27 protein-coding genes, 14 tRNA genes, 2 rRNA genes and 1 riboswitch (2 of these 44 cut by a window edge) are annotated in these 40,438 nt (G+C 46.7%); of the genes, 7 read left to right on the top strand and 36 right to left on the bottom strand.

Translation table 11 applies throughout. The features are described 5' to 3' along the window. On the bottom strand, positions 1–755 hold the 5' portion of the coding sequence (locus NST47_RS35415; protein WP_341159307.1) for an NCS2 family permease. 643 nt of this gene lie to the left of the window's left edge; 755 of the gene's 1,398 nt are visible here — the first part of the coding sequence; the start codon lies at positions 753–755; the stop codon falls past the left edge of the window. Positions 756–937: 182 nt separating this feature from the next. Beyond that, positions 938–1,038: riboswitch (purine riboswitch) on the bottom strand. 449 nt (positions 1,039–1,487) lie between these two features. On the opposite strand from NST47_RS35415, the gene NST47_RS35420 reads away from it, so the two are divergent. Continuing rightward, entirely contained in the window at positions 1,488–2,534 is a 1,047-nt protein-coding gene (locus tag NST47_RS35420) for a methyltransferase domain-containing protein (protein ID WP_341159308.1), read from the top strand. 288 nt (positions 2,535–2,822) lie between these two features. Here the strand turns inward: NST47_RS35420 and guaA are convergent, their stop codons facing one another. Further along, on the bottom strand, positions 2,823–4,361 hold the full coding sequence (guaA, locus tag NST47_RS35425; protein ID WP_341159309.1) for a glutamine-hydrolyzing GMP synthase: 1,539 nt from the start codon (positions 4,359–4,361) through the stop codon (positions 2,823–2,825). Positions 4,362–4,511: 150 nt separating this feature from the next. Continuing rightward, entirely contained in the window at positions 4,512–4,940 is a 429-nt protein-coding gene (locus NST47_RS35430) for an Lrp/AsnC family transcriptional regulator (RefSeq protein ID WP_262684753.1), read from the bottom strand. Positions 4,941–5,068: 128 nt separating this feature from the next. Between NST47_RS35430 and NST47_RS35435 the strand changes: the two genes are divergently transcribed. Beyond that, positions 5,069–5,815, top strand: coding sequence for an MBL fold metallo-hydrolase (locus NST47_RS35435; RefSeq protein WP_341159310.1), 747 nt, complete (start codon positions 5,069–5,071; stop codon positions 5,813–5,815). 100 nt (positions 5,816–5,915) lie between these two features. Here the strand turns inward: NST47_RS35435 and NST47_RS35440 are convergent, their stop codons facing one another. The 7 genes from NST47_RS35440 to NST47_RS35470 form a co-directional block, all read right to left on the bottom strand. Continuing rightward, complete coding sequence (locus NST47_RS35440) at positions 5,916–7,355, bottom strand: polysaccharide deacetylase (protein WP_341159311.1); 1,440 nt, start codon at positions 7,353–7,355, stop codon at positions 5,916–5,918. A 138-nt stretch (positions 7,356–7,493) separates the two neighbouring features. Further along, a complete protein-coding gene (locus NST47_RS35445) occupies positions 7,494–8,663 on the bottom strand; it encodes a serine hydrolase domain-containing protein (RefSeq protein WP_341159312.1) in 1,170 nt (389 codons plus the stop codon). 93 nt (positions 8,664–8,756) lie between these two features. Further along, the gene (gene bcp / locus NST47_RS35450; RefSeq protein WP_341159313.1) at positions 8,757–9,221 is read right to left on the bottom strand and encodes a thioredoxin-dependent thiol peroxidase; all 465 of its coding nucleotides are present in this window, start codon (positions 9,219–9,221) and stop codon (positions 8,757–8,759) included. Positions 9,222–9,333: 112 nt separating this feature from the next. Further along, positions 9,334–10,629, bottom strand: coding sequence for a serine hydrolase domain-containing protein (locus NST47_RS35455; RefSeq protein WP_341159314.1), 1,296 nt, complete (start codon positions 10,627–10,629; stop codon positions 9,334–9,336). A 246-nt stretch (positions 10,630–10,875) separates the two neighbouring features. Beyond that, entirely contained in the window at positions 10,876–11,664 is a 789-nt protein-coding gene (locus tag NST47_RS35460; protein WP_341159315.1) for an ABC transporter permease, read from the bottom strand. 4 nt (positions 11,665–11,668) lie between these two features. Continuing rightward, on the bottom strand, positions 11,669–12,463 hold the full coding sequence (locus NST47_RS35465) for an ABC transporter permease (protein ID WP_076235513.1): 795 nt from the start codon (positions 12,461–12,463) through the stop codon (positions 11,669–11,671). Further along, positions 12,456–13,532 carry an ABC transporter ATP-binding protein gene (locus NST47_RS35470; RefSeq protein ID WP_341159316.1) on the bottom strand — a complete coding sequence of 359 codons (1,077 nt, stop codon included), beginning with the start codon at positions 13,530–13,532 and terminating at the stop codon, positions 12,456–12,458. The genes NST47_RS35465 and NST47_RS35470 overlap by 8 nt, the downstream gene beginning before the upstream one ends. Before the next feature lie 247 nt (positions 13,533–13,779). Between NST47_RS35470 and NST47_RS35475 the strand changes: the two genes are divergently transcribed. From NST47_RS35475 to NST47_RS35495, 5 genes are all read left to right on the top strand, one after another. Continuing rightward, a complete protein-coding gene (locus NST47_RS35475) occupies positions 13,780–14,931 on the top strand; it encodes an LCP family protein (RefSeq protein WP_341159317.1) in 1,152 nt (383 codons plus the stop codon). A 147-nt stretch (positions 14,932–15,078) separates the two neighbouring features. Then, a complete protein-coding gene (locus tag NST47_RS35480; protein WP_341159318.1) occupies positions 15,079–15,876 on the top strand; it encodes a PhzF family phenazine biosynthesis protein in 798 nt (265 codons plus the stop codon). A 40-nt stretch (positions 15,877–15,916) separates the two neighbouring features. Continuing rightward, positions 15,917–17,263 carry a glutamate-1-semialdehyde 2,1-aminomutase gene (locus NST47_RS35485; protein ID WP_341159319.1) on the top strand — a complete coding sequence of 449 codons (1,347 nt, stop codon included), beginning with the start codon at positions 15,917–15,919 and terminating at the stop codon, positions 17,261–17,263. A gap of 508 nt (positions 17,264–17,771) precedes the next feature. Continuing rightward, positions 17,772–22,325 (top strand): glutamate synthase-related protein, encoded by a 4,554-nt coding sequence (locus tag NST47_RS35490; protein WP_341159320.1) that lies wholly within the window; start codon positions 17,772–17,774, stop codon positions 22,323–22,325. Between the two features lie 218 nt (positions 22,326–22,543). After that, complete coding sequence (locus NST47_RS35495; protein ID WP_341159321.1) at positions 22,544–23,551, top strand: aromatic ring-hydroxylating dioxygenase subunit alpha; 1,008 nt, start codon at positions 22,544–22,546, stop codon at positions 23,549–23,551. Positions 23,552–23,797: 246 nt separating this feature from the next. Here the strand turns inward: NST47_RS35495 and NST47_RS35500 are convergent, their stop codons facing one another. The 26 genes from NST47_RS35500 to NST47_RS35625 all read right to left on the bottom strand — a co-directional run. Continuing rightward, positions 23,798–24,460 (bottom strand): bifunctional 2-keto-4-hydroxyglutarate aldolase/2-keto-3-deoxy-6-phosphogluconate aldolase, encoded by a 663-nt coding sequence (locus tag NST47_RS35500; RefSeq protein ID WP_240414678.1) that lies wholly within the window; start codon positions 24,458–24,460, stop codon positions 23,798–23,800. 491 nt (positions 24,461–24,951) lie between these two features. After that, complete coding sequence (locus tag NST47_RS35505; protein WP_341159322.1) at positions 24,952–25,935, bottom strand: sugar kinase; 984 nt, start codon at positions 25,933–25,935, stop codon at positions 24,952–24,954. After that, a complete protein-coding gene (gene kduD, locus NST47_RS35510) occupies positions 25,935–26,690 on the bottom strand; it encodes a 2-dehydro-3-deoxy-D-gluconate 5-dehydrogenase KduD (RefSeq protein ID WP_341159323.1) in 756 nt (251 codons plus the stop codon). Before kduD ends, NST47_RS35505 begins: the two co-directional genes overlap by 1 nt. Positions 26,691–26,906: 216 nt before the next feature. Then, positions 26,907–26,980 (bottom strand) — tRNA-Arg (locus NST47_RS35515). A gap of 124 nt (positions 26,981–27,104) precedes the next feature. Beyond that, a tRNA-Gly gene (locus tag NST47_RS35520) sits at positions 27,105–27,175 on the bottom strand. 34 nt (positions 27,176–27,209) lie between these two features. Next, positions 27,210–27,283: transfer RNA gene (locus tag NST47_RS35525), tRNA-Pro, on the bottom strand. A 10-nt stretch (positions 27,284–27,293) separates the two neighbouring features. Beyond that, positions 27,294–27,373: transfer RNA gene (locus NST47_RS35530), tRNA-Leu, on the bottom strand. Positions 27,374–27,383: 10 nt separating this feature from the next. Continuing rightward, positions 27,384–27,458: transfer RNA gene (locus NST47_RS35535), tRNA-Gly, on the bottom strand. A gap of 71 nt (positions 27,459–27,529) precedes the next feature. Next, positions 27,530–27,604: transfer RNA gene (locus NST47_RS35540), tRNA-Gly, on the bottom strand. 216 nt (positions 27,605–27,820) lie between these two features. Beyond that, positions 27,821–28,663 (bottom strand): sugar phosphate isomerase/epimerase family protein, encoded by an 843-nt coding sequence (locus NST47_RS35545; protein ID WP_341159324.1) that lies wholly within the window; start codon positions 28,661–28,663, stop codon positions 27,821–27,823. A gap of 18 nt (positions 28,664–28,681) precedes the next feature. Then, the gene (locus NST47_RS35550) at positions 28,682–29,671 is read right to left on the bottom strand and encodes a zinc-dependent alcohol dehydrogenase (RefSeq protein WP_341159325.1); all 990 of its coding nucleotides are present in this window, start codon (positions 29,669–29,671) and stop codon (positions 28,682–28,684) included. Between the two features lie 48 nt (positions 29,672–29,719). Continuing rightward, positions 29,720–30,559, bottom strand: coding sequence for a carbohydrate ABC transporter permease (locus NST47_RS35555; RefSeq protein ID WP_341159326.1), 840 nt, complete (start codon positions 30,557–30,559; stop codon positions 29,720–29,722). Position 30,560: 1 nt separating this feature from the next. Continuing rightward, positions 30,561–31,439: a carbohydrate ABC transporter permease gene (locus tag NST47_RS35560; protein ID WP_341159327.1), complete on the bottom strand. Its 879-nt coding sequence runs from the start codon at positions 31,437–31,439 to the stop codon at positions 30,561–30,563. Positions 31,440–31,544: 105 nt separating this feature from the next. Continuing rightward, a complete protein-coding gene (locus NST47_RS35565) occupies positions 31,545–32,897 on the bottom strand; it encodes an ABC transporter substrate-binding protein (RefSeq protein ID WP_341159328.1) in 1,353 nt (450 codons plus the stop codon). 120 nt (positions 32,898–33,017) lie between these two features. Then, positions 33,018–34,643 carry a response regulator gene (locus NST47_RS35570; protein WP_341159329.1) on the bottom strand — a complete coding sequence of 542 codons (1,626 nt, stop codon included), beginning with the start codon at positions 34,641–34,643 and terminating at the stop codon, positions 33,018–33,020. 6 nt (positions 34,644–34,649) lie between these two features. Then, positions 34,650–36,329: a sensor histidine kinase gene (locus NST47_RS35575; RefSeq protein WP_341159330.1), complete on the bottom strand. Its 1,680-nt coding sequence runs from the start codon at positions 36,327–36,329 to the stop codon at positions 34,650–34,652. Positions 36,330–36,792: 463 nt separating this feature from the next. Then, positions 36,793–36,872: transfer RNA gene (locus NST47_RS35580), tRNA-Leu, on the bottom strand. 12 nt (positions 36,873–36,884) lie between these two features. Continuing rightward, positions 36,885–36,960 (bottom strand) — tRNA-Lys (locus NST47_RS35585). Between the two features lie 7 nt (positions 36,961–36,967). Then, positions 36,968–37,042 (bottom strand) — tRNA-Gln (locus tag NST47_RS35590). 21 nt (positions 37,043–37,063) lie between these two features. Then, positions 37,064–37,136: transfer RNA gene (locus NST47_RS35595), tRNA-His, on the bottom strand. A gap of 84 nt (positions 37,137–37,220) precedes the next feature. Continuing rightward, a tRNA-Asp gene (locus NST47_RS35600) sits at positions 37,221–37,297 on the bottom strand. Between the two features lie 40 nt (positions 37,298–37,337). Continuing rightward, positions 37,338–37,411 (bottom strand) — tRNA-Met (locus tag NST47_RS35605). Positions 37,412–37,427: 16 nt separating this feature from the next. Beyond that, positions 37,428–37,503 (bottom strand) — tRNA-Val (locus NST47_RS35610). Between the two features lie 6 nt (positions 37,504–37,509). Continuing rightward, a tRNA-Glu gene (locus NST47_RS35615) sits at positions 37,510–37,584 on the bottom strand. 43 nt (positions 37,585–37,627) lie between these two features. Then, a 5S ribosomal RNA gene (rrf, locus tag NST47_RS35620) occupies positions 37,628–37,744 on the bottom strand. A 125-nt stretch (positions 37,745–37,869) separates the two neighbouring features. Next, positions 37,870–40,438: ribosomal RNA gene (locus NST47_RS35625) — 23S ribosomal RNA — on the bottom strand; it runs 352 nt beyond the window's last position.

A 40,438-nucleotide genomic window follows, 5' to 3' on the forward strand; every position in this document is an offset into this window, starting at 1 on the left:
AGCTTGCTCAGATCCGGCACCCATGTGGTTTTGGCGTCGCCCAGCATCCCAAGATTAACCTGTCCCATGAAATACCCAACTACGGTGGTGAGCAAAATACCAAACAAAATGGCTCCGCGTACACGCAGCACCAGCAATACTGAAATCAGCACCAGACCGATGATACAAAGCACAACGCCTGGATCTTTCAAACTCCCCATATGAATAACCGTTTCAAACGATAATACATCCGTAAACTTGTGTGCAGGAATATCCTTGCCTGATTCAACCGCTACCGTCATCAGACCGCTGTTTTTCAAGCCGATGATCGTAATAAACAGACCAATACCGACTGTAATGGCATGCTTCAAACTATCCGGCACCGCTACCAGCAGCAACTGACGTACCTTCGTGACGGTGAGCAGAATGAAGATCAATCCGGAAATAAAAACCGCCGCTAACCCCATTTGGAACGTAAACTGGCCTTGAGAAGATAAAATAACTGTTGCAAAATAAGCATTGAGTCCCATACCTGGCGCTAACGCAACTGGAAAGTTCACGAACAGTCCCATTGCAATCGTCATTACACCAGCCGCTATCGCTGTTGCCAAAAACACGGCCATCCAATCCATCCCTGTAGCTCCTGAGCCAAACGCACTAAGAATGTTCGGGTTGACAGCCAAAATATACGCCATGGTCATGAACGTCGTTAAACCGGCCATGATCTCGGTGCGTACCGTGGTGCCGTTCTCTTTCAATTTAAAAAATCGATCCATTACCCCAAATCCCTCCAAATGGTTTCTTGGAACAACGAAAAAACTCAGCCCGATTTCTGCTAAGTTCGCAAACAAAGGCAACACCTACCATAATCCCCTAATCCATAACCAGTAAACCTGATATAAGTCCCTTATTTTGCACAAGGACTCGCTATCGGTGTCGGTTATTTTAAGGGTAGGATGGTCGTCCTTCGTTTGTTCGTAGCCAGATCATTTACGGTGATCTCGTAGAAACTTCCGGGCCTATTCCCGAAATTATACGAATCGCTATTTTCCTTTTGATATCATTTATTTTAAAAGTGTCTGCTGAGCTTGTCAATTGATTTTCCGAACAATTTTAAGAAAAAATCATCTTCTTGTTCGTTTTTTTTGCTTCACTGCTTATTCAGAAAAAATCGTCCTATGTCCTGATTCATCAATACCCCTTTTCATTCCTCCTATTCCATTTTTATGTAAAAAAAGAGACCCACAGCAACGGGCTGCAGGTCTAAAGTATATATTTTAAAAAGGGGGGTTGAGTACTAGTATAGGCTATTTACATGTAAATCAGATGAATATCAGATTACATGTTTATTACAAATTTATTCTCACTCGATCGTAGCTGGCGGCTTCGACGTAATATTATTGTCGATTTGATCCATTCTCAACTTCGTTCACGATACGAATCAAGCTCAAAATCCTCTTTACTTTTACGCTGCATTAACGTTTAGTTTAAGGAGGGGGGTGGAAATAATGAAAATAACAGAAGTGGCAAACAAGTTGAATATTTCTCAAAGGGCAATCCGCTTTTATGAAGAAAAAGGTCTTATCTCACCTTTTAAGCAAGCCAATAATCAATATAGAACCTTTACTGAAAAGGAAGTATGGCGACTACAAACTATAATATCTCTTAGAGAAGCAGGCATGACCATTGAAAATATTAAAAGAGCCCTTTCACAAGTTGATAATCTTGATCAAGAAGAACTCCAATATTACTTGGAAATACAACGTTCTGTAATTTTTTCTCAATGGCTTGAGTTCAAACAAATTATTGAAACAACTGATAATATGATCGAACTTCTAAAACAAAAAAACTCACTTCCCATAAATGATATTTTCTTACTCGCAGAGGGCTCAAAAAGACTTAGAGAAAATCGGAAAAATTGGAAAGATAAATGGAATTTTGACCATCAAGCAATTACTCATGACGAACATGTCTCGAAGAATAGTAGTAAATATAAAGATTATGAAGAAGCCATTAATATAACTGTCCAATGGGTTGCACCAAGGGTTGGAGAACGAGGATTAGACATTGGTACAGGAACTGGTAATTTAGCAGGTAAATTTATGGACAAGGGAATACAAATGGCTGGCATTGACCAATCCAAAGAAATGTTGAAGCAATGCCACCGTAAGTATCCACAAATGGAACTTAAACTTGGCAACTTTCTTGCAATCCCGTACTTAGATGGGCAATTTAATTTTATAGCAACAACCTTCGCTTTACACCATATTTCAAATGAACAAAAACTATTGGCCTTAGAAGAAATGCGTCGTGTATTAAAACCGCATGGGAGAATCTGTATTACTGACTTGATGTTTGAAAATGAAACAAAAAAAGAGTTATACATAAAGGATCTACATCAGCAAGGGAAAACAGATTTAGTTAGAACCATTCAAAATGAATACTATTCAATAAGTTCTTCCATACTGAATTGGTTTGACGAAAATGGTTATATCACCAAACATAGACAATTAAATGAATTGCTTAATATTGTTTACGCAGTACCTATTAGATAATAAAATAACTTGACCTTCTCCTTAAGCTATGATGGAAATACAACTTTTTCTCAGAAGTGAAATTTGAAGCTGAACAACTTACAAGATTTTTCTTTGGAGATAGCTAGCAACAAAATTGTCCATGAACAAATGATTCGTATTCCTCAGTATGCGAGTGCTTGGGGGCTAAACGTCTAAAAAGCAACAGTTCTTTGATTTTGGTCATAAAAATACTCCCTTCTATTTGCTAAATAACGCAGATAAAAGGGAGTATTTATACAGAGCGGATAAGACATTAATTACTTTATGCTATTCCCATTCAATCGTCGCCGGCGGCTTCGAAGTAATGTCATAGACAATCCGATTGACGTTATCCACTTCGTTAACGATCCGCACCGAAATTTTCTCCAATACATCCCAAGGAATACGTGCCCAGTCAGCCGTCATCCCGTCAATGGAGGTAACCGCACGAATACCTACGGTGTACGAGTACGTACGGGCATCGCCCATTACGCCAACGCTTTTCATATTAGGCAGCGCCGTAAAGTACTGCCAAATTTCGCGGTCCAGGCCCGCTTTGGCAATTTCATCACGCAGAATCGCATCGGACTCACGAACAATCGTCAGCTTCTCTTCGGTAACCTCGCCAAGCACACGAATCGCTAGACCCGGACCCGGGAATGGCTGACGCCAAACGATTGCCGCTGGCAAGCCGCATTCCTCGCCAACCTTACGCACCTCATCCTTGAACAAAGCACTTAACGGCTCTACGAGCTTAAATTTCATATCCTCTGGCAATCCGCCTACATTGTGATGCGATTTGATCGTTTGCGCTGTCGCTGTTCCACTTTCCACGATATCCGTGTACAACGTACCCTGCGCCAGAAAAGTGAAATCGTCGAATTGTGCCGATTCCTCCTCAAACACGCGAATGAACTCCGTACCGATCAGCTTGCGCTTTTGCTCAGGATCGTCTACACCGCTCAATTTCCCCATAAAACGATCACGCGCGTCGATTTTGACTACTTTCAGTCCAAATTTGCCGACAAAGGTTTCCATCACGCTTTCAGCTTCCCCTTTGCGGAGCAAGCCATGATCAATAAACATACAAGTCAATTGGTCACCAATCGCTTTATGCAGCAAAATCGCCACAACCGAGGAATCCACACCGCCGCTCAATGCACAAAGCACTTTTTTGTCGCCAACCTGATTGCGGATATCCCGAATCGTGTCCTCGATAAAGCTTTCCATCGTCCAGTTGCCTTCACATCCACAGACCTCGTACAGAAAGTTGCGAATAATGTCGTTACCGTAAATGGAGTGGCGTACCTCCGGATGGAACTGTACAGCCAGCAGGTTTTTACCTGGATGGCTCATCGCTGCAATCGGCGCGTGCTCTGTACCGGCATCAACCACGAAGCCTTCAGGAAGCTCTACAACATGATCGCCATGACTCATCCATACGGTTTGCTGCTTATCCAGACCTTGAACAAGCAGGCAATGATCGGCAAAATCAACCTCTGCCTTGCCATACTCGCGCTTGGACGCTTTTTCTACCTTACCCTTCAGCTGATGCGCCATTAATTGCATCCCGTAGCAAATTCCGAAAATCGGAATGCCTAAATCATAGACAGCAGGGTCTACCAGCGGTGAGTTGTCCCCGTATACGCTGGACGGACCTCCTGAAAATACGATACCTTTAGGCTGAAGCTGCTTTAATTTCTCAGCAGATGTATTGTAGGGAAGCAGCTCACTGTACACACCCAGATCTCGAATCCGGCGTGCTATCAGCTGGTTGTATTGGCCACCAAAGTCCAATACCACGATAATTTCATTTGGCTTGTCCATAATTTCCTCCTAAATAGGCTCTAAATCAATAGACATAATTATAAGCTTCCGCCAAGGAAAGGGCAATGCCCCTCCATGAAAATGATGAAAACCACAGCAGAAGTTCGGCGTAACGCTGTTTTTAACCATAAAGCTTATGTTCACACACCATTATTTAATTCTGCCTATAGACAGACTGAGTCGATAATTTCCATAATTCAGCAGATCATCCAAAAATTCATTCAGTCTCATATTGTCGTCCACGAATATACGCAGCCAGTAACAGCCTTCGCCAGTAATCCGGTGCACTTCCTGCACACGACTATCCCGCTGCACAAAATCCTGAAAGGTTTGATGGGAGACGGTTGATTTCATATAAACCGTAATCAGGCCATGCAGTGACTTGCCGATTTTCTCCGGATTCCATTTTAGCGTGTAGCCTTCAATAACACCAAGCTCCTCCAGCTTGCGAACCCGGGCCCCAACTGCCTGTCCTGTTAAATGAACAATTTGTCCGATCTCCTTGTGTGTTCGGGTAGCCTTCTCCAGCAGACATTCCAAAATAAGCAAATCCACATCGTCGATTGTATAAGTGTTCAAGCTGAAGCTCCATTCCTTTCATCATGAAAAGGGAATCAGGAATTGTCTTTCATCTGTATATTCCCCAATAGCTCTTATTTCTCTACAATGTGTATAAATCCTTTTTAACTATACCTGGAGGTTATCTGATGAACATACAGCTTATACGAAATGCTACACTTTGGTTGGAATACGGCGGAGAGACGATTCTTGTTGACCCTATGTTCAGTGAGGCCGGAGCAAATCCCCCTATTATCAACACGGAAAATGATAGACGTAATCCACTAGTGCCTCTTCCGGTCGCTCTGGAAAAGCTGCTGAATCCCAGTCTGGTCATTGTTACACATACACACCTCGACCATTGGGACGTGCCAGCTATGGAGAAGCTGCCCAAGCAGATACCGCTCATCTGCCAGCCGAATGATCATGCGTCTATGACAGGCAAGGGCTTTCAGCATGTCAATCCAGTTGACAAGGAATGGCGCCATAACAATCTCACCCTGTACCGCACCGAAGGCCGTCATGGCACAGGCGACATCGGTCGGGCTATGGGTCCAGTCTCTGGCTTTGTTCTGCAGGCACCAGGCGAGCCGACCTTATACTTGGCGGGCGATACGATTTATTGCGAAGAGGTCGAGGCTGCGCTTGATACCTATAAGCCTGAGTTCACGGTGGTCAATGCGGGTGGAGCACGATTTGTTGCAGGTGATCCCATTACGATGACAGCAGCAGATATTGCTCAAGTATGCGGCCATTCGTCACATACGCAGGTGATTGCTGTCCATTTGGAAGCGATCAATCACTGTCTGGAAACACGAGCAGACCTCCGATCCCAATTACAAAAAGAAAACCTGATGAATCGGGTAAGCATCCCTCTGGATGGTGAATGGCTGTAACGAACCGCGGTGTTTCTGTGCCGTTCAACAAACTCTTAATAATTTGTGGATAAAAAGGGGTTTAATGTGGATGGATTGTGGATAAGTTGATTTATTGATTCTACAACCTCAGGTTCATCCCCACATGAACCTTGATTATTCCATCCTCTGGGCCATAGGCTGCGATGCCGATTCCCAGCTTATCCAGCGTACCCCGCAGCGGCACATAAACGGTACCCTCCTGCAGTTCCATTTGCGGTAGATGGATCGTCGTTGTGATGCCGTAGTCGCGTATACGCAGCTCTTGCCGGGCAAAATCGTATTCCAGCGTATGCAGCCCATAATGGGCAACAGCTGTTCGCTGCTCACCGCGCCATTGGATGTCGCCACCCAATGACTCCACTAACTGGCGCAAAGGTACCTGATAGTGACCATCCTTGAAACGGTAATGCTCGGTATCCAACTTAAGACTCTTTCTGCCCAGCAGCACTTCAAGAGGCACTGCTGCGGAACGTGTATGATTCGCCAATAATAAACTCCCTTTGGTTCCGACAACAGCTGATGTGGATACACCACCGTCAGTTTCTTGGATGATTGGGCTGGAATCACTAGGATTCACCTGATCTGCTGCCTGCTGCGCATGCCTGCTCTGTTCGAGCGCAGACATTGCCAGCTCGTGGACTCTGGCCTCAGCCAGCTGTTTCTCATACCCCGCTTCACTTGATGGGCGCGGCTGCTGTACCTTACCCACAGTAAAATGCTTCGGCTGTACCGATGGTTGCAGCACAGCAAACACGTATCCTTTTTCCTTGAACAATCGTATAATTTCAGGCAGCGCCTTCACGGTCTGCTCGTGTCCGGTTCCATCATGCATCAGCACGATAAGCTCATCCGGGAATGGCCCCTTGCGGACGGTCTGGATGATTTCTGCTGCAGGCACGCCAACTCTCTTGGAATCACCGCTGTCGATATGCCAATCGTGCACCTCATAACCCGCCTGATCCAAATAATAAAAGTAAAATGCATCAAAATTACCGAACGTTCCACCCGGCGCACGAATCAAAGAAGGCCTGATATCCACAGTCTCAGCTAATATGTCCTCTGTCCGCTCAATCTGCTGCCAAAACGAAGAAAAGCCTTTGTACAGCTCGCCATATACATGATTATATGTATGATTGCCAATAGCATGGCCTTCAGCCACCGCTCGCTTTACGAGGTCAGGATAAGCTTCCACCTGTTGACCCAATACAAAAAACGTTGCCTTTACCTCTTCCTGCTGTAAAATATCGAGTACTTGTCCAGTCAGCTTGCTTGGACCGTCATCAAAGGTCAAATAAACGGTAGGCTGCTGTGGAGCCACGTACACTTTATCCTTCCAGACCCGCTCGCCTTTTTTTAATTTCAGATAAACCTCATGAGAATCTGGCTCCCCCACCACAGGTTCTGTCTCGGCAGAAACACGATGAGAAAAACAAAATAAGGCTGCCAAACAAAACAACAAATAACCCAGTACCAACCTTTTGTAATAGGTGTGTGAGCGAGCATGCAGGCCGCTTGGCATTAGAAGTAACCCTCCGAATCATCCGTTATTTTACTAGACTATATGGTTCTGCAGCACAAAAAAGAACCGTACAGCCACAAGTGGCTGACGATTCCATGGTTCTGCTATTGTCTATCTATCGTTATTGGTGCGCACGGCTTACTTATCCTTCATTTGCTTGAAGCTTGTCATAACGGCGTTCAGATTGTTGACTCCATCCGCATTAGCAGGCAGTGGAGAATCAGATCGAATCGTTCCGACTATTTTCTCGAGCAAGGATTCCGTGACGAACGAGTTGGCTGTACTTGCGGTAAATACCGCTATCAGATTTTGCTTGGGCAGCACATAGATGCGCTGTCCACCTGAGCCCGCAGCATAAAACATATTAATGCGATTTGCCGTTCCTTTGGATTCAATATTTTTCAGCCACCAGAAGTAACCGTAGCTGCCCAGTGAACCATCGGCAAATTCCTGATCATCATGCTTCTTCAAGGTAGCTTCAATCCATTTGGTAGAGAGGACCTGCTGCTTATCCCAAAGTCCATTGTGCAAGTATAAGTATCCAATTTTCGCCAAATCCCGTGCTTTCATATGCACCGAGAAGGCGCCAATATCAATATTTTGTGGATCGGCATACCATTCCACGTCCTTAATGCCGAGCGGTGCGAACAGCTTCTGCTCCGCATATTTGGCCGTTGGCATATTCACAGCCTTTTGCAAAATAGCCGACATCAGATGTGCATTTCCGTTGCTGTAATTAAAGTCCTTGCCCATTTTACCGACCAGCGGTTGATCCAGTATATATTTGACCCAGTCATTGCTGTCGACCATTTCATTGGAGGAGCGCTCTCCTTCATTGTCCCATTTCAGCCCTGATGTCATCGTCAGCAAATTTTCAATCGTAAGCGCACCTTTATCCGGACTGGCCGCAACCGCTTGTGGCAGCACCTCCGACAGCTTTTGACTCACACCCTTTAACTTGCCTTCATCGATCGCGATGCCTGTTAATGCTGAGGTCAAACTTTTCGTGGCTGACAAAATATCCTGAGGGACATCTGGCGACGCATCTGCATTGTAGCCTTCAGCCAGTATATAACCGTTGCGTACCAGTACCAGACTATGGATGTTGTTCCCTGGAACCTGCTTCATCACATCGGCAAGCGCCGTCGAATCCATCCCCTGAGCCTCGGGAGTCGAACTCTTCCATTGCTCCGTAGGCCAATAATCAGGTTTTTTTAATTCCTGAAGCTGCTTGATGATCTCGCGGTCCGAGTATACATCCGCTTTCGTTTCCTTTTGATTCCCGCAGGCGGTGGTAACAGCTAGCATTACCATTACCACCAACGTACAGGCAGCTATATATCGGCTCTTACTCGAAAGATACCTCATCTCTCTACCGTCCTTTATGTATATAATAATAACTTATTCTTCTGCCGCTTGAAGAACTTCGGTCACATGATTTTTCACCTTCACCTTGCGCCACTCCTTAACCAAAATACCCTGTTCGTCAATAAGAAAAGTTGAACGCACCACGCCCATATATTCTTTCCCGTACAGCTTCTTCAGCTGCCATACACCAAACAGCTCACTGACCTTATGGTCAGGATCGGACAGCAGTTCAAAGGGGAGATCATACTTGGCAATAAATTTATGATGAGATTTCAAATCATTCGGACTGATTCCCAGTACAGCTGCATTCAAAGCGTCAAATGCTCCGTTGGCATCACGAAAATCACAAGATTCCTGAGTGCAGCTGGGTGTCAGATCAGCCGGATAAAAATAAATAATAAGTTTTTTTCCAAGATATTGCTGGAGGGGTACAAGCTCGCCGCTGCTCGAGGGCAATGTAAAATCAGGAACCTTCTGTCCCACTTCAAGCTGTGACATTCTTTTATCCACCTTTCCTATGTACGAAACTTGCTATTGTACGAACCCATTCTATGTACAAACCAGGATAACCGATATTGGATATCCTGAGCTGTGACGTGCTTGACATCTTCTATTCCGGCTTGTCCACCATTGCCTTAAAGGCTTGCAGTGCAGCAGCAAGTCGCGCCTCTCCTGCAGCATTAGCAGCTAATGGCTGGTTCGATTTGACCGCCATGGTCGCTTTGAACAGCATACCTTCTGGCATGTAGTCTTCCTTCTGGTTGTTGCCTGTAAAAGCCATAATCAGATTTAAATCGGGAACTACGAAAATACGCTGTCCACCCGAGCCTGCTGCATAAAAAGCATCATGGTCAAGTATCGCGCTTCCCGAATTGGAAACCGGCTTGAGCCACCAAAAGTATCCGTAGCCACCTCGTGTGCCGTCTGCGTAATTTTCGGCTACATGCTGCTGAACGGATGCCTCGACCCATGAGCGCGGCACAATTTCCTTGCCTTCCCATTGACCTTTTTGCAAATACATCAATCCAAACTTGGCCATATCCCGAGTCGTAAGCTGCAAAGACCAGGCGCCATTGGAAACTCCTTGCGGATCGACTCCCCAGGACATATTCGTAATGCCGAGCGGGTCGAACAGCTTGGATTTGGCATACAGGCTAATCGGTACACCCAGCGCCGTCTGCAATACACCGGACATCAGATGTGCATTGCCATTACTGTAGTTGAATACCGTTCCTGGCTGGCTCGTCACAGGTCGCTCCAAAACATATTGCAGCCAGTTCGGTGAATCCGCCATTTCATTGGAGGAACGCTCACCTCTATTGTCCCATTCAAGCCCCGAAGTCATCGACAGCACCTGTTCCACCGTTATATTGCCTTTAGCCGCATCACGCTCAATACCAGGGAAAAAATCCTTTAGCTTCTGGTCCACACCCGTAAGCACCTGTTCGCCTATTAACATTCCCGTAATCGCGGATGTCACGCTTTTGGTCACGGAATAGAGCGGCTGCCGCGTGTCCGCATCCACTGCCTGACTATAACCTTCTGACAATACATATCCATCCCGAATCAGGACGAAGCTGTGCACATTGTGATCCTTGAATTCCTCGACCATTGCCGCAATGGACGCCGAGTCAACTCCATGCTCCTCCGGTAATGCAGTTTTCCAGCTTGCTGTTGGCCAATAATCCGGCGGCAGAATGCTTTCCATCGACTGCACCACCTTTTGCCCCGAATAGGCTGTCGGTTCCCCCTTGGCAGGGGTCTTACTACAGGCAGCTGTAGTCAACAATGTCGCACTTAATAAACAAATAGCAGCTGCACGCAGCCCCATCAACGACCGATGGCCTCCATTTTCGGAAGCTCTTGTGGATCGACGGCCTTTTTTCTCTAATTCTGTATCTAGCATCCCGCTTCCCTCCATATCCTTTCTCTATAGGTTCAGTATGTAGGGTTATGTATTTCTGTCCAGATTAGTCATGAACCCCTCATTTTAAAACTATAGGCCGAATTTATGAAGAAAGAATGATGCGAAGCTGAATATAACCTGAATTTATTATTAAAATATTTCCAAATGTACGCATGTACATTTCTGTTGACAACAAACACCTCCCCCACTGTTCAGGTAGAGAAGGCTGTTCAGAAACGGCAACATTTACGATCCTGCTCCGCGGTAACGCTTGACACCAATGTTCCAAACCGTTAAACCGAACGCCAGGAACACCAATCCGACAAGCGGGGTCAGCAAAGCAAAACCTCCCCAGTTTGCACGATCCAGAAAATACGCAGCCGGGAAAAAACCGACAAAACCAAACGGTAATACCCAAGTCAGCAAGAAGCCAAGCAGCTTGTTGTAAATCGTCATCGGATACCGTCCATAGTTCTGCAAATTGTAGATCAATGGCAAAATTCCGGTTGGGGAGTCCGAGAAAAACGAGGTGGCGATAAAGAAAATATAGATGCCCCCATAAATCATGATCGAACCGGCCACCAGCACAATCAGCACCAATGGATCATACCAGGAGAGCGTTAGACCCAGATGCGACCACGAATAGATCATAATCAAAAAGCCGGTCAAGGCGCTGAACAAGGAGGACGGATCCATATTTTCCAGCATAAGCTGTACCAGATTGTAAGCGGGCCGGGTCAAAATTCGATCCATTTCCCCCTTCACAATATATTTTTCCGTAAATCCCCACAGACTGAAGAAGGCGCTGAATATACCGAACGGAACCATAAAATAACCGTACACGAACAATACCTGCTGCTCGTTCCACTCGCCAATCAGCTGTGTATGCTGAAACACCACCAGTATGAAGAACAAATTCAAACCATTAAACAATAGATCAGACAATACTTCAATCCAAAAATCCGAACGGTAGCTAAGACGTGTCTTCATATAATTTTTCAAATAATCAAGCACCAGGCCTGCATAAAATGCCATACGATCAACCTCCCTGCACGAACAGCCGTGTCCGTGCGCCGCGCCACAGCAAAGCTAACGGCACAATAAGCAGCACGAACCATAAAAGCTGCACACCTAATACTTCATATACGGCGCTGCCAGTCACTTTACCGGTAAATACGGCGCCGGGCAAATACGTAATTGCCTGAAACGGCAGCAGCTTCAGCACCCCTTCAGCCCAGCCAGGGAAAAAGGAGATCGGCACGACCAATCCGGAAAACAAGTCAACCATCACCCGCTTCATCCGCATCATGCCCTCATTATTTTCCAGAAAAAAAGCAAATAGCCCGGTTATGATATTAATTTGTGAATTAATCAGGAAGCTTAGAAATAACATAATCATAAAGACAACCCATATTACCGGATCGGTAGGCAGCTTAACCGGAAACAGCAGCGAAACCACAACCATTCCCGGAGCCATAAACAGAAACAGCCGAAAGATGCCCTCACCGAAGCCCTGCATCATTTTCACAATAATATAGTTGTAGGGGCGAATAAATTGAATCGCAACACTGCCATCCTTGATCTCACTAGCAATTTCGCGATCCAGATTGTTAAAATAGAACGCACGGGCCATCCATGAAACGGCTACATATGTCGTCATTTGCGCCACCGTCATACCGCCCAGTGTCTCGCTTGTCCCGTAGATTGCTTTCCACAAAAAATAATACGCACCTATATTAAGCGCATAAATGATAATTCCGCTGTAGTAATTGACGCGATAAGCCAGCATCATGAGAAACCGCATGCGGATAATCTCCATATAAGCGCTAAGCATGCAAGTTCACACCCTTTTCCTCCGCTGCTTGGGCGGAATCGTCTTGCAGGGCGGGCTTGGACTTCACTTCGGCAGAACCGGATTTATAAATTTCCCTTACGATGTCATCTGTGTTCGTTTCGGTAATTTTGATATCCTCAATATTCATCACACCGACTACGCGGCTGAGAACATCGGAGACGTTGGCTCCATTTTGCGGAATCCACACCCGGGCAGTCCCTTCATCATCTGCTGACCAATGCACGTCCATACCTTGAGTCAGCTCCCTCAATCGGTCGAGCTGTACAGCTTCGGCAAATCGCATAATAATATCTTTGCCCTTGCCCCATTTTTCTTTCAGCTCGGCGAGTCCGCCGTCATATATAATACGTCCATCATCAAGCATGATGACCCTGGAACAGAGTGCTTCAATGTCCTGCAAATCGTGCGTTGTCAATAAAATCGTTGTTTCGTAACGCTGGTTCATCGACTTGAGAAATTCGCGAATTTCCGTCTTCACTACAATATCGAGACCGATGGTCGGCTCATCCAAAAATACAATCTGCGGGTTGTGCAGCAAGGATGCCGCCAGCTCACAGCGCATTCTTTGTCCCAGACTCAGCTTACGGACAGGCCTGTTCAACAGATCCGCGAGCTGCAGCCGTTCAACCAACTCACTTAAACGAGGCTTAAAATCAGCCTCAGAGACACGATATACCTTTTTCAACAGCTGGAACGACTCAATTACGCCGATATCCCACCAGAGCTGGCTGCGCTGACCAAATACAACACCGATCCCTTTCACAAACGCTTCCCGTTCTTTGTAAGGGATGTAGCCATTCACCTTAATACTGCCGGAGGTGGGAACGAGAATACCCGTCAGCATTTTGATCGTTGTCGATTTGCCGGCCCCATTCTCACCGATATAACCGCAAATTTCCCCTTTGGTAATTTGAAAGGAGATGTCCTTGACCGCTGTAACTTGGCTGTACTCCCGGTTGAACAGGTCACGTACGGCCCCTTTAAGTCCTTCACGCGTTTTCTGAATCTTGAATTCCTTACGTAGGTCATTCACTTCAATGGCAAACATAGCTTCCTCCTGTTGAAAATCATTTCAGCATATTTATGTACGGAAGTTCGACAAAATATCCGATTTCATGAAACTTGATATCGATAAAACAAACGAACTATAATTAAGATAGAAAATGAAAACAGAGAAACATTTCCTCCTTGACTGAGGTATGATTCTGCTGCTTTTTCAAACCCTATATATGTTATGATACACGAACCCGGTACAAATCAAAAGCAAATCGACAGAATGAAAAGGGGGGCGCACAATGATTAGGAAATTGAAGTGGTCGCTGTTGGCTATATGTCTGCTGCTCTTGTGTGGTGTCGGATATTATACATATGCTTTTTTGAATTTCGCCAATCATATCCAAAATAAGCCAGGTTCCGGCAATAAACCACTTAGTACCATGTCGGTAAAAAGTACGTCGAAAACCGTCGAAACCTACTTGCCGCCGAAGTGGGAGGGCAACCAACGTGTCAATGTTCTGCTGCTTGGTGGTGACTCACGGGGCATGAAGCAAAACGAGGTGCCGCGTTCAGACTCTTTAATTGTCGCTTCCATAGATCCAATCACCAAAAAAGCACACCTCTTTTCCATCATGCGGGATACATACGTGAAAATACCTGGGTACGGTGAGGACCGCATCAATGCGGCCTATGCTTATGGCGGTGCCAACCTGACGATGAAAACGGTAAGCGATCTGCTTGGCATCCCTATCCAATATTACGTATATACCGATTTCAAAGGGTTTATCGCGCTAGTGGACGCCATTGATGGCATCGATATCGATGTTGAGAAAAATATGAAATATTCGGATGCTGAGGACGGCCATGAATATGATATCAATTTAAAAAAGGGGATGCAGCATCTCGATGGCAAAATGGCGCTGCAATATGTTCGCTTCCGTCATGATGCCTTAAGCGATTTCGCACGTACGGAGCGGCAGCGGAATTTTGTACAGGTTGTACTTAAGAAAATGCAATCCACCTCTTCCCTGCTCAAAATCCCGCGCATTCTTAGCAGTATTGATCCTTATATACAAACCAATCTGTCTACGACAGATATGATTAAACTGGGTTCACTTGGCTATGAGGCGAAAACCGAAGGCTTAATCAGCCAGCAGATTCCTCCCTCCGAGCTGCTCGTTGAAAAGAAGGTTGGAGGAGCAGATGTCATCTCGGTAAATCGGGATAAGCTGCAGGTGTTCATCAAGTCACTGTTGAATGCACAAGACTCAAAAACAAACCTCACGAAAGATGTGAACAGTAAAAGCAATGTCGTAGAGGCTGACCTGCGAGCAGGTTCTACCTCCAAAACGAATGCCGGTGTGACAAATAAACCTGTGTTACCTGCTCCAACAGCTCCAAGCAGTAAGCCAGCGGCAGTCAATAAGCCCCAATCGAGCGCGAATCCATAGTGAGCATAGCATTACGTAAGAACCCCATAAGTATCCAGCCTATTATCGCATCCGCAGTGAAAGCTGCTCTACGCCACTCTATAGTGGATGGGGCGGCTTTTCCTATAGAATTGATTTTATCTATTTTTCCAAAAGGAGCTGTTTCGAATGATCCCTATTTATACTGTCGATGCCTTCACCTCTACTCCTTTTTCTGGAAATCCGGCAGCTGTCTGCATCCTTCAAGAATTCCCTAATGACGACCATTGGCTGCTGCAGGTGGCCAAGGAAATCAATCTGTCCGAAACCGCCTTTTTATGTGCAATGGGAAATGGCAGCTACCGCTTGCGTTGGTTCACACCCGAAACAGAAGTTGATCTGTGCGGTCATGCTACACTAGCATCTGCCCAGGTCATATGGGAAACAGGGGCTGCCTATGGAATCGAGCAGCTTCGATTTCACACCAAGAGCGGGGTACTGACGGCCAAGCGATTGAATAATGGAATCGAGCTGAATCTCCCAGCAGAGCCTCCTGCCCCTGCAGAAGCTCCCCCTCAGTTGCTTGAAGCGTTGGGCAGTGTAACGCCTGTAGCCATTTATCGCAATCGTCTGGATTATATTGTGGAGCTTGAGTCAGAAGGAGCCGTACAACAACTAAAGCCTGATTTCAAAATACTTAAAAACCTGCCCAGTCGGGGCTTGCTCGTCACAAGTAGGTCTGATAACCCGGATTATGATTTTGTAGCCCGCTGCTTTTTCTCTCCGGTAGGCGTCGATGAAGATCCGGTAACAGGCTCTGCCTACTGTGCATTGGCTCCCTATTGGAGGGACAAGCTCGGCAAGAGTACAATGACAGCCGCTCAATTATCCGAAAGAGGCGGTAGGCTGAAGCTGCAGACAGCCGATAGCAGGGTACTGATTCAAGGACAAGCCGTTATCGTCATTAAAGGGCTTTTACTCCATTAAACTGCCTGATACCTATCTTACATAATGAAGGAGCTTTTCTATGACTGAACTTCATACTAACAGCCAGGCCGGACCGCGTTCCGAATATTTGTACAAAGAGGCTCTCCAGCACATCGTTGGCGGCGTCAACAGTCCATCCCGCTCCTTCAAAGCGGTCGGCGGCGGTGCCCCGATATTTATGAAACGTGGCCAGGGTGCATACTTTTGGGATGAGGATGGCAAAAAGTATATCGATTATTTGGCTGCATACGGCCCCATTATACTCGGACATGCTCATCCGCACGTGACGGCAGCCATTTGTCGCGCTGCCGAGAACGGTACCTTATTCGGCACACCAACAGAGCTTGAAATTACTTTTGCACAGATGCTTAAGGCCGCCATCCCCTCACTGGATAAGGTGCGCTTTGTCAATTCCGGTACAGAAGCGGTAATGACTACCATACGTGTTGCCCGTGCGTTTACTGGACGCAGCAAAATCATTAAATTTGCAGGCTGCTATCATGGTCATTCCGATCTGGTGCTGGTCGCCGCAGGCTCTGGACCGTCCACACTCGGCATACCAGACAGTGCAGGCGTACCGCCCAGCATTGCCAGTGAGGTCATTACCGTTCCTTACAATGACATTGAAGCGCTGAAGGAAGCACTCGATAAGTGGGGCGACGAGATTGCTGCTGTGATGATTGAACCGATTGTCGGCAATTTTGGCATGGTCATGCCAATACCCGGCTATCTGGAGCAGCTGTGTGCAGCAACACGCAGCAATGGTTCTCTCGTCATTTACGACGAGGTTATTACGGCATTTCGCTTCCACTATGGCTCAGCGCAAACCTTTGATGGCCTTCAGGCAGCAAGCCCTTCAGCCATTGAGCCAGACCTGACGGCCCTTGGTAAAATCATCGGCGGCGGACTGCCGATTGGTGCCTACGGGGGCCGCAAAGAGATCATGGAGCAGGTAGCTCCCTTAGGTCCGGCCTATCAAGCCGGGACGATGGCGGGGAACCCTGCCTCCATTTCTGCAGGCATTGCATGCCTGCAGGCACTGCAGGAGCCGGGCCTCTATGACCGGCTCGATGCACTGACGGCCAGCCTTGAGGCCGGACTGGCCCAAGCCGCGCGCAAGCACGGCATTGCGCTGACGATCAATCGCATCCGTGGGTCGTTGTCTACCCACTTCTGCGATCATCCTGTAAGTAATTACGACGAAGCACAGGACACGGATGGCGAACAATTCGCTCGTTTTTTCCGATTGATGCTTGAGCAGGGAATTTGCCTGGCACCTTCCAAATATGAAGCCTGGTTTATGACCGCTGCCCATACAGAGGCGGATATTGCGGCAACTATAGCAGCGGCAGAGCACGCTTTTGCCGTTATGGCAGCTAATCGGTAACAGTACGCTCTCATCCATAAACCTCAAATAACGAACTATTATCTGATTATGATAATAGTTCGTTCGCTTTTACAGAGATCAAAAATAATTATATTTTTCTCTTTATTCACCAATTATGCACAATAAATAACGCTTACATCTATGTTTTACCTATAATGTTCTATTGTGCCTTGCGCTATTTCGTGATATCCTATCTATACTCTGTTTCTGGTAAATTAGCAGATTCTTGGGCTTTCAAGCAATATTCCAGTTCAATTGGTTGCTTATTTTATCAATCCCGGGTTTTACGTCTCCTTTTGGCTATACGTATTTTATTCGCTTACAATCTGTTGCCTTCCACTCTTTATACAGGAACAATGAATTTTTATTCATTAGTGGTAGTTGGTAAATTTGTCCGCTTTCCTTCTTCTGATTTAATTCTTACAGCTTGCAGCTCGCACACTCACGTATCGAGACTTAAGCCACAACTTTTGATTGGGAGGTGATGGTCAGCCTGCTGACCACTAACATGAATGAAGCTATGCGTAATGAAGGACAATTTCGAGATTTATTGGCTGTCGAGCACGACAGCTGCGGGATTATTTGTATTATAGAAAAGGACGGCTTTCCGTCCAGAGACAATATTCGCAAAACCATCGATGCTCTTGTGAAATTGGAACACCGTTCAGGCTTTATTAACGGGGAAGGGGACGGCTGTGGGATTTTAACCGATATTCCACGTGCTCTTTGGGAACAAAAGCTGAACAATGCAGGCTTGGATGGCAAGCAAGCGTACAGCGAGCAGTTCTCCGTCGCTCATATATTCGTTCCCCGTAAGCTTGACATCTCTGTCAAGGATATGCAAAGCGGCATTCGGGAGCTGTTTAACCAGTATGGTGTTGATATCATTTTGGAGCAGGAAGATCAGGTAGACAGCAGTGTACTTGGCGCTAATGGCCGTGCTGACGAGCCTACCTTCTGGCAAATTGCCGCCATCTGTAAAGTGCAGGAGCAGAAGACCGCTGACCGCTTATTCGAGCTTCATACAGCGATCGAACGAAGCTATACCGTTCATGTAGCTACACTGAGCAATGTTACCGCAGCCTACAAAGTGATGGGTGCTGCGAGCATTCTTCCGCTATATTTTAACGATACACGTGATCCGTTGTTTGCGGCTCAGGTCACTATCGGCCACAATCGGTTTTCTACCAATACGCAATCCAGCTTTTTCCGTGTGCAGCCCTTTTCCCTGCTCGGTCATAACGGCGAAATCAATACCGTCAAAAAGTTACGTCTGGAAGCCGACCTGGTGGGCGTTCAACTGGTAGACGGCGGTAGCGACTCCCAGGATATGAATCGGACCATCGAGACCTTCATTCACCGTTATGGTATCAGCTTGTTTGAAGCCATGGAAATTGTATTCCCTCCGATTATTAATGAAATGAAGCTGTTCCGTCCGGAACTGCAGGACTTATATGTATATTATCGTCAGGTATGGGGTCATTATGCCCAAGGCCCTGCTGGTATCGTATCTCGTTATGGAGATGAATGTATTTTTAGCGTGGATGCACTTGGTTTGCGTCCGGTATGGATGGTCGAAAGCGAAACCTCGCTCTATTTCTCGTCCGAGCAAGGTGTCATTACGGTTGGTGAAATGGTTGCTGATCCGAAGCCCATTGCTCCCGGCGAAAAAGTCGGCGTCGTCCTGACACCTGGGGAGCATGTTCAGGTTATTCCGTACTCCGGTGTTCAATCCCTTGTATATGATCGTGCGAGCGAACGCGTTCAATTTGCAGGCTTGCGCAAGCATCTTAAGAATATGGAGCAGCCTGAAGTTGAGGTGCCTGCAGCAGAAGCAACACCAATCGTTGATGCGATTTACAGCGCTTTTGGCTGGGACCGTGAAGGTATCCAAATGATTGAATCGATCTCGGAAACCGGCGCTGAGCCTATTCGCTCGCTGGGTCACGATGGTCCTCATGCCTGTATTAACTGGGAACGTACGAATATTCCCGACTTTATTAAAGAAAGTGTAGCCGTTGTTACGAACCCTGCGATTGATCGCGATCGCGAAATGGAGCACTTTTCCACTCGCATTATTGTCGGTCCACGCCCAGGCATCTATGAACAGCCTGATCAACGTTTGCGTATAGAATTGCTTACACCGCTAGTGCTTGAAGGCAGCAATGCCGAAAACTCCTTTACCGAACTGAATCAATTAAGCCTGGAGCAAATTCGCGCATTATTCGCCGCCCAAGGCGAGCATGCTGTCGTTGTATTGTCCACTACGTTTGCACGAGGCGCTTCTTTGAAGGAAGCCTTGCATGCATTGGCAGCAGAAGCGGTGTCCGCAGTTCGTAACGGTGCTATGCTTATTATTCTGGATGATGCCGATGCTCATCAAAATGATCGATTATTCATAGACCCACATCTTGCTGTATCCCAGGTCGATATCGCCCTGAGAGCAGAAAAGCTGCCCAACGGCCACAATCTGCGCCGCCAAGCTACCCTTATTTTGCGCACAGCTGCAATTCGCAATTTGCACGATATTGCCGTTGCCTGTGGTCTCGGTGCCGATATATTGTCACCTTATCTCTTGTTCGCTACTGCATCCGCCAAAAACGGCGCACCGGCGGCACGCAAGGTGTACAGTGCTTTAACCAAAGGCTTGGAAAAGGTCATCTCGACCATCGGTACGCACGAGCTTCGCGGCTATACGCGCTTCTTCTCTTCCATTGGCCTCAAGCCGGAGCTTGCCGATGTACTTGATATTGTTAATTATTTAGGTAGTGAACAAGCCGGTACCGGTTTTGCAGAGCTGGAAAAGGATGCCGAAGCCCGTTATCAGGACTTCTCCAATCCAAAGGCCAAAGCGGCACGCAATTTCCACTTCTTCCAAAGAATGTGGAAAGCATTGGGTGAAGCTGCTGCAGGCACCGCTCCTTACAGCGACTATCGCGATAAGCTGCGCGAGGAAGAGCAGCGCAACCCGATTTCGATTCGTCACGTTGCCGACTTTAATTATGATAAAGCCCTTCAGGAAGGCCGCAAGCCGCTTGCGCCTTCACAAGTCGATATCGGCGTTGGCGGACATAGCCTGCCTATGCTAATCTCCTCCATGTCGTTCGGTTCGCAGAATGAAACAGCGTTCCGCGCTTATGCCGAGGCAGGCGAGCGGCTGAACATGGTCACCATGAACGGTGAAGGCGGAGAAATTAAAGATATGCTTGGCCGCTACACCAAAACACGCGGAGCGCAGGTAGCCTCCGGTCGCTTCGGGATTAACATTGAGCTTGCCAATGCGGTAGCATTTCTGGAAATCAAAATCGGTCAAGGCGCCAAGCCAGGTGAAGGCGGACATTTGCCGGGCTCCAAGGTTACTGCCAAGATCGCAGCAGCACGGAATGCGACTATCGGTTCCGATTTGATATCTCCTTCCAATAACCATGATATTTATTCTATTGAGGATTTATCTCAAATTATTTCCGAATTGAAGGAAGCCAGTGGACGCAAGGCTAAAATTATCGTCAAGGTTCCTGTCGTACCAGGCATTGGGACGATTGTAGTCGGGGTAGCCAAGGCCGGTGCGGAAGTCATTACACTGTCCGGGTTTGACGGCGGCACAGGCGCAGCACGGATCCATTCCTTGACGCATGTAGGCTTGCCGACCGAAATTGGAACTAAGCTCGCACACGTGGCTTTAATTGAAGCCGGTCTGCGTCATAAGGTCGAGCTTTGGTCTGATGGCGGGTTGAAATCCGGTGCTGATGTCGTCAAAATGATGATGCTTGGCGCCAACCGCTGCGGCTTCGGCAGTATCTCCATGCAAGCAATCGGCTGCACAACCTGCCGCGGCTGTCATTTGGATACTTGCCATGTAGGGATTGCCACTCAAATTGATTCCATGGAAGAAGCCGAAGAAAAAGGCTTGCGCCGCTTCGTTCCTCGTGTTTATGATACGGCTGTCGATTCACTTGTGCGATTGTTTGGCGGTATGGGCGAAGAAATTCGTGAAATCGTCGCACAGCTTGGCTTCCAGCATGCACAAGAGCTCGTTGGACGCTCCGATTTATTGCAGCAAATCAATGGTCTCGATAAAATTGACTTAAGTGAAATCCTGCGGCCAGCACCTGTTTCCTTTGCGGCTGCCGTGGATGCCCAAGCAGCGGCTGCTTCCGAGATTTCATCGGATATTCGCATTGCCGCAGGTGCAGAAGGGCAGGAGTTCTTCCCTGACTCCTTGAGCTTCCAGGCTCCTATTCAGCGCAACTGGTCCAAGGTCGATGCCGAGTCCCGAATCCTGGGTACCCGTTATGCCAGCCACCGCGTAAGAAATCGTTTCGACGGCAGCTATGAGGCTCTTCCGGCGGTATCGTTGAACTTGACGGACGGTTCTGTACCAGGCAATGGTCTCGGTGCCTTTAACGCACATGGCTTGCAAATTACTGTACATGGTGGTGCTGAGGACGGGGTTGGCAAAATGTCGTTTGGCGGCAGGATTGCCATTTTGAAATCACCGAGTAAAAACAATCAATATATTAACGGCTCCGTAGGTAAATCGTTTGGTTACGGCGCCCAAAAAGGACTGTTCCTCATTCAAGGGAATGCCGATAGCCGTGCCTGCATCCGCTTTTCAGGTGCTGATGTCGTATTTGGCGGTGAAATCGATACACCACTTCAGGATGAGCTTGGCGGTATCGCGAGCCGAGCCAATCTGAAGGGCTTCGCCTTTGAATATATGACTAATGGCCGCGCAGTAGTGCTTGGTGATCCAGGCCCCTGGATTTGCGCAGGCATGACTGGCGGCGTGATATACCAACGTCTTGTACCGGAAATGGGCTTGGATGAGCAAGCTATCACTCGCCGTATTGCCAAAGGCGCAAAAGTCAAGATCGAAAAGATTGGCGCGCAAAGCAGCAAGGATTTGAACGAGCTGCTTACCGCCTATCATCAAGAGCTGCTTGGTTCCGGGCAGCAGGATGCAGCTGACACGATACAGCATTTGCTGAACAATCTCGAGACCAGCTTTGTACGTATTGCTCCAGTTGGCCTGCAGGCTGACCAATCTGTAGCGACTGAATAAAAACACTTAATAACCAGACCATCCACGCCGGAGCCAACCCTCCTTGGCGGGATGGTTTTTTGTTTCAAAGTCTACTACCGTTGGTATAGTGTATATAATAGCAGCTTGCCGAGATCCCTCCCAGGATCATGCGTGCACCTTATCGCCTAGTTGTGCCACGATTTAATGAATCGCATTTAACCCATTGGCAACACTAACAAATTAGGAGGGTTGTCAGCATGGAAAACGAAACGTATCGGAAGAGCCGTAAGGAAGATCATGAAATATTCCCCTGTACCTGGTATGCTATCGGTTGGACCAAAGAGATAAAGGCTGGACAGCAGCTATTGAAAAAACGGTTGTTAGGACGTGACCTGGTTCTGTTTCGTGACGATCAAGGAAAGCTGTGTGCCCTGCATGCTTATTGTCCCCATCGTGGTGCTGACTTGTCATTAGGCAGCTGCAAGGACGGACTATTACAGTGCGCTTACCACGCATGGAGCTTTAACGGTGAAGGACAGTGCGTCGATATTCCCGCCCATCCAGATCGCGAAATCCCCAATTTTGCCCACACGCGCTCTTACCCGGTTTTGGAAAAAGCCAATTTGATCTGGGTTTATCCGAAGACCTATCAGGAGTTGGCTAAAGACCCCCTTCCTCCACTGGAGCTGTATCCGGTTCTCGAAAATCCTGATTATATGATGGCTCCCTATGATGCGGTATGGAAGGCTCATTTGACACGTGTGGTGGAAAGCGTACTCGACGTTGCCCACCTGCCTATCGTTCACAATAAAACGATCGGAAAAACATCCCTCAAGGAGATCAACATTGAATTTGAGGCCACGGAAGATACCATTCGGATACATAACGGCAGCGCCTTTCTCGATTACCAATTTCCAAATCATTGGCTTCTCTCTCCAGTCGATCAGACTAAGCGCAGCCAATTCATCAATTACGTAACGTTTACACCTATAGATAAGGAAGTTACTGCCATATTTGGGGTTGCAGGACGTAATTTTGCCAAATTTCCGGGCGCTAGCTTCATATTTTCCAAGTACAGCAGCAAGGTCCTTAAAGAGGATCAGCTCCTCGTGGAGAGTCAGCACCCCCGTCCCATTCCCGATGCTTTACGAATGGAAGCCCATGTCCTGGCTGATGGTCCGCAGGTACGCTTCAGAAATCGCTGGTATTTGTTTTTAACGGGTGATCCGCATTCACAAATATCGATCAGCCCAATCCAGATCTAACAACAGCAGAAAAGCAGCCATTCTGAAAAACATCTTTTATGTAGGTATAGGAGTGTATTGGATAACTGTCGTATTGACCGTGGTGGTTAAATAGCTTTACGGGGATAGGTCTGAGGATATTGATCGAACCTGTTCGCATGAATCCTAATAATTTTCAACTCTTAATCAGCAGACTGATGGAAACACTTGGCCCCCATCTCCTGCTGATCATTGAAAAATCATCCTATTAACAAAATACAATCCAGATTACTGTTTGGCGGCTTGATAAGCCTCAATGTATTGCGCTGCCTTTTTAGCGACAAGACTGTAATCGCCTGCTTTTAACGCATCGGTAGTCAAGTCGGAGCCAATTCCTACAGCAACAGCTCCCGCTTTAACCCACTCGGCCAAATTGCTTAGCGACACGCCACCGGTTGGCATAATATTCGCTTGCGGCAATGGGCCTTTGATTGCCTTGATTGTTGCTGGTGAATATAGATTGCCTGGGAACAGCTTCACAATATCGACACCAAGCTCCAACGCCTGTTGAATCTCCTGGATCGTCATTACACCCGGCATTACCGGCACTCTGTATCGGTTGCACAATGTGACTGTAGCCGGATTCAGAGCAGGCCCTACAACAAACTCAGAGCCGCTTAGTATGGCGATGCGCGCCGTCTCTGGATCCAGAACTGTACCCACGCCAATGATAGCGTATTTGGAAGGGTCTTGTGTGGAGCTGGAATATTTTTTAGCCAGCTTCTCAATCGCTTGCAGAGCAAACGGGACTGTCATGGTGACCTCAATAACTTTAATACCACCCTCAATGGCTTGCTCAGCCATTTCAACAACTTCATCAGGTGTTTCTCCACGCAAAACCGCGACTACACCTTCTTGGCAAATTTGCTGCACAAGCTTGATTTTTTTCATGTTGGATCATCCTTTTCAATGTTCTTTACTACTTTACCCTCCCAAACCCTCCCTACAGGGAGGGCCCCAAAGGACGCTGCCCTCTGGACTCCCTTGGCACGTATGCGAATATTGTTGGGTTCTCGGGCCGCTTTGGCCCCTTCGGGACAAGCTTTACTTTTGGTGTGATGCTGTTAGTGTGACTGCCGGTTCTCGGGGCGCTTTCGTCCCTATGGGACACGCTGGACTGTTGGTGTGATGCTGGTTTGCGAGACTACCTGTTCTCGGGGCGCTTTAGCCCCTTCGGGACAAGCCTTACTTTTGGTGTGGTGCTGGTATGCGTGACTGCCTGTTCTCGGGGCGCTTTGGCCCATTCGGGACAAGCTTTACTTTTGGTGTGGTGCTGGTTTGCGTGACTACCTGTTCTCGGGGCGCTTTGGCCCCTTCGGGACAAGCTTTACTTTTGGTGTGATGCTGGTTTGCGTGACTACCTGTTCTCGGGGCGCTTTGGCCTACCGCTCTACATGCTTCACATTATTAAGTACGGCTTCAACCTGCTCCCAGGTTGGGATGCCTTCCCAATCGCCTTCCATTTGCACAACCATACTGCCAATCAGGTTGCCAAGACGAACAGCTTCTACATGCGAAGACTCTTTTAGCAACCCGACAATAAATCCGGCACAAAAGCCATCGCCGGCACCAATAGTATCTACAACCTGCTCAACTTTGAAATAAGGTACGGACTGAACCGAATCCTTCTCGACTACGTATGTTTCATCATCTCCACCTTTTACAATGGAAACAGCATTTAATTCTCTTAATTTTGCTACGATCTCTTCAAAGCTATCCGTTTGGTACAGCAGCTTCAGCTCGTCCAACCCAGGAAGGAAATAATCCGCTTCTTTTGCCATCTCCAAGAGTACTTCACGTGCTTCATCCAATGCCCACAGCTTCAATCGCAAATTCGGGTCAAAACATACTTTAACCCCATGCTTACGCGCAATTCTCATCGCCTCAATAGCGGCTTCACGGCACGATGCGCTGAGAGCAGGTGTAATGCCCGTCACATGGAGAAACTTCGCCTGTTTGATATATTCCTCGTTCAGGTGCTCCGGCTTCAAGGTGCTGGCAGCAGAGCCTTTACGATAGTAGTACACGGAGGTTTTCCCTGAAACGACCTCGCGAAGCATCAGTCCTGTGGGAGCCTCCGTTGTTAGCTCGACTTGGGATACGTCAACGCCCTCACCGCGGAGTTTTTTCAATATCACCTGGCCAAATGGATCCTTCCCGAGACGGCTAAACCAGCCTGCGCGATGCCCGAGACGTGCAACCCCGATAGCCACATTACTTTCTGCACCGCCGAACAAGCTTTGAAATTGCGAGGAATATTCAATTCCCTTGGAATTTGCCGGCATCATCAGCGCCATCGTTTCACCGAATGTGATCAGCTCCGGCTGAAACATTTGAGTCCGATTGGAACTTTGTTCGTTTGCCATTATCGATTCATCCACCCACCGTCGACACACATTACGTGGCCGTTCATATAATCAGAAGCTGACGAAGCCAGGAACACTGCCGGGCCTTGCAAATCCGTTGTCGTTCCCCAACGACCTGCAGGAATGCGCGCCAAAATTTGTGCATTGCGATCTTGATCGGCACGTATAGCTGCCGTATTGTCTGTATCCATATATCCAGGAGCGATCGCGTTGATCTGCACGCCTTTACTCGCCCATTCATTGGCCAAAGCCTTGGTAATTCCTGCTACAGCATGCTTCGATGCCGTATAACCCGGAACGTTGATGCCGCCTTGGAAGCTAAGCATGGAAGCTATATTGATGATTTTACCGGATCCCTGCTTGATCATCTCGTTACCTACAAGCTGACACAAAAAGAAAACGGCATTCATATTCAAATTAATCACATCGTGCCAATCCTGAGCAGCATGTTCAGCAGCAGGCTTACGACGAATAATTCCCGCATTATTAACTAAAATATCGATTTTGCCAAACACTGAGAGCGTTTCACTTACGATCCGAGGAAGTTCCTTTTCATCAGACAAATTGGCTACAATCGTGTGAACCTTCCGTCCCATAGCCTCGATTTGCTGCTGTGTTTCACGATTCCGATCATTGCTCGTAACTATCGCAATATCAGCGCCCGCCTGTGCCAATCCTAATGAGATTCCACCGCCTAAGCCTACTGCTCCACCTGTTACGATGGCTACTTTACCTGACAAATCAAAAAAACTCATCTTTACACCCCGTTTGAACATTTTATGTGCTATCCGGAAAGCTAATGTAGTTAGCTGTCTGCCTTTCTTATTATAAGTGAAGTACCTCTGAGTTGCCAGATACACCTCAAAAATTCACAAGTGCTTATGGAAAAAACCTATTATGGGAGCGTAGACCTCGCAAATAGGCAATATAAAAAGCCGCGATAGCATCGCGGCTTTAATGGTTATTCATTACGTTCCAGGAGGGATTCGAACCCCCGACCCACGCCTTAGAAGGGCGTTGCTCTATCCAGCTGAGCTACTGAAACAAGAACGATTTATAATATATCACAACTACGAAGAGGATGCAAGTCCTAAATTATTAAGGATTAATCGGCATTTTGCAAATAAAAAAACCTTGATATAAGCATCAAGGTATCTCTATAAACTCGAAGCGGGTGATGGGAATCGAACCCACGCTATCAGCTTGGAAGGCTGAAGTTCTACCATTGAACTACACCCGCAAAGACTGGCAAACTCATAAGAATTTGCTGAATATCGGGACGACACGATTTGAACATGCGACCCCCTGGTCCCAAACCAGGTGCTCTACCAAGCTGAGCTACGTCCCGTTAAAACTAGTGCCGATAGAGGGACTTGAACCCCCACGGTTTCCCTCACGATTTTGAGTCGCGCGCGTCTGCCAATTCCGCCATACCGGCATATTTTCTTTGGAGCGGAAGACGGGAATCGAACCCGCGACCCTCGCCTTGGCAAGGCGATGCTCTACCGCTGAGCCACTTCCGCATGACCCTTTACAAAGACACTTCATATATTGTACAACATTACCACACAAATCGCAATATTTATTTCATTAGTGGAGCGGAAGACGGGAATCGAACCCGCGACCCTCGCCTTGGCAAGGCGATGCTCTACCGCTGAGCCACTTCCGCATATCCGTGAATTTAGCGACAAATAGTAATATATCAGGATTCGTAGTGAAATGCAAATATTTTTTTGAAACTATTATTATTTTACAATATATTACATTTTTTCCGTCAGACTTCTAAGTTTGACAAGCATCTTAATAATCCTCACCATAGTCATGAGCTCAAAAAAGAACTACCTTCTATGGAAAAGGTAGTTCCAAGCTTTGTACTTAACCTTACCTATAATAGACTGGCGGCAATGACTCGATCGACTGCGCTTTTCGTTTTTAAAGCGACCTCAACAGGTGGCAGCAGAGGCAATTCCTTGCTAAACGTTTCTACGGAAATGAAGCTATCATAACCGATCTGCTGGAGCGAGGTCAGCATTACCTTTAAATCAATGATACCTTCCCCGGGAAGCAGCCGTTCGTTATCAATTTGTTGATCTTTCGGCTTGTCCGGCGCATCATTGATATGAACCAGAACAATTTGGTCTGCCTTCAGCGACAAAATGTCCTCCTTGGTCGCATGGGATGTAAACCAGTGGAAACTGTCGAACAGCAGACCGACGTTAGTCTCTCCGATTGCATCAATCAAATCCAGCGTACCCGGCAGCGTATGAATGAAATCATGCTTTAATGTTCTTGATGTTTTGGGTCCGACCCATTCAATACCAAAACGTATGCCGTACGCTCCCAATATTTTTGCACATTCTCTCAATCTTCTTACAAAACGGCACGTATATTCGGCTACAGGCTCGTCTGTTGCCGGAAACAACCAGGTGCAGCAGCGAGTAACCCCCATATGTTTGGCCAATGCGGCATGCCTGGGCAGTTCTTTGAGATCCGATAAAAATGTATTTTCGTCTTTCCTGAATTCAACCGGAAGCCCAAAGCTGCCCAGAACAAGCTGCCTGGATAGCAATAACTCCTTGGCTGCATCTTGGGATTGTTCATCGGCTACTTGACTGAAAGGGACTATCGGATAATCAATTGCAGGAAATTGAGCTGTCGCAGCAGCGTCCAAAAAATCCAAAAATGGTACATGTTTTCCGGTTGTTACCGGGTTTAAAGCGGGTATCATATACGTTCCTCCCTTAGATTACTCCCATGGCTTCAATAAAATTTTAACGCTGTTTTGCTGTGCCGACGTTTCGAATGCATCCTGAATACGGCTCATCGGAAATCGATGGGTAATCATTTTCTCCACCAACGGGGAGTGCTGGATCACCTGCATAATTTTCGGGAAGTCATTCAGGTTATAGTGCCACGCCCCAAACAGATGAAGACCTTTACGAATCATATCCTTGCTGATGGTAACCGGAGTTTCCACGTGGCTTTCCCCAACAAACACAACACTTCCTTTTCGCCTCACGGCATCAATACACAGTCTGTGAGCGGGAACCGCACCCGAGCAATCGATGGCATAATCAGGGCCATTCTGATCGCAGTAAGAGCGAATCTTCTCCAGCGCATCAGGGTCACGAGGGTCAATGACATCTACAACTCCAAGCTCCCTCGCCAGTTGGCTTCGATATGCATTGGATTCGACGGCAATAACCCTCGCTCCCCTATAACGCGCATTCACAATGGCGCCTATACCGACAGGTCCAAGACCCGTAACCAGCAGCGTATCGAACACGTTGACACCCAAAGTCTGCATCGCTCCAAACGTCGGTCCGAGAGCGCAGCAGGCCAGCGATGCCTTTTCGTAGCTGACTTCATCAGGAATTTTCTTTAGCATAAAAGCCGGCTTAACGATATACTGCGACATAGTGCAATCGGACATCTTGTTGTCCAGACAGTGAATGTAATCCCCAGCCAGACAAAGGCGACATTTGCCGCAGCCGTTTAAGGGCATCAGAACCACGCGATCTCCAATCTGATGCGGTCCATGCTGCGCAATATCCACTACCTCACCAACAGCCTCATGTCCCAAACATTGTCCTACAGTTCCATTGACAAACTTTTTGTACTCCGAGCACATCGGAGCGACATGCACCTTAACAAGCACCTCATCGTTTTGAATTGTGGGTATAGGTGCTTCCACGAGTATGGCCTGTCTTTCTCCAACAATCGCTGCTTTTTTCATTTGAACGGCCTCCTGTTTATAGATTGCTAAGTATGAGACTTAATTTGTTTATCCCTTTACAGCACCGGCCGTAATGCCCTGCACGATATAATTTTGCAAAAACATATAGATCAAAACACCGGGCAGCATAGCTACTGTAATAGCTGCAAGTACCTGAGCCCAATCCGTCGAATAAAAACCCATAAATTGCAGCAAAGCAACCGGTAGAGTCTGTGCCTCGGTTTTTCTCAAAAAGATCAGTGCATATAATAACTCATTCCATGAATGAATAAAGCTTAGAATCGCCACAGTAGCTATAGCTGGCATCGATATTGGAAAGATGATTTTGAAAAAACACCCAATGATGCTGCTCCCGTCGATAACCGCTGCCTCCTCCATGTCCTTGGAAATCGTAGCATAATATCCCGACAGAATGAGGATGGAAGTAGGTATACCAAATGCAATATAAGGAAGCATAAGCAGGATTCTCGTATCCACATAGTTGTTAAAGGCTTGCAGGTCGAGATAGATCGGGATCAACGTGGAATGCACCGGAATCATAATTCCTAATAAGATGACGCCCAGTACCATCTTGCTGCCCTTCCACTTTAAACGGATTAAGCCGTACGCCGCCATTGTCGAGAGCATTATGATAATCAAAGTGGAGATGACGGAAATATAGAGACTGTTCCATACATTGATCTGTAAATGAAAATCCACAAAAATAATTTTATATACTTCCCAATGAAATTGATCAGGCAGCCCCCAAGGATTGGTATAAAACGATTCTTGTGATTTCAAGGAACCCAGAAAAACCCAGACAATCGGATAGATGACAGCTGCTGCCAAAATAACTAATAACCCATATCGAACAATAATGGCCAAATAGCGGGATGTGGAGGATTGCATGCTATGACCTCCTTTCCCAGGCAAATATCGAAAGCGTGACTGAAAAAATAATATTCATCATTAACAGAACTACCGCCACAGCGCTCCCATAACCGTATCTCATTTGAACAAAAGCCGTATTATACATATGTAAAGCCAGTACGTCTGAATGATGCGCAGGGCCGCCTCCAGTTAAGGAGATTACCGTATCAAAGGCTTTTACCGATCCAGTCAAGCATAAAACAAGACTAATAATGATAAACGGCTTGATCAGCGGAAGCGTGATGTGTAGCAGCATCTGTGCTCCGTTAACTCCATCAATTTTTGCTGATTCGAACGTATCTTTCGATATCGTCGACATCCCGGTCAAATAAATCACCATATGATATCCAAAATATTGCCACGATAATGCGATAATGGGACCGTATATGGCGAATTTCGAATCGGACAGCCAATCCTTGTCAAACCCCGTGTAACCCAGTGCCCGGATCATCATATTGAGCAGACCCATGTCACTGTGAAAAATAAATAAAAACAGCAATCCAACGGAGGTTCCCGAAATAATAACCGGAAAAAAATAAACATTCCTGAAAAAATTAACCGCCCTAACGCCGCCATTTAACAAATTGGCTAGCAGAAAGGCTAAGGGAAGCTGTAGAACGATGCAGCCAAATGAGAAAATCAAAGTATTTTTCAGTGACATCATAAAAATATTGTCATTTATAAACAGGTCTGAATAATTTTTAAGACCGACAAATATTTGCGTTCCAATCAAATTCCAATCAAACAAGCTGTAATAGATGGATTTAATGATCGGAATCGGCAGCACATACATATAAATAAGCAGCGCCGGAAAAACAAAAAATGAGATTGTCCATTTGTTCCGCAGCATTTTTTCCATGTTGGGATATGTGCCTCCTTCATACACTGAATGACCACCAGGAGGGAGGGAACCTGCTCCTTGAATCCTTAGGCTCCCCAGTAGTTGCTGTAGCTTCTCTATTCCCTATTTCGATCCTGGTGCTTGCTTCGACTGATCCTCTGCCTTCTTTTGCAAAGCTGCAAGTGCTTGCTGAGGGTCAACATCCATATAAAAGCCTTGCGTCGTATTATTCAGCTCTTTGCCCATGTATACGCCTAATGGCAAATCCCAGAAGTACATGGAGCTTTTCGCGCTTTTGCCGGCTTTCGTCAAATCTTCACTAAGTGTCGGCAAATCGCCCGGTTTCGCCGTAAATTGATAAGCCAGCATATTCCCAAGCTTAGCCAAAGCCAATTGCCGTTCCTCGGAGTACATGAATTTGATAAACTTCTTCACTTCCTCAGGATGTTTCGTTGCCGCACTAACCGAATAGGCGTTTGTTGGCGTTTGCAAATAATCGTCTTTGCTTCCTTTGCCTCCCGTTACATTTGGGAAATTGAAAAAGCCCACTTTATCGCCCATCGATTGAACAAGATTTGCGTTGCTCGATGATGTTAAACCAATATACATGCCGGCTTTACCCTGACTTAACTTGATTTCCGATTCCGGACGGGTCAAGCTGTTCACGTTTTTCTCGAAAGCACCTCGTTTTACCAGATCCTGCATCATGGCAGCTGCATCCACGAAAGGTTTATCCGTCCAGGAGCCTGTTTTCTCGATCACCGTTTTTTGATAAACATCCATACCACCGATCCGCTCAGCCAGCATCATAAAAAGAATGGTGCCGACCCATGGCTCTTTATTGGGCAGTGTAATCGGAACGATGTCATTCTTCTTCAGAACATCAATGATGTTAAGCAATTCATCGTATGTTTGTGGCGTCTGCAGATTGAATTTTTGAAAAACTTCCTTGTTGTAATAAATAATCTCCAAATCCTGTGTCAATGGCATTGCAAATGTTTTATTACCGAATGTCGTTGCACTTAAGGCAGAGGGAGAAAATTTACTCTTTAATTCCGGAGTCGAATTCAAGAATTCGGTAAGATCATATACACGATTCGATTCGGCAAAAGGCCTCAATCTTTCCAGTGTCCATGTTTGAAAAATATCAGGCACATCATTAGCAGCCATTCTCGTTGTGACTGTCGTCAGGTAGTTGTCGCCACTCGTGTTATCAATCACATCAAAATTGATATTGGGCTCTACCTTCTTGAACGCTTCAACATTATCATGCATCCATTGCGCACGCGGGTCAGCAGAACCGTTGTTTTTAGGAAACATCAGCTGCAGCGTTACTTTTTTTGCGGAATCTGCCGTACTTTTGGCATCTGTGCCAGACACCGGAGCGTTTCCAGCGCCAGACGAACATGCAGTCATAACCAGTGTAAGCGCCAGCCCGGCTACCCCACTTTTGAAAGCCTTTCCATACCTTTTCATTCAAGGTTCCCCCTTATAGTTATACATGCTTTCGATTACTTATTTAGTTTAAGACAATCCTGTTTAAATCAGTAGACTACAAAATGTACATTTCGTTTAAAATCATGACATTAATCAAATTTAAAACAATTCCTTGTAATGGTCCCTATATTCGCTCGGGCTGATCCCGGTTATTTTTTTGAATTTGACGGAAAAATAGTGAGAGTCCTCAAAGCCCGTCATCCCGGATATCTCGTATATTTTATAGAGTGGATTTTGCAGCAGTTTTTTGGCTTGTTCGATTCTAATGTTGGTAAGTAAATCGGTGAACGTTTCTTTGGTTTCTTTTTTAATCAATCTGCTAATGTAATTACTGTTTAAATGAACCTGATCCGACAGCCATTCCAAGCTAATATTTTGCGAATAATGCTCTTGCAGCAGCCCGATGATTTGCTCAATCACTTTTTTATGCCGTGTTTTCGTTTGTTTGTAAATTTCACGTACCATCGAAATCACAACATCTTCAATAATTTTGAAACAGCCCTCTGAAGTTTCGCATAACATGATATCGTTAAACAGTTTTTCCCTCGTATTAAAATCCAGCTCTATATGTCCACGTACAACAAAGCTAAGCACCTGTGCTGCTATTTCGACGCTCACTGCTCTTACAACACCCGGTCGCTCCTGATTTTTGGTAAAAGACTGATACAAATCGGAGAGCTCCTGCTGGCATCTCTCTTCGTCACCAACCTGAAGCGCCTTAATAATCAATTTACTGCATTCGCTATAGTAGGCATATGGAACACTGCCATCCTCCTTGTCAGATGCTTGCGATACGTCTGCATGGAAGATGATGGAGCCTGCACCCATATAAAAAATATGCTGAATGGCATCCACCGCCTCCAGGTAAGCCTGATTCAAATGGGCTAACCTCGGTTTTCTACGGCTGATGCTGAACGACAGTGTTAACGGCATATCATGGGTCAATTGGAGGCTTTGGATCTCCTCACAAATCTGTGTTATCGCTTCACGGCATTCTTCTTCCTCGGTTACATATACGATACTGAACCATTCATCCTTTAAAGGAACAAAATAGCAGGACGAACGCCCGCTTACATATTGCTCCACACTAGATGTAATGGATGTCATCCAGTATTGCTTTTCCTCTTCCTTATCAATAAAGGTGTCCAGCTCATCAGGTTTGAATACAATCAAATAGAAGTCTCGTTCCAACGGAATTTCATAAAGCCGCAGCGAGTCATCAGAAGCCTGTGCTCCAGAATCCGATTGACCGTTCAAAATAATTTTTCTTAAAAAGATGCTGCGATACATGTGCAACTGCTGTTGAAATTCGCTTCTGAACTTCGCCAACTCACGGCTTCGCCGTTCCTCCGATTTAATGTTCCGGACTGCATCCGCGATTACCCTTTTCATTTCTTCATACACAGTCGGCTTTAACATAAAGTGAAACACACCCAGCTGAATCGCCTTGCGTGCATATTCAAACTCGCTGTATCCACTAAGTAAGATGACTTTTGCCAGGGGGTTTGTCTGAATCGCATGCTCTGCAACCTGGATACCGTCGTATCCCGGCATTTTAATATCAGTTACTACAATATCTGGTTCCCATTGATCTATCGCCTGCAGCCCATCGTAACCGTTGCTGGCAACGCCGACCACCTCACACTCAATATCGGTCCAAGGAACAGATTCTCGCAAACCTTTCCTGATCATTGCTTCATCATCAATAATTAATACCTTGTACATGATCAGTCACCTCACTTCATTTAATGGTAAAGTAATCGTAATACTAGTGCCTTTATCAACCTCGCTGCGGATGCTCAAGCCGTATCCTTCTCCAAACAATAACCGGATTCGCTGGTGAACATTATAAATACCGATGCCCCTATGTGTTCCTTGCTCCTGTTGAGACAATAGAGAATGCACTTTGTCCTCTGTCATGCCACAACCGTTATCCTCAATCCTGATCTTGATAAATTCCTCATCGACAATGCCCAAAATTTTTATTTTTCCGACTTCCCGCTTATTCTCGAATCCATGCAAAATAGCGTTTTCAACAAGAGGCTGTAAAGTTAATTTGGGAATACGCACATTTAACATTTCCTTCGGAAGGTCCATAAAAAACGACAGGTTATCCGCATAACGTATGCGCTGGATACCCGTATACTTCTGAGTATGCTCGTACTCTTCCTGAATGGTTACAATATCTTTGCTTTGGTCGATGCTGTATCTCATAATATCAGCAAGCATCGCCGTAATATCGCAAATTTCATTCACTTTATTCATACGGCCAATCCAATTAATCGCTTCCAATGTATTGTACAAAAAATGCGGATTGATCTCCGCCTGCAGTGCTCGCATTTCCAATTCGTGCTTGAGCCTTTGTAAATTCGAATCTCTTTCGATCAGCTCTCTGATCCGATTCATCATATTGTTAAAGGTAGCAGCCAGTGAGGTTAATTCGTCATTACCGTCGTAATTCAAATTGACCGATAAATCGTTGGTCTCGATATTTCTCATTTCACGAATAATTTGTATGAGAGGCTTGGAAATATTACTTGCAATCATTTTGGCCAGCAAAATTCCGATGATTGTAAATAGAATAGCTACGACAATGACCCAATTGCGCACAACCTCAATTCCAGAATACAGCTCCTTTGTCGGTATGCTGAATAAATACGTCCAATACGTATATTCTGATTTATAATAACTAAAGAACATACCCTTGGATGTATCAACAAAAGACCCCGTACTGCCCGAAAGAGCGTTTACATTTTGTAGGGAGTATTGACTACCGATTTGATCTGAATAGTTGCTTGAAATTACATAGTTATCCTGCTCCAACACACGCAAATTACCTTTAAAGTCGCTATTTTTGAATATTTTTTCTTTGAAAAATAACAACAGCACCCCGTTATTTTTTAGCGTGGACAAGTCTTTAATTTGCCTCAATACAGGAATGACTACCTTGTTTTCAGGCCAGATCTGCGTTTTCATCCATACCATTTTACCGTCACCACGTGCTGCTGCTTGATGATAATCAGCCAAAGAGAGCGGAATCGGTTCATCGGTATTACTTACGATCTCATCATGGTTGTTAATAAGAACGATTCTTTCGATATTGGAATGAGATAGCAAGTAGTTCGTTAACAAGTTACGCAAATCAATTTTGAGCTGTACAGATTCTGGTGAATCCGCCATGTTGCTGGAATCAAAAAAACGTTTCACCTTCAGATCCTGAATAAACAGATATGTATCCAAGTCCTGCTGTTTCAGCTGCGTATCCATGTTATAGCTGATTTGCTTCAAAACATTTTGAAAGTTATCTTGGGACTTTTCGCGAAACAGGAACATGCTAAAATATATGGCAAATACACTGACCACAGTAATAGAGACAATGATGAGCAAAGGGTACGTTAGAAGCAATTTCATCTCAATCTTATGGTTTTTTAATTGGAACCATCTACATCCGTGACTGAACCGTTGAAGCAGTTTGAGTATTGTCTCCACAGCATTGAACTCCTTCTTATAAAATATCCTCTTGGCACTCGCTAAGACATTTACAATCGCTTTCATAATCTAGTTCCGACTTTCCATGTACTTAAGTCTTTTTCTCCCCACATTCACCTCTATACTTTGGCAGTATGAACCATCTATTCGTAGTCATTGTACACCACACTCAACTAAATGCCTATAAAAGTCATAGGAAATTCATATAAACAGATTGATTTAATTTACATTATTTTACATTTTATTTCAATTTTCGCATCTTTTATTGATAGGAAACTTGAAGAAAATAAAAAAAGCTGACACGGTAGAGAACCGTTGTCAGCTTACTTCCTGATTATGCATACCCATAAGAGATAGGAGTAATCAGGAATCCTTTGGTACATGATGCGCGTAGAGGGACTTGAACCCCCACGGTCGCCCGCTAGATCCTAAGTCTAGTGCGTCTGCCAATTCCGCCATACGCGCGCATTGTGTTAATGGTGAGACATGTAGGATTCGAACCTACGACACCCTGATTAAAAGTCAGGTGCTCTACCAACTGAGCTAATGTCTCATAATAATGGCTGGGGATCTAGGATTCGAACCTAGGGATGACGGAGTCAAAGTCCGTTGCCTTACCGCTTGGCTAATCCCCAATTTGGTTAATCTTAGAAATGGGCGATCGAAGGGAATTGAACCCTCGAGTGTCGGATCCACAAACCGATGCGTTAACCACTTCGCCACGATCGCCATAATATATGGATTATAAACAAACGAATAAACCCTTACGGGATATGAATTCAATAATTAAATCTCAATATTTACTAATGGAAATGGCGGAGCCGACGGGATTCGAACCCGCGATCTCCTGCGTGACAGGCAGGCATGTTGGGCCACTACACCACGGCTCCACAGTGTTTTCGAAGCTTACTTATCTTCGAAATTATTAAGTTGCGGGGGCAGGATTTGAACCTGCGGCCTTCGGGTTATGAGCCCGACGAGCTACCGGGCTGCTCCACCCCGCGTCAATCAATACATATATGGTGGGCGCTGACGGGATCGAACCGCCGACCCTCTGCTTGTAAGGCAGATGCTCTCCCAGCTGAGCTAAGCGCCCTTGCTTTGGTGACCCGTAGGGGACTCGAACCCCTGTTACCTCCGTGAAAGGGAGGTGTCTTAACCACTTGACCAACGGGCCGAACTAATTTAAAACATTTAATCATATAAACCTATGTAGGTTAGCTTGGCAACGTCCTACTCTCCCAGAACCCTGCGGTTCAAGTACCATTGGCGCTGAAGGGCTTAACGGTCGTGTTCGAGATGGGAACGCGTGGTTCCCCTTCGCCATCATCACCAAACTAAGAGCTTTCATAGAAAGCTGACTACGTAAGCATCAAGGTTTGCACCCTGAAAACTAGATCCGAAACTTACACTTTACGCTTGAGCAGCGCGTCTCACTCGCTTTCGCTTGCAAGACTCTTTCTTGGATAAGCCCTCGACCGATTAGTATTCGTCAGCTCCATACCTTGCGGCACTTCCACCCCGAACCTATCTACCTCATCGTCTATAAGGGGTCTTACTAATTGGGAAATCTCATCTTGAGGGGGCTTCGCGCTTAGATGCTTTCAGCGCTTATCCCTTCCGTACGTAGCTATCCAGCCGTGCTCCTGGCGGAACAACTGGTACACCAGCGGTACGTCCATCCCGGTCCTCTCGTACTAAGGACAGCTCCTCTCAAATTTCCTGCGCCCACGACAGATAGGGACCGAACTGTCTCACGACGTTCTGAACCCAGCTCGCGTACCGCTTTAATGGGCGAACAGCCCAACCCTTGGGACCTACTTCAGCCCCAGGATGCGATGAGCCGACATCGAGGTGCCAAACCTCCCCGTCGATGTGGACTCTTGGGGGAGATAAGCCTGTTATCCCCAGGGTAGCTTTTATCCGTTGAGCGATGGCCCTTCCATTCGGTACCACCGGATCACTAAGCCCGACTTTCGTCCCTGCTCGACCTGTTTGTCTCGCAGTCAAGCTCCCTTGTGCCTTTACACTCTGCGAATGATTTCCAACCATTCTGAGGGAACCTTAGGGCGCCTCCGTTACATTTTAGGAGGCGACCGCCCCAGTCAAACTGCCCACCTGACACGGTCCCTGCACCGGATTACGGTGCGAGGTTAGAACTCGGATACGATCAGGGTGGTATCCCAACGTCGCCTCCACACAAGCTGGCGCTCATGCTTCTTTGGCTCCCACCTATCCTGTACAGATCGTACCCAAGTTCAATATCAAGCTGCAGTAAAGCTCCATGGGGTCTTTCCGTCTTGTCGCGGGTAACCTGCATCTTCACAGGTAGTAAAATTTCACCGGATCTCTCGTTGAGACAGCGCCCAAGTCGTTACGCCATTCGTGCGGGTCAGAATTTACCTGACAAGGAATTTCGCTACCTTAGGACCGTTATAGTTACGGCCGCCGTTTACTGGGGCTTCGGTTCATAGCTTCACCTTGCGGTTAACCACTCCCCTTAACCTTCCAGCACCGGGCAGGCGTCAGCCCGTATACTTCGCCTTACGGCTTCGCACAGACCTGTGTTTTTGCTAAACAGTCGCTTGGGCCTTTTCACTGCGGCCCCCTCGGGCTATTCACCCTACCGAGGCACCCCTTCTCCCGAAGTTACGGGGTCATTTTGCCGAGTTCCTTAACGAGAGTTCTTCCGCGCGCCTTAGCATACTCTGCTCGCCCACCTGTGTCGGTTTGCGGTACGGGCACCTTCTCCCTGGCTAGAGGCTTTTCTTGGCAGCTTGAACTCATGACCTTCGCTACTGCAATTTTCGCTCCCCATCACAGCTCAGCCTTACGATGTGCGGATTTGCCTACACACCAGCCTCGCTGCTTGGACGGACATCCATCAGTCCGCGTCACTATCCTTCTGCGTCACCCCATTGCTCATAACGGTTCACGGTGGTACTGGAATTTCAACCAGTTGTCCATCCACTACGCCTTTCGGCCTCGCGTTAGGTCCCGACTTACCCTGAGAGGACGAGCCTTCCTCAGGAACCCTTAGGCTTTCGGCGGACAAGATTCTCACTTGTCTTTTCGTTACTTATACCGGCATTCTCACTTGTGTAGTGTCCAGCGCTCCTTACGGTACACCTTCAACCTCTACACAACGCTCCCCTACCCAAGAACAATCTAGTTGTTCGAGCCATAGCTTCGGTGGCAGGTTTAGCCCCGTTACATTTTCGGCGCAGAGTCACTCGACCAGTGAGCTATTACGCACTCTTTCAATGGTGGCTGCTTCTAAGCCAACATCCTGGTTGTCTGGGCAACTCCACATCCTTTCCCACTTAACCTGCACTTGGGGACCTTAGCTGATGGTCTGGGCTGTTTCCCTCTTGACCATGGATCTTAGCACTCACGGTCTGACTCCCGGATAAAAGTCTGTGGCATTCGGAGTTTGACTGGACTTGGTAACCCTTGGCGGGCCCCGCACCCAATCAGTGCTCTACCTCCACGACTCTCAACTCCGAGGCTAGCCCTAAAGCTATTTCGGGGAGAACCAGCTATCTCCGAGTTCGATTGGAATTTCTCCGCTACCCCCACCTCATCCCCGCATTTTTCAACATGCGTGGGTTCGGGCCTCCAGTGCGTGTTACCGCACCTTCACCCTGGGCAGGGGTAGATCACACGGTTTCGGGTCTACGTCCACGTACTTAAGCGCCCTATTCAGACTCGCTTTCGCTGCGGCTCCGGCTCTTCACCTTAACCTTGCACGGGAACGTAACTCGCCGGTTCATTCTACAAAAGGCACGCCATCACCCATAAACGGGCTCTGACTTTTTGTAAGCACACGGTTTCAGGTTCTATTTCACTCCGCTCCCGCGGTTCTTTTCACCTTTCCCTCACGGTACTGCTTCACTATCGGTCACTAGGGAGTATTTAGCCTTGAGATGGTCCTGCCGGATTCCCACGAGGTTTCACGTGTCTCGCGGTACTCGGGATCCGTCTACAGGTGTCGCAGATTTTCGGTTACGGGATTGTTACCCTCTGTGATG

It is taken from the genome of Paenibacillus sp. FSL H8-0034 (assembly GCF_038000305.1).
GTDB lineage: Bacteria > Bacillota > Bacilli > Paenibacillales > NBRC-103111 > Paenibacillus_S.

Bases quoted from the DNA above. Each gene is read 5' to 3' on its own strand.
- NST47_RS35565 (WP_341159328.1), bottom strand. From the start codon at position 32,897: ATGAAAAGGTATGGAAAGGCTTTCAAAAGTGGGGTAGCCGGGCTGGCG.
- NST47_RS35455 (WP_341159314.1), bottom strand. From the start codon at position 10,629: ATGCTAGATACAGAATTAGAGAAAAAAGGCCGTCGATCCACAAGAGCT.
- NST47_RS35465 (WP_076235513.1), bottom strand. From the start codon at position 12,463: ATGCTTAGCGCTTATATGGAGATTATCCGCATGCGGTTTCTCATGATG.
- NST47_RS35505 (WP_341159322.1), bottom strand. From the start codon at position 25,935: ATGGCAAACGAACAAAGTTCCAATCGGACTCAAATGTTTCAGCCGGAG.
- NST47_RS35575 (WP_341159330.1), bottom strand. From the start codon at position 36,329: ATGAAATTGCTTCTAACGTACCCTTTGCTCATCATTGTCTCTATTACT.
- NST47_RS35445 (WP_341159312.1), bottom strand. From the start codon at position 8,663: ATGCTAGCTGTTACCACCGCCTGCGGGAATCAAAAGGAAACGAAAGCG.
- NST47_RS35470 (WP_341159316.1), bottom strand. From the start codon at position 13,532: ATGTTTGCCATTGAAGTGAATGACCTACGTAAGGAATTCAAGATTCAG.
- NST47_RS35485 (WP_341159319.1), top strand. From the start codon at position 15,917: ATGACTGAACTTCATACTAACAGCCAGGCCGGACCGCGTTCCGAATAT.
- NST47_RS35560 (WP_341159327.1), bottom strand. From the start codon at position 31,439: ATGGAAAAAATGCTGCGGAACAAATGGACAATCTCATTTTTTGTTTTT.
- NST47_RS35570 (WP_341159329.1), bottom strand. From the start codon at position 34,643: ATGTACAAGGTATTAATTATTGATGATGAAGCAATGATCAGGAAAGGT.
- NST47_RS35550 (WP_341159325.1), bottom strand. From the start codon at position 29,671: ATGAAAAAAGCAGCGATTGTTGGAGAAAGACAGGCCATACTCGTGGAA.
- NST47_RS35490 (WP_341159320.1), top strand. From the start codon at position 17,772: ATGAATGAAGCTATGCGTAATGAAGGACAATTTCGAGATTTATTGGCT.
- NST47_RS35440 (WP_341159311.1), bottom strand. From the start codon at position 7,355: ATGCCAAGCGGCCTGCATGCTCGCTCACACACCTATTACAAAAGGTTG.
- NST47_RS35555 (WP_341159326.1), bottom strand. From the start codon at position 30,559: ATGCAATCCTCCACATCCCGCTATTTGGCCATTATTGTTCGATATGGG.
- NST47_RS35500 (WP_240414678.1), bottom strand. From the start codon at position 24,460: ATGAAAAAAATCAAGCTTGTGCAGCAAATTTGCCAAGAAGGTGTAGTC.
- NST47_RS35475 (WP_341159317.1), top strand. From the start codon at position 13,780: ATGATTAGGAAATTGAAGTGGTCGCTGTTGGCTATATGTCTGCTGCTC.
- NST47_RS35435 (WP_341159310.1), top strand. From the start codon at position 5,069: ATGAACATACAGCTTATACGAAATGCTACACTTTGGTTGGAATACGGC.
- NST47_RS35480 (WP_341159318.1), top strand. From the start codon at position 15,079: ATGATCCCTATTTATACTGTCGATGCCTTCACCTCTACTCCTTTTTCT.
- NST47_RS35545 (WP_341159324.1), bottom strand. From the start codon at position 28,663: ATGATACCCGCTTTAAACCCGGTAACAACCGGAAAACATGTACCATTT.
- bcp (WP_341159313.1), bottom strand. From the start codon at position 9,221: ATGTCACAGCTTGAAGTGGGACAGAAGGTTCCTGATTTTACATTGCCC.
- kduD (WP_341159323.1), bottom strand. From the start codon at position 26,690: ATGAGTTTTTTTGATTTGTCAGGTAAAGTAGCCATCGTAACAGGTGGA.
- NST47_RS35495 (WP_341159321.1), top strand. From the start codon at position 22,544: ATGGAAAACGAAACGTATCGGAAGAGCCGTAAGGAAGATCATGAAATA.
- guaA (WP_341159309.1), bottom strand. From the start codon at position 4,361: ATGGACAAGCCAAATGAAATTATCGTGGTATTGGACTTTGGTGGCCAA.
- NST47_RS35420 (WP_341159308.1), top strand. From the start codon at position 1,488: ATGAAAATAACAGAAGTGGCAAACAAGTTGAATATTTCTCAAAGGGCA.
- NST47_RS35460 (WP_341159315.1), bottom strand. From the start codon at position 11,664: ATGGCATTTTATGCAGGCCTGGTGCTTGATTATTTGAAAAATTATATG.